At 65.1% G+C, this 51,669-nt stretch carries 47 protein-coding genes; 29 read left to right on the top strand and 18 right to left on the bottom strand.

From position 1 onward, the window contains the following. The first annotated feature begins 584 nt into the window (after nt 1–584). The 3 genes from VHO04_RS16495 to VHO04_RS16485 are packed head-to-tail and all read left to right on the top strand — an operon-like array spanning nt 585 to nt 4,563. Nucleotides 585–2,645, top strand: coding sequence for a TonB-dependent siderophore receptor (locus VHO04_RS16495; RefSeq protein ID WP_329629326.1), 2,061 nt, complete (start codon nt 585–587; stop codon nt 2,643–2,645). Then, on the top strand, nt 2,642–3,223 hold the full coding sequence (locus tag VHO04_RS16490) for a hypothetical protein (RefSeq protein ID WP_329629325.1): 582 nt from the start codon (nt 2,642–2,644) through the stop codon (nt 3,221–3,223). The genes VHO04_RS16495 and VHO04_RS16490 overlap by 4 nt, the downstream gene beginning before the upstream one ends. After that, nucleotides 3,220–4,563: a PepSY-associated TM helix domain-containing protein gene (locus tag VHO04_RS16485; protein WP_329629324.1), complete on the top strand. Its 1,344-nt coding sequence runs from the start codon at nt 3,220–3,222 to the stop codon at nt 4,561–4,563. The genes VHO04_RS16490 and VHO04_RS16485 overlap by 4 nt, the downstream gene beginning before the upstream one ends. A gap of 18 nt (nt 4,564–4,581) precedes the next feature. On the opposite strand, the gene VHO04_RS16480 is transcribed toward VHO04_RS16485, so the two are convergent. Continuing rightward, nucleotides 4,582–5,769 (bottom strand): MFS transporter, encoded by a 1,188-nt coding sequence (locus VHO04_RS16480; RefSeq protein ID WP_329629323.1) that lies wholly within the window; start codon nt 5,767–5,769, stop codon nt 4,582–4,584. Nucleotides 5,770–5,951: 182 nt separating this feature from the next. Between VHO04_RS16480 and VHO04_RS16475 the strand changes: the two genes are divergently transcribed. Together VHO04_RS16475 and VHO04_RS16470 are read left to right on the top strand one after the other, a co-directional pair. Then, nucleotides 5,952–6,596: a helix-turn-helix transcriptional regulator gene (locus VHO04_RS16475; RefSeq protein ID WP_329629322.1), complete on the top strand. Its 645-nt coding sequence runs from the start codon at nt 5,952–5,954 to the stop codon at nt 6,594–6,596. Between the two features lie 101 nt (nt 6,597–6,697). Next, entirely contained in the window at nt 6,698–8,239 is a 1,542-nt protein-coding gene (locus VHO04_RS16470; RefSeq protein WP_329629321.1) for a S10 family serine carboxypeptidase-like protein, read from the top strand. Between the two features lie 16 nt (nt 8,240–8,255). Here the strand turns inward: VHO04_RS16470 and VHO04_RS16465 are convergent, their stop codons facing one another. From VHO04_RS16465 to VHO04_RS16455, 3 genes are read right to left on the bottom strand one after another with little or no spacing between them, the layout of a single operon-like run. Then, nucleotides 8,256–9,506 carry an aminotransferase class V-fold PLP-dependent enzyme gene (locus VHO04_RS16465; RefSeq protein ID WP_329629320.1) on the bottom strand — a complete coding sequence of 417 codons (1,251 nt, stop codon included), beginning with the start codon at nt 9,504–9,506 and terminating at the stop codon, nt 8,256–8,258. 40 nt (nt 9,507–9,546) lie between these two features. Next, entirely contained in the window at nt 9,547–11,694 is a 2,148-nt protein-coding gene (locus VHO04_RS16460; protein WP_329629319.1) for a prolyl oligopeptidase family serine peptidase, read from the bottom strand. A 10-nt stretch (nt 11,695–11,704) separates the two neighbouring features. Then, nucleotides 11,705–13,948 carry a TonB-dependent receptor gene (locus tag VHO04_RS16455; RefSeq protein WP_329629318.1) on the bottom strand — a complete coding sequence of 748 codons (2,244 nt, stop codon included), beginning with the start codon at nt 13,946–13,948 and terminating at the stop codon, nt 11,705–11,707. A 160-nt stretch (nt 13,949–14,108) separates the two neighbouring features. On the opposite strand from VHO04_RS16455, the gene VHO04_RS16450 reads away from it, so the two are divergent. Further along, on the top strand, nt 14,109–15,164 hold the full coding sequence (locus VHO04_RS16450) for an ornithine cyclodeaminase family protein (protein WP_329629317.1): 1,056 nt from the start codon (nt 14,109–14,111) through the stop codon (nt 15,162–15,164). A gap of 16 nt (nt 15,165–15,180) precedes the next feature. Here the strand turns inward: VHO04_RS16450 and VHO04_RS16445 are convergent, their stop codons facing one another. Then, a complete protein-coding gene (locus VHO04_RS16445; protein ID WP_329629316.1) occupies nt 15,181–15,603 on the bottom strand; it encodes an SgcJ/EcaC family oxidoreductase in 423 nt (140 codons plus the stop codon). A gap of 91 nt (nt 15,604–15,694) precedes the next feature. On the opposite strand from VHO04_RS16445, the gene VHO04_RS16440 reads away from it, so the two are divergent. From VHO04_RS16440 to VHO04_RS16420, 5 genes are all read left to right on the top strand, one after another. Continuing rightward, nucleotides 15,695–16,186, top strand: coding sequence for a GFA family protein (locus VHO04_RS16440; RefSeq protein WP_329629315.1), 492 nt, complete (start codon nt 15,695–15,697; stop codon nt 16,184–16,186). Nucleotides 16,187–16,198: 12 nt separating this feature from the next. Beyond that, nucleotides 16,199–16,591: a VOC family protein gene (locus VHO04_RS16435; protein ID WP_329629314.1), complete on the top strand. Its 393-nt coding sequence runs from the start codon at nt 16,199–16,201 to the stop codon at nt 16,589–16,591. Nucleotides 16,592–16,655: 64 nt separating this feature from the next. Then, nucleotides 16,656–17,837 (top strand): formate-dependent phosphoribosylglycinamide formyltransferase, encoded by a 1,182-nt coding sequence (gene purT, locus VHO04_RS16430; protein WP_329629330.1) that lies wholly within the window; start codon nt 16,656–16,658, stop codon nt 17,835–17,837. A gap of 186 nt (nt 17,838–18,023) precedes the next feature. Further along, on the top strand, nt 18,024–20,837 hold the full coding sequence (polA, locus tag VHO04_RS16425; protein ID WP_329629313.1) for a DNA polymerase I: 2,814 nt from the start codon (nt 18,024–18,026) through the stop codon (nt 20,835–20,837). Further along, nucleotides 20,834–21,337, top strand: coding sequence for a hypothetical protein (locus VHO04_RS16420; protein ID WP_329629312.1), 504 nt, complete (start codon nt 20,834–20,836; stop codon nt 21,335–21,337). Before polA ends, VHO04_RS16420 begins: the two co-directional genes overlap by 4 nt. Here VHO04_RS16420 and VHO04_RS16415 read toward each other — a convergent pair whose 3' ends face one another. Beyond that, nucleotides 21,338–21,949 (bottom strand): DUF805 domain-containing protein, encoded by a 612-nt coding sequence (locus tag VHO04_RS16415; protein WP_329629311.1) that lies wholly within the window; start codon nt 21,947–21,949, stop codon nt 21,338–21,340. A gap of 226 nt (nt 21,950–22,175) precedes the next feature. On the opposite strand from VHO04_RS16415, the gene VHO04_RS16410 reads away from it, so the two are divergent. After that, nucleotides 22,176–22,847, top strand: coding sequence for a CDP-alcohol phosphatidyltransferase family protein (locus VHO04_RS16410; RefSeq protein ID WP_329629310.1), 672 nt, complete (start codon nt 22,176–22,178; stop codon nt 22,845–22,847). A 136-nt stretch (nt 22,848–22,983) separates the two neighbouring features. On the opposite strand, the gene VHO04_RS16405 is transcribed toward VHO04_RS16410, so the two are convergent. Continuing rightward, a complete protein-coding gene (locus VHO04_RS16405; RefSeq protein ID WP_329629329.1) occupies nt 22,984–23,874 on the bottom strand; it encodes a prephenate dehydratase in 891 nt (296 codons plus the stop codon). A gap of 167 nt (nt 23,875–24,041) precedes the next feature. On the opposite strand from VHO04_RS16405, the gene VHO04_RS16400 reads away from it, so the two are divergent. From VHO04_RS16400 to VHO04_RS16385, 4 genes are all read left to right on the top strand, one after another. Next, nucleotides 24,042–24,713 carry a cytochrome c family protein gene (locus tag VHO04_RS16400; protein WP_329629309.1) on the top strand — a complete coding sequence of 224 codons (672 nt, stop codon included), beginning with the start codon at nt 24,042–24,044 and terminating at the stop codon, nt 24,711–24,713. Then, on the top strand, nt 24,713–25,150 hold the full coding sequence (locus VHO04_RS16395) for a cytochrome c family protein (protein ID WP_329629308.1): 438 nt from the start codon (nt 24,713–24,715) through the stop codon (nt 25,148–25,150). The genes VHO04_RS16400 and VHO04_RS16395 overlap by 1 nt, the downstream gene beginning before the upstream one ends. A gap of 470 nt (nt 25,151–25,620) precedes the next feature. Next, nucleotides 25,621–27,963 carry a TonB-dependent receptor gene (locus tag VHO04_RS16390; protein ID WP_329629307.1) on the top strand — a complete coding sequence of 781 codons (2,343 nt, stop codon included), beginning with the start codon at nt 25,621–25,623 and terminating at the stop codon, nt 27,961–27,963. A gap of 73 nt (nt 27,964–28,036) precedes the next feature. Beyond that, nucleotides 28,037–29,737, top strand: coding sequence for a sulfatase-like hydrolase/transferase (locus VHO04_RS16385; protein WP_329629306.1), 1,701 nt, complete (start codon nt 28,037–28,039; stop codon nt 29,735–29,737). A gap of 96 nt (nt 29,738–29,833) precedes the next feature. On the opposite strand, the gene VHO04_RS16380 is transcribed toward VHO04_RS16385, so the two are convergent. The 3 genes from VHO04_RS16380 to VHO04_RS16370 all read right to left on the bottom strand — a co-directional run bounded on the left by VHO04_RS16380 (nt 29,834) and on the right by VHO04_RS16370 (nt 32,399). Beyond that, nucleotides 29,834–30,706: an LOG family protein gene (locus VHO04_RS16380; RefSeq protein WP_329629305.1), complete on the bottom strand. Its 873-nt coding sequence runs from the start codon at nt 30,704–30,706 to the stop codon at nt 29,834–29,836. Between the two features lie 47 nt (nt 30,707–30,753). After that, nucleotides 30,754–31,614: a cupin-like domain-containing protein gene (locus VHO04_RS16375; RefSeq protein WP_329629304.1), complete on the bottom strand. Its 861-nt coding sequence runs from the start codon at nt 31,612–31,614 to the stop codon at nt 30,754–30,756. A gap of 80 nt (nt 31,615–31,694) precedes the next feature. Continuing rightward, nucleotides 31,695–32,399, bottom strand: coding sequence for an extensin family protein (locus VHO04_RS16370; RefSeq protein ID WP_329629303.1), 705 nt, complete (start codon nt 32,397–32,399; stop codon nt 31,695–31,697). A gap of 170 nt (nt 32,400–32,569) precedes the next feature. On the opposite strand from VHO04_RS16370, the gene VHO04_RS16365 reads away from it, so the two are divergent. The 3 genes from VHO04_RS16365 to VHO04_RS16355 all read left to right on the top strand — a co-directional run bounded on the left by VHO04_RS16365 (nt 32,570) and on the right by VHO04_RS16355 (nt 36,654). After that, nucleotides 32,570–33,697, top strand: a complete 1,128-nt coding sequence (locus tag VHO04_RS16365) for a phosphoserine transaminase (protein WP_329629328.1) — start codon at nt 32,570–32,572, stop codon at nt 33,695–33,697. A 105-nt stretch (nt 33,698–33,802) separates the two neighbouring features. Further along, nucleotides 33,803–35,389 (top strand): phosphoglycerate dehydrogenase, encoded by a 1,587-nt coding sequence (gene serA, locus VHO04_RS16360; RefSeq protein ID WP_329629302.1) that lies wholly within the window; start codon nt 33,803–33,805, stop codon nt 35,387–35,389. A gap of 149 nt (nt 35,390–35,538) precedes the next feature. After that, nucleotides 35,539–36,654 carry an ATP phosphoribosyltransferase regulatory subunit gene (locus VHO04_RS16355; RefSeq protein ID WP_329629301.1) on the top strand — a complete coding sequence of 372 codons (1,116 nt, stop codon included), beginning with the start codon at nt 35,539–35,541 and terminating at the stop codon, nt 36,652–36,654. A gap of 100 nt (nt 36,655–36,754) precedes the next feature. Here VHO04_RS16355 and VHO04_RS16350 read toward each other — a convergent pair whose 3' ends face one another. Both VHO04_RS16350 and VHO04_RS16345 read right to left on the bottom strand, forming a co-directional pair. Continuing rightward, complete coding sequence (locus tag VHO04_RS16350) at nt 36,755–37,132, bottom strand: DOPA 4,5-dioxygenase family protein (RefSeq protein WP_329629300.1); 378 nt, start codon at nt 37,130–37,132, stop codon at nt 36,755–36,757. A 16-nt stretch (nt 37,133–37,148) separates the two neighbouring features. After that, the gene (locus tag VHO04_RS16345) at nt 37,149–37,718 is read right to left on the bottom strand and encodes a hypothetical protein (RefSeq protein ID WP_329629299.1); all 570 of its coding nucleotides are present in this window, start codon (nt 37,716–37,718) and stop codon (nt 37,149–37,151) included. Between the two features lie 107 nt (nt 37,719–37,825). Here VHO04_RS16345 and VHO04_RS16340 point away from each other — a divergent pair, with 107 nt between their 5' ends. Next, the gene (locus VHO04_RS16340) at nt 37,826–39,115 is read left to right on the top strand and encodes an adenylosuccinate synthase (protein WP_329629298.1); all 1,290 of its coding nucleotides are present in this window, start codon (nt 37,826–37,828) and stop codon (nt 39,113–39,115) included. A 38-nt stretch (nt 39,116–39,153) separates the two neighbouring features. Here VHO04_RS16340 and VHO04_RS16335 read toward each other — a convergent pair whose 3' ends face one another. Further along, nucleotides 39,154–40,041, bottom strand: coding sequence for a haloalkane dehalogenase (locus VHO04_RS16335; protein ID WP_329629297.1), 888 nt, complete (start codon nt 40,039–40,041; stop codon nt 39,154–39,156). An 80-nt stretch (nt 40,042–40,121) separates the two neighbouring features. Between VHO04_RS16335 and VHO04_RS16330 the strand changes: the two genes are divergently transcribed. Together VHO04_RS16330 and VHO04_RS16325 are read left to right on the top strand one after the other, a co-directional pair. Then, nucleotides 40,122–40,619 carry a L,D-transpeptidase family protein gene (locus tag VHO04_RS16330; RefSeq protein WP_329629296.1) on the top strand — a complete coding sequence of 166 codons (498 nt, stop codon included), beginning with the start codon at nt 40,122–40,124 and terminating at the stop codon, nt 40,617–40,619. A 15-nt stretch (nt 40,620–40,634) separates the two neighbouring features. Next, complete coding sequence (locus tag VHO04_RS16325) at nt 40,635–41,225, top strand: NADPH-dependent FMN reductase (protein ID WP_329629295.1); 591 nt, start codon at nt 40,635–40,637, stop codon at nt 41,223–41,225. Between the two features lie 4 nt (nt 41,226–41,229). Here the strand turns inward: VHO04_RS16325 and VHO04_RS16320 are convergent, their stop codons facing one another. Together VHO04_RS16320 and VHO04_RS16315 are read right to left on the bottom strand one after the other, a co-directional pair. Continuing rightward, the gene (locus VHO04_RS16320; protein WP_329629294.1) at nt 41,230–41,715 is read right to left on the bottom strand and encodes a DUF2721 domain-containing protein; all 486 of its coding nucleotides are present in this window, start codon (nt 41,713–41,715) and stop codon (nt 41,230–41,232) included. After that, nucleotides 41,715–42,935: an LL-diaminopimelate aminotransferase gene (locus tag VHO04_RS16315; RefSeq protein WP_329629293.1), complete on the bottom strand. Its 1,221-nt coding sequence runs from the start codon at nt 42,933–42,935 to the stop codon at nt 41,715–41,717. Before VHO04_RS16315 ends, VHO04_RS16320 begins: the two co-directional genes overlap by 1 nt. A gap of 115 nt (nt 42,936–43,050) precedes the next feature. On the opposite strand from VHO04_RS16315, the gene VHO04_RS16310 reads away from it, so the two are divergent. From VHO04_RS16310 to clpS, 3 genes are all read left to right on the top strand, one after another. After that, a complete protein-coding gene (locus tag VHO04_RS16310; RefSeq protein ID WP_329629292.1) occupies nt 43,051–44,844 on the top strand; it encodes a class I poly(R)-hydroxyalkanoic acid synthase in 1,794 nt (597 codons plus the stop codon). Between the two features lie 123 nt (nt 44,845–44,967). Then, complete coding sequence (locus VHO04_RS16305; protein WP_329629291.1) at nt 44,968–45,696, top strand: phasin family protein; 729 nt, start codon at nt 44,968–44,970, stop codon at nt 45,694–45,696. Nucleotides 45,697–45,887: 191 nt separating this feature from the next. Beyond that, nucleotides 45,888–46,253: an ATP-dependent Clp protease adapter ClpS gene (gene clpS / locus VHO04_RS16300; RefSeq protein ID WP_329629327.1), complete on the top strand. Its 366-nt coding sequence runs from the start codon at nt 45,888–45,890 to the stop codon at nt 46,251–46,253. A 126-nt stretch (nt 46,254–46,379) separates the two neighbouring features. On the opposite strand, the gene VHO04_RS16295 is transcribed toward clpS, so the two are convergent. Further along, the gene (locus VHO04_RS16295; RefSeq protein WP_329629290.1) at nt 46,380–46,871 is read right to left on the bottom strand and encodes a helix-turn-helix domain-containing protein; all 492 of its coding nucleotides are present in this window, start codon (nt 46,869–46,871) and stop codon (nt 46,380–46,382) included. A 167-nt stretch (nt 46,872–47,038) separates the two neighbouring features. On the opposite strand from VHO04_RS16295, the gene VHO04_RS16290 reads away from it, so the two are divergent. Then, nucleotides 47,039–47,764, top strand: a complete 726-nt coding sequence (locus VHO04_RS16290; protein ID WP_329629289.1) for an SDR family NAD(P)-dependent oxidoreductase — start codon at nt 47,039–47,041, stop codon at nt 47,762–47,764. Nucleotides 47,765–47,964: 200 nt separating this feature from the next. Beyond that, nucleotides 47,965–48,564 carry a 2-hydroxychromene-2-carboxylate isomerase gene (locus VHO04_RS16285; RefSeq protein ID WP_329629288.1) on the top strand — a complete coding sequence of 200 codons (600 nt, stop codon included), beginning with the start codon at nt 47,965–47,967 and terminating at the stop codon, nt 48,562–48,564. An 18-nt stretch (nt 48,565–48,582) separates the two neighbouring features. Here VHO04_RS16285 and VHO04_RS16280 read toward each other — a convergent pair whose 3' ends face one another. Then, nucleotides 48,583–49,026, bottom strand: coding sequence for a type II toxin-antitoxin system RatA family toxin (locus VHO04_RS16280; protein ID WP_329629287.1), 444 nt, complete (start codon nt 49,024–49,026; stop codon nt 48,583–48,585). Beyond that, nucleotides 49,027–49,959, bottom strand: coding sequence for a lipoyl synthase (gene lipA, locus VHO04_RS16275; RefSeq protein WP_329629286.1), 933 nt, complete (start codon nt 49,957–49,959; stop codon nt 49,027–49,029). 62 nt (nt 49,960–50,021) lie between these two features. Here lipA and VHO04_RS16270 point away from each other — a divergent pair, with 62 nt between their 5' ends. Next, nucleotides 50,022–50,660 (top strand): carbonic anhydrase, encoded by a 639-nt coding sequence (locus tag VHO04_RS16270; protein WP_329629285.1) that lies wholly within the window; start codon nt 50,022–50,024, stop codon nt 50,658–50,660. Nucleotides 50,661–50,692: 32 nt separating this feature from the next. Further along, nucleotides 50,693–51,271, top strand: a complete 579-nt coding sequence (locus VHO04_RS16265) for a DUF2846 domain-containing protein (protein WP_329629284.1) — start codon at nt 50,693–50,695, stop codon at nt 51,269–51,271. The last annotated feature ends 398 nt before the right edge of the window (nt 51,272–51,669 follow it).

Below are 51,669 nucleotides of genomic sequence, written 5' to 3'. Positions count from 1 at the left end.
GCATGGTTCAACCGGCAAGGACTTGTCAGCCTCGCTCATCATCACGCCGCGTTGAACATTACCGGAAACCGCCGTGGTACGTAGAACGTATGCCCGGTGGTGTGGGAGGGGGGTTCCGTGAGGAATCCCCCTACCCGATTTCTATAGTACCAAATCGGTTAACTCACAATTCCTTGCATTGCCCCTAACATACTGATTTCATAACCTATAATATCCCCCCAAAAAAGTGCGAATCCGATTTGGGGCCTGAGTGTCCTCCGGGGTGGCCGCCCCTACGCAATTTAGGCGCATCCACCGCAAATCGGGAATGGCCCGATGGACGATTCGCCTAACGCAATCGCACCGTCGCCGGCAACGGCGCGGTTCCGCGGCATCCGCCCGCGGCAATACGCCGTGGTGAACGGTATGATCGCTTCGCGGCGGTTATCCTGCCGCCGGCCCGCCTTCCAGCCAGTGCCAGACGCATATGCCCTTGGCCGCGCTCGATGCATAAATTGAGGATAGATATTGCTAGATATTGCTAATGATATTGACTCGCATTACTCGCACTCTCGAGTAACAATCGAGCTCGAAGGGGGCCTTTCATGACAGCCGCGCGTTTCACCCAGCTGATCTGCACCGCACTGGCAAGTGGGCAAGTGCTCGCCGAGGAGGCTGCATCGACGGCAGAGGAGTCACAGGACCAGATTGTGGTCACCGGCTATGCGGGAACCAAGACCGATACCGCGTTGATGGAATTGCCGCAGCCGATCAAGGTCATCACCGCCGAGCAATATGAGGCCCAGGGCGCGATCAACATCAGCGACACGGTGAAATACGCCGCGGGCGTCCTCGCCAATCCCTATGGCCGCGACACCCGCGTCGACGGCTTCAACGTGCGCGGCCTCGACGCGCTGCAGTTCCGCGACGGGATGCGCGACATCTTCTCCTATTATGCCTCGATCACCTCGGACCCCTATAATTTCTCGCGCGTCGAGATCGTGCGCGGCCCCGCCTCGGTGCTGTTCGGCCAGGGCTCGATCGGCGGCATCGTCAACCTCGTCAGCAAGACGCCCGATTTCGACACGCGCGGCGAAATCAATCTCGTCTATGGCAGCGACGACCGCAAGGAAGTGCTCGGCGACGTCAACCTCGCGCTCGCCGACAATCTCGCGGTCCGCTTCGTCGGCCGCGCGCGCGACGCCGACACCTTTGTCGACCATGTGCCCGACGACCGCGTGATGTTCGCGCCCTCGATCCGCTGGCAGCCGACGCCCGACACCGACATCGTGCTGACCGGCCTCTACCAGGAGGACGATACCGGCTCGACCTCGCAATTCCTGCCGATCGTCGGCACCTTCAAGCCCAACCCGGTCGCCGGCGAACAGCTCGATCGCTACACCTTCGTCGGCAAGGCCGGTTGGGACCGCTATGCCGGCCGTTCGCTGCAAGGCGGCGGATCGATCACGCATCGCTTCTCGGACAATGTGAAGCTCAGCCTGAAGGCTCGCTATATCGACAGCGACCTTGAGTATAAAACCCATTATGCCGACAGCTACACCAACCCGCAGGATCCTTTCTCGGTCTACGGAACCGACGGCCGTACGATCGCCCTGATCGCGGACGCCAGCGACGCGCGAATGAACGTTTTCTCGACCGACAATAATATCGAGTTCAATTTCGGCACCGGCGCCGATATCGAGCATAAGCTTCTCGTCGGCATCGACTATAGCTGGAACAAGGTGCAAAAGCGCAGTGCCGGCGGCTTCGAGCTCGTCGATCTATACGACATCGATTATGATGCGCTGGCGACCTACGATCCGACCGGTCCCTTCATCTCGGAGAGCCAGAAGCAACTTGGCATCTATGTTCAGGACCAGATTCGCTTCTACGAACGCGTCTCGGTCGTGCTGGGCGCCCGCCGCGACCGCGTCACCGGCTCGTCGGGCCAGAAGGACAATGCCACCACCTTTCGCGCCGGTATCATCGGGGAGATCGGCGCGGGCTTCTCACCCTTCTTCAGCTATACTGAAAGCTTCCTGCCGGTCGCCGGCCGGATCGACAATGGCGACGGCACCTTCGGCGATCCCTATCGGCCGCAGACCGGCACGCAATATGAAGCGGGCGTGAAGTGGCAGCCGACGCCGAACACGCTGGTCACCGCGACCGCCTTCAAGATCAGGGAGCGCAACCGCGTCCTTTATCTCGCCGCCGGCGGCACGACCCAATCGGGCGAACTCAACACCAAGGGTTTCGAGATCGAGGCCAGTCACACGCTGCCCGGCCATTTTGAGCTGCTCGCCAATTACGGCTATGCAAAGCTCAGGTCCGAAACCAACACCAGCCTCGACTATATGCCGCGCCACACCGCGTCGCTCTGGTCGACCAAGACCTTCGGCCTGTCCGGCGAAGCGCAGCTGCGCCTGGGCGCGGGCGTCGTCTATAGCGGCAAGAGCATCTCCACCAGCGACATCTGGTCGATCGTCACGCCGTCGCGCACGACGGTCGACGCACTGGCGGAGATCACGCGGGACAACTGGCGCTTCGCAATCAACGCCACGAACCTTCTGGGCAACAAATATTTCGCATCCTGTCTTGCACGCGGCGACTGCTTCGTCGGCGCGCCGCGCAACGTGATGGCTACGATCGGCTACCGCTTCCGGTGAGCGGCGCTTCGCCCCTCGTCTGGGCCGGTGCGGCGGCCGCGGTCCTCGGCGTGCTGTTGCTCCGCCGCGCCTGGGGCCTGCCCCGGCGCTCGGCGGCGCTGAACGGCGCGGCGTGGGCGCTGCTCCTTCTCGGCACCGCGCTCGGCATCGCCGGCAACGGCGCGTGGGGCGCGGCCATGGTGTCGCTGTTCGGCATGGGAACAGCGGCGCTGCTTCTCGCGCGGGCCGCGGCGGCGGCGCGGCCGGGCAAAGCGCGCGCCTCGGACCGCAAGGCGCACATGTTCCCCGCACAGGGCGAACCGCGCCGGATCGGGCGCCGCCTGCTGACCTTCCTCGTCACCGTGCCGCTCGCGATGCTCGTCTCGCTGCTGGTGGCGCTCGCCGCGCGCGCGCTCGCGGGGCTCGGCGGCTGGGCGGAGGCCGACGGCAACGCGCTCACGCTGTTGTTGTTGCCGCTCCTTTGGGGCATCCTCGCCTTCGCGTTGCTGATGATGCCGCGGCGACGCACGCAATTCGCGTGGCTGCTGCTCCCCGCGGCGGCGAGCCTCGGGCTGATCTGGATCGGAGGGGCGGCATGACCGGGCCGGTCGACAAGGGGATGGTCCAGCGCGCCCTTTCGGCGCACGCCGCGATCGGGCTGCTCGCCTCGGCGCTTCTCTATCTCGTCTGCCTGACGGGCACGATCGTCGTCTTCTATCAGGAATGGCAGCGGATCGAGCAGCCGGCGGCGCCCGAAATGGCGCGCATCGCGCCGAGCGCGGTGCAAAGCGCGGTCGCCGCGGTCCTCGCGACCGAAGAGGGCAAGCCCGCGACGACGCACCTCTACGTCCACCTCCCGGTCCCCGACCTGCCGCGCGCCACGATCACGACCGACAGCCAGGCGGTGCACGTCGACCAGGCCGGCGCGATCGCGGGACCCGAGGGCAATGCCTGGTCCGAATTCCTCCTCGCCGTCCACTATCGGCTCAACATCCCCGGCCTAGTCGGCCTGATCCTCGTCGGCATATTGGGCGTGATGATCGTCGCGCTGTCGCTGTCGGGGGTGATCGCGCACCCGCGCATCTTCCGCGACGCCTTCCACCTGCGCGCCCGCGACAAGGAAGGAGTCGGGCTCGCCGACTGGCACAACCGGCTGAGCGTCTGGTCGCTGCCCTTCGCGCTCGCGATCGCGCTGACGGGCGCGATGATCGGGCTCGGCACGATCGGCGCCTACGGCCTCGCCGCGAGCTTCTACAAGGGCGATGTCGAGGCGGCCTATGCACCGATCTTCGGCGGCGAGGGCAAACCCGACGCGCGCCCCGCCCCGCTTGCCGACGTCAGGGCGCCGCTCGCGTGGATCGCCGCGACGCATCCCGAACTACGCCCCACCTACATCATCCTCCACGACCCCGGCACGCGCGGCCAGCATGTCCAGCTCCTCGCCGAGCATCCGCAGCGGCTGATTTACGGCGAAAGCTATAATTTCGACGCGAACGGGCGCTTCCTCGGCGCCGTAGGCCTCGCCGACGGCCATCTCGGGCAGCAGATGGCCGCCTCGACCTATAATCTCCACTTCGGGAATTTCGGGGGGCTGCCGGTCAAACTCGCCTATTTCGGGCTCGGCCTCGCGCTCACGGTCGTCGTCGCGACCGGCACCTCGATCTGGCTCGGCAAGCGCGCGCGTCGAGGCCTCCACGAGCCGCGGCTGCGCAGCCTGTGGGACGCGGTGCTGTGGGGGGTGCCGCTCGCGCTGACGCTTACCTTTCTCGCACGGGTGCTCGCCGGCAACGCCGCGCCGCTCACCGCGATCTTCTGGACCCTCACGGCGCTGATCCTGGTTGCCGCCGCAATCCGCCCCGAACCGCGGCCGAAGCGGCTTCTGCAAGGACTGTTGATTGTCGGCCTCGCGGCCAGCCCGATCGCCATGTTCCTGGGATAGTGTCCGTCTGATCTCTTTCTACAACGAGCCCGCCTGCAACGAGCCCGCGCCGCGATTTTCGATCGCCCTTGCCAGCAACAAGGCGGCGGCGGCGGCCAGAACCAATCCGGGGGCGGCAATCAAATAGGCCGCGTTGCCGCCCAGCCCGGCGCTGAGGGCAATGCCGCCAAGCAACGGCCCTAGTGCCGACCCGACCCGGCCAACCGCAACGGCGGCCCCGATACCCGTTCCCCTGATCGAGAGCGGGTAAACGATCGGCGCCAACGCATAGAGGACAAGCTGCCCGCCAATGATGAAGAAGCCGGCGACGAAACAGGCAAGCATCGCAACATCCCGATCGGCCAGGCTCAAGAAGATCAAGGACAGGAGCATACCGGAATAGGTCGTGAGGAGTATCGCCCGCATCGACCCCCTGTCCGCAAGCTGGCCGAGAATCAGGCTGCCGATGATAGCGCCGGCATTGAGATATATGGCCGCCTGCGGAGCGACATCGCGGTCGATGCCCTTTGCCAGCATGAGTGTCGGCAACCAGTTGAGCAGAAGATAAACCGCGAGCAGCGTGAAGAAATAGGCCATCCAGAGCATCAGCGTCGGACCAGCGCGTCCGCGCCATAAGGTCTCGGACGGCTCGGCCGACGGAGTTGAGCTTTGCGCAGGAACCGGCCCGCCGGTCGGCATGGCGAGAGCGATCAGCGGCGCCAAAAGCAGCGGCCCGACACCCCCGACTATAAAGACATGCGCCCACCCGGTCGAACCGACAAAGCCGGCGATGACGCCCGCGAATGCGCCGCCGATCGGGAGCCCGCTGTAGACGATACCAAGAAGAGTCACCCGCAGCTTCGGGGGAGCCGCGTCCGAGACCATGGCGATGATGTTAGGCAGCGCGCCTCCGAGCCCGACCCCGGTCGCGACCCTTATCGCCATCATCGCACCGAAGCTCCCGGCGAGCGCGGTCAGCAAAGAAAAACAGCCAAAAACAACGAGCGAAAGCATCAGGGTATTTTTTCGGCCGTATCGATCGGATGCCCAGCCGCCCCAAGCGGCGCCGATCATCAAACCGAAAATGCTCGCGCTCAGAACCATTCCCATTCGCTGGGCATCGAGATCGAGCGCAGGGGCGACTTGCGGTGCGGCGACCCCCATCGACTGAATGTCGAAACCTTCGAACACGGCGGCCAGAAAGCACAGGATGATGATCTTCCACATGGCAAGTCCGATCGCGCGTGAAGTTTGAATTGGGTCGCAAGGGATATTCTCCGTCGCGAGCCGAAAGCGGGTTACAAAATCAACGTCTTGACGATATGTCTATATGAACCAACAATCAACGGCATCGTTTTGGGCCTCGAACAATCGGCGCGGACGGCGCCGCAGTTGAGCTGGGATAGGCAATGACCAAAAGCACGAAATCAAACGGCCGCGCGGACGATATCGATCCGTTTCGCGCGCATTTCGCAACCGCCGAAGCGGTGGCAACGCTGCTGCACCCCTATGCCGAAGTCGTGCTGCACGATCTTCGAACAGGCCATGTCGTTCGCATCTGGAACAGCTTTACTGAACGCAAGGCCGGCGATCCTTCCAACCTCAATGGCGCGGGTGATATTTTCCCCGACGACCAGGCCGTCCTTGGTCCGTATGAAAAAGCGCTGACGTCACAGGGACGAACGAAGTCCATCACCGCGGGCCTCCGAAATGATGAGAATGAGCTGATCGGCTTTCTGTGCATCAATCTCGACGTTACCATGCTCGACCGCCTTCAGGCTGTCGTTGCGGCCTTTGCGTCGCCCGAGTTGAAGCGGCCCGAGCCGATCTATCGAAACGATATTCAGCAACACATCAACTATCTGGTTCGCGACTATTCGATCCGGGTGAACAAACCGATCGACAATCTGACCCGGGCGGAGCGCGTCGAACTCGTGGCCCTCGTCGATAATGACGGCCTTTTCCAGGCGCGCAACTCGGCGCTGCTCGTGGCCAAGGCCATGAAGATCAGCCGGGCGAGCGTTTATAATCTGCTGGCCGACATAAGGGGCTGAAGCCACCGCGTCGCCGAATATTTTACAAATAGTCTATTTAGACTTGATCTCGTAAATGCGGCTGCCATGGTCGCTCCTGAAGCCACCGGGAGGAAATCAGCGTGCAGAACGGGCCATATGATCGCTTCATGCTGCGGCCGGCGCTCGCCGCCGCGCTGCTCTGCTTCGGGGCGGCCAGCGCAAATCAGGCGATGGCCGCGGCGCCTTCCGACGCGGGCACGATCGCACCGCTGGTGGTCGGCGACGAGCCGGTCGTGACGGTCCGGCGCAGCCTCAAGATGCAGCGCGGCGTTTTGAGATATGAGGTCCGCACCGGACGCATCCCGATCAGGACAGACCGATCCGGTGAAATTCGGGGCTATATCTTCTTCACCGCCTATGTGGTGCCGAGCGACGGGCCGAAACGGCCGATCACCTTTGCCTGGAACGGAGGGCCGCTGATTTCATCGGCGATCGTTCACATGGAAGGCCTCGGCCCCCGCCGCAGGGACAGCGGCGCCATGGTCGACAATCCGGATACGGTGCTGACCGAGACCGATCTCGTGTTCATGGACCCCGTGGAAACCGGCTTCTCGCGGCCGGCGAAGCCCGAGTTCGCCGCCGACTTCATGTCTTTTCTGGGAGACGTGAATAGCACGGCAGAGTTCATCCGCGCCTATCGGGCACGGTTCGGCACGATCGCGCAACCGACCTTCCTCCTGGGGGAGAGCTATGGCGTGTTTCGCGCCGCCGCGGTCGCGGACATGATGACCGAACGCAAATCGCCGCTCGCGGGCACCATTTTCATATCGGGCGATATTCCGAACATTCCCCAGCCCCCCGCTTTCTACGACGCGATGCATGTCCCGGCCCGCACGGCAACAGCCTATCATTACAAGAAGCTGGATCCGGCGCTCATGCGCGACCGCGAGACGGCGATGAACGAAGCCGTCGCATGGGCCCGCGACGTCTACATGCCCGCGCTCGAGCAGGTGAATTCGCTCGGTCCCGACCAGCGCGAGGCGATCGCGGAAGCGCTGGCGCGCTATACCGCCTTCCCCCTTGCGCGCATCAATCGCGACACGCTGGTGGTCAGCGCGGCCGACTATCTGCGCTTTGCGCTCGCCGACGACGGCAGCAAACCGCTCAGCGACATCGACACCCGCATCGGCGAGGATGATCCGGGCAATAATCTTGGCGATCCGCTCCTCGTCGATCGCTATATCCGCGGCGAACTCGGCTATTCGACCGATCTCGTCTATGCCGGTCTCGAAAAGGGCTACGTACCGATTCCGGGGCCGAAGCTTCCAACGATCGGCGATCGCTGGGAGTATAACCAACCCGGGATCACCCCGGCGGTCCTCAGCGAAATGCGCCGATCGGGCGAGGTGTCGCCGCTAGCCCGGGCCAATCCGACCTGGATCGTCAATGCGTTGAAGCGCGATCCCGAACTCCGCGTGTTCGTGGCGGCCGGCCGGTTCGATCCCCTGAATATGTGCGAAGGCAATGTCCTCGCGACCGCAACCCTCGCGTCCGACCTGTCGAGGCGGATCACCAACCGTTGCTATGAGAGCGGCCATATCGTCTTTCGCGAAGATGGCGCGCGCGCATCGTTCCTGGCCGATGTGCGCCGCTTCCTTCGCGACGCGCCGCGTCAGCCATAGCAGCCGACGACCGATTTCAGGGCCGAACGAGAATATCGGCGATGCGGTCGACGTCGTCCATATCGTTGTGCACCGAGGGGGATATCCGGATACGATCGCGATATAGCGTGGTCTGGATATTCGCCGCGCCAAGCTCTGCGCCGTAGCGCGCGCGCATCCCGGGTTTCGCCAGGACGAGCGCAGGCCCCTGGGCGCTGGCTGGAGCGAGCGGCACATGACCCGCGTCCGCCAGCCGTTTGCGCAAATGCGCGATCAGCGGGAGCCGGTGGCGCTCGATTGCCTCGACTCCGCGCGACCGGATGTAGGAAAGCGCCGCCGAAGCAATGGCGAGCCCTTGCCAGTTGGGGGTGCTCACCTCGAAAATCCCGGCCGTGGTTTCGTCCAGCGCCCAGTTCCCGATCGGCGGCCCGGGCGGATCGCCCGGCAGGACATGCGACCGATAATCGACGAGGCCCCGCCAGCCGAACTGGACCCGCCGCAAGCGGGGGAGAACCGAGGCCTTCACATAGAGAAAGGCCAGGCCGAAATCGCCCATCAGCCATTTATATGTGCCGGCACAGCAGAAATCGACGCCGCTTTCGCGGACATCGAGCGGAATCGCGCCTGCCGACTGGATGACATCGGCATAGACAAGCGCGCCCTTCGCATGGGCAATTTCGCACAGCGTCTTGAGGTCGTGGCGATAACCGGTGAAGCTGGTGACATGCGACACCGCAACCAGCCGCGTTTCCGGGGTTATGGCGCGGTCGAAATCCGCATAATCGAACGCCCCGTCGCGCGGCGCGACGACCGTGAGCGGCATAGCGCGCCTGGCGCGCTCGCCATACCACGCAAGCGCCGCATCGTAATGCAATGCGTCGGTCACGACACCGGCGCCGGGGCCGAGCCCCAGCGCATCACCGATCAGATTCTCGCCTTCAAGGGTGCTGGGGACGACGGCTATTTCGGTCGGATCAGCGCCGATCAGGGCGGCATAATGCGCCACCGCTTCGTCGCGCGGATTGCGCGCCGGCCAGTTGCGCGTGGGATCGGTAGCCCTGATGCCAAGATAATCCTGAGCGGCGGCGACGGCGAACCGCCCCATCACATGCGTGTAGGCCGCATTGAGATCGATGCCCTTCGGCGCAAAATTCCGGCGATCGGGCAGCGAAGCGGAGTTTGCAGCGGACGCCGAAGCGGCCAATGCCGACGCGGGGCCAAGGCCGAGCGCGGCCGACAAGCCCATTCCGCCCCCACCGCGCAGCAGCGCTCGGCGATCGATCGACATCAGCTTGCTCCTATTCACGGCCTCGAGTGGCGTCATCGACTTATTGCGGCCGTACATCGTCTTTCATCAGCGCATCGACAAAAAAGACCATCTGTGCGGCGAATTCTTCGGGATCCGCAAACTGGTCCGGATAGCCATGCCCCCCCGTGGGCCCTTCCAGCAGCAGCGCATCCGCGCCGACGCTCTGAAGCTTCGCGGTGAATTTTCGTCCATGCCCGGGCCCGACCTGTCCGTCCTTTTCGGATACGACCGTCAGGATATGGGGATAGTCGACCCCCGGCCGGATATTCTGATACGGCGAATAGCCTCGCATGATAGCGGCCTGCGCAGGATCATCCCAGTCGCCGACCTCGACCTTCTGCCCGGCCGAAATGTCGCTGCCGCTGCGTCCGAGGCGAAAAAGATCGACGATCGGCACCCCGACGAGCGCCGCCCCGAAGAGGTCGGGGCACTGGACCGCGACATTGGCCGCGAGCAGGCCGCCAAAGGATCGGCCGAAGGCCCCGATACGGCGCGGCGCGGTAAAGCCGCTTCGGACGAGATCCTCGGCAACCGCCGCGAAATCGTCATAGGATCGCTGACGGCGCGTTCCCCGGGCGGCGTCCGCCCAGCCCGATCCGCGCTCGCCGCCGCCGCGAACCGCCGCAAGCGCATAGGCACCGCCCCGTTCGAGCCAGGGCACCAGCGCCGGTCCCAGTCCGCTCGAAAAATAATCCGGATCAAGATTGACCCCATAGCCGCCATAGGCCGTGATGATCGTCGGCACCGGCCGGCCCGTCGCCGCCTTTGGTCGCACCAGATAATAGTCGACGATCGTGCCGTCTTTCGAACGGGCGGTCCTGATCTCGCTGACATAGGCGTTCGCATCGATCACCGGCGCGGCAACATCGATCATCGTCGACTTGCCGCGCGCTGAAAGAAAACGGATTTCCGCCGGTTTCAGAAATCCGGCCATGCGGACCAGCACGCCATCTTCCGCGCCCGTCGCCCGAATGGTCACCGCCACCCCCGGGTCCGCGCGAAACAACGGCTTGCTGACCCACTTTCCGGCCGCGTTCCGGTGCGCCAGCCTGACCGTCTTCTGCAGGTCGACGCTCTCGACATAGGCAACCCCGTCGCGCGTCGCCGCCAGACCGCCGTACGCGTCATTGATGTAAGAGCCATTGCCGGGCGCCGCGACCAGCGAGACGCGGGCGCCCTCCGCCGCCGCCGGATCATATGCGATCAGGCTGTCGGCGGCATAGGCCACGCCCTCCAGCGTCGCGGCCTTGGCAAGCTGGAAGATCAGATAGCGGCCGAAAGCGACCGGCGCCCCGAATTTCTGAAGACTGCTCGGCAAGGCGAGCGGCACGACCTTGCCCGAGGCATCGAGAATATTGGGCTCGAAGGTCTGGTAATCGCGCGCCAGCGAGATGACGAGCGGCGAAGATCCGGGAACGGGGGTCGTGCTGATCAGCGCATCGCCGGGATGCGCCTGGAACAGCAGGCTGCTTTCCTTCAGCGGCGTTCCGCGCCGCCACCGGTAAATGGCGCCGGGGAAACCGCTCTTCAGCGCCGGGACATCGCCGAGCGCGTGCCCCACGACCAGCGTGTCCGCATCGAGCCAGGCCACCCCGGCCCGGATCGGCGGTGTCTCGAACCCGCCCGCAACGAAGGTGCCGCTCTCGATATCGAATTCGCGATATTGCAGGAGCGAGGAACCCCCTTCAGCAAAGGGGATGAGGCAGCGGTCATAGAGAGGGGCCCGGCACTGTTCCGCCGGATCGAGGAACATGATCTGGAAATCGGTGCCATGCGCCTGATTATACGCCGCGACATCGAGGAGTTGGCGCCATTCGCCGCGGCCATCGATCGGGGCGACCGAGAGGATACCCAGCGGATGATCGCGGTCCCGCGCGAAGCGAAGCAGCTTGCGGCCCAGCGGATAATAGGCTGGCTGCGGCCAGCTCTTCGCGAGCGTATCGCGAATGTCGCCCTGGATCTTCGCGAATTCGGGCGAGGCCTTGAGCCGCGCCATCGCCTTGGCCGTCTGGTTCGCCGCCCAGGCGCGTGCGGCCGGATCGTCTGTTCTCTCGAGCCAGGTAAATTCGTCCGGAGCGCTCGCATCGACATCCTGCGCGGATTGCGCGCCGGCCAGGCCAGGAACGGCCAGGCCGGCGAGCAAAAGGAGCGAAGCGAACCGCTTCATGCCACGTGTCCTACCACCGCTTCGTCAGGCTGATACCAATGGTGCGCGGCTGCGCGACCGCGATCGAATAGGACACGCCGGGCCGCGGCAGACCGATCGTATTCCCAAGCAAGGCTCGCGAATCGGTCAGATTCTGGACAAACAGGTTCAGGCGCAGATCCGGCGTCTCGGCGCCGATCCGAAGGCCGACGAGCGTATTGTCGGGGAGCTGAAGTCCGGCGGCATCGATCATGCTGCTACGATAGCGTGCATCGGCGCTGATGAAAGCATCCCATTCGCCGCCGATCGGCTGGCGAAACTCGCCGCGAAGCGACGCCGTGTAGCGCGCGACGCCCGACAGCCTATCCCCCGGCAGAATGCCAAGGCCGTCATTGCCCTCGGTGAAGATCGCGTCGGTATAGGCAAAGGAGGCGGCGAGCGTCAGCGCCTCGACCGGCTGTGCCTGCAGTTCGGTTTCGATCCCCCTCACCCGCGCCTTGCCTGCATTGCTCTGGACGAAGAAATCCTCGACGAGCGCCAGGTTCTGGATGTCCGTCCAGTCGAGCTGATAAAGATCGACATCAAAGGTGACGCGGCCGTCGAACGCCTTCGCCTTGGCCCCGATCTCGTAACTCCACACGCTGTCCGAGGTGTAGGTCGGGTCGAGCCCCGCGGCAACGCCGGCGGGCGGCAGGGTGCGGCTGCCGCCAGGGCGATAGCCGCTCGCGGCGCGGGCATAAAGCAGCAACGCAGTGGACGGCCGCCACCGGATCGCCGCCGAATAGGTATCGACGCTGTTCTCGGCCGGATCGGTCCGCGAGACGAGCAAATCGGGTTCGGCGCGATTGAAGACGATCCCGGTGGTCTGCTTGTCGTTGCTCTGCTCGATGCGGCTGTGGCGATAGCCGCCGCTGACATCGAGCGTCGGAGTGATATACAAGGTCGCGTTGACGAAGCCGGCATATTCCTTGAGCTCATTCTGCCCCGCCGAATAGGCCGGCTGGCCGTTGGGCGACGCAAGCCGCGTTCCGTCGGCCTCGCGCGCCGTCGCGATCGAAAGCGTGTTCGAGGTTTCGCGCTGATAGAAGCCGCCGACGGCCCATTCGAACCGCTTGTTCTGCGCGGACTGAAGGCGCACTTCCTGAGTGAACTTGTTGACGTTGTAATCTGCCGCAAGCCCGATCGTGCGGCCGCCCCCCGGCACCACACCGAGATAGGTATAGCGCAGGCCATAGCTGCGCGTGACATCGAGGACGCGGGAAATCCGTTGCCGCGTCAGGCCCGTCGCCGACACGAGATTGCCCCATCCGAAATCATAATGGAGTTCGGCGGAATAGACCCGATTGTTCACATGCGACGGCTGCTCGATGTAGCGTGAATTGGTCAGGTCGCCGAAATGGGGCGCGAACGGCGGCGGCATGTCCGGCGCGAGATTGAAATCCACCTCGTTCATGCTGTCGCCGCGCGTGTTTTGAAGGAGTGCGCCCAGCTTGATTTCAAGCGCGTCCGTCGGCTTGATCAGCAAGGCGGCGCGCGTCTGCCACGCGCGGCCGCGATTCACGTCGCGGCGGCCGAGGGTCACATTGTCGACAAATCCCGGATCGAGACGATAGAATCCGCTCAGTCGCAGGCCGACGACATCGCGGATGATCGGCGTGGTGCCCGCCGCACGCACTTTCGCCCCATAGCCGCCCTTCTCGACCTTCGACATTTCCATGCCGGCCTCGACCGACGTATCGGTCAGGCTCGGCGCGCGCGTCACGAATTTGAGCAGTCCCCCGAGCGAAGACGCGCCATAGAGCGTGCCCTGCGGCCCCTTCAGAACCTCCACCCGCTCGAGATCGGCAGGGTCGATATCGGGTGCATAGGCGGCGCCCTGCGCCTCGTTGCTCGACTGACCGAACGGCACTTCGTCGATATAGACCGCGGCGGCGGGGCCGACGCTCTGCGACGCGATGCCGCGGATCGAGATTTCGGTCTGCCCCGGACGGCCATAGGACGTCAGCGATACACCGGGGGTGAAGCCGAGATAATCCTGAATGCTGTTGGCGTTGAGTTCGCGAAGCGTGTCGCCGCTGAGCGCCGAGATGGCGCCGCCGACTTCCGACAGGCGCTCGGCGCGCTTGCCGGCGGTAACGACGATATCGCCATAGCTCGAACCGTTCCCGGCTTCGGCCTCAGCAGAAGCCGTCGAGCTCTGCGCGAACGCAGGCCCGGCCGCGATTACCGGCAAGAGAATCGCCAGGCGGCTTAGGCCCCGGGCAATCTGCGACATGGCTGCTGATTTCCGCATAACTCTGCTCCCTGATTTCGGGTCGCCTGCTGGCAGACTCCGACTCCGTCTCATTTCATTATTTAGACAGATCGTCCAAAACGACAATTGTGTCAACAACACTCTCACGCCTAAGAGAGGGGAAGCGTGGAGAAACATCAGCATGATTCGGGACGAAGACAGACCACAACTCAGATCGACGATGTTCCTCATCGGGGCGGAAGAGCTTGGCGGCCTGGTCACCATCGAGGCCGCGATGCCGGCAATCGAACAGGCGATGCGCGATCTGAGCCAGGACGAATATATTGCGCCGCAGCGCTGGACGATGGCGCTGGATCGGACGGCCAAAATGGGCTTCATGCCGGGAGCGCTTCCGAGCGTCGGCCAATTCGGGATCAAGGTGCTGAGCCTGTTCGATGCTGCGAGCCGCGGCGACTTGCCCTCGCATCAGGGCGTGATGCTGCTGTTCGACATGAACGACGGTCGGCCGCTCTGCGCCCTCGATGCGGCGGCGCTGACGTCTTTACGCACGGCTGCCGCGACGGCGATCGCCACCCGCGCGCTCGCTCGCCCCGATTCCGAAACCCTGGCGATCATAGGATGCGGAGATCTGGCCCAACCGCACTTGGCCGCCATGAAGTCGATTCTTCCGCTGCGCCGCGTCTTCATCTGGAACCGAACCCGCGAGCGCGCCGAGTGGTTCGCCGAGCATCACGGCAAGGATATGGACGTCATCCTATGCGACACGCCGGCCGATACGGTGCGCGATGCCGACGTCGTCTGCACGCTTACGTCTGCGCGGGCTCCGATCCTGTCGGGAGAGGATTTTCGGCCGGGACAGCATATCAATCTCGTCGGGTCCAGCGTCGCAGAGGCGCGCGAGGTTGACGGCGCGACGATCGCCAGATCACGCTATTTCGTGGATAGCCGCAGCCATGCCCTTAGTCAGGCTGGCGAACTCAGAGACGCCATCGAGCGCGGCTTGCTCGGAGAAGACCATATCTCGGGCGAGATCGGCGAGGTTCTGACAGGACGAGTGGGTGGCCGCCAGAATGCGGAAGAGACGACCATCTACAAGTCACTCGGTCATGTCGTGCAGGACCTTGCCGTCGCCAATCTCGCCTATACGGCTGCGATCGGCTTGCCGGCGATGCCGCCTCCGCAAACGGTACGCCAAACTTTCCCTCTTCCGCGCCCGGGACCATTCGTTGCTGGTTGACGAAGGATCGGAAAGTTCAGTCCCGCAAAATCGGCTCGCCCGTTCGCGGGTTGACCAGGGTCACATTCTCCAGCGCCTGAATGCGCCATTCGCCTTCACGTCGGGTCACCACCGCGAGGATCATCGTGTCGACCCGGTGCGGCCCCGCGGGATGCGCCGCCCCTGCGTCCAGCCGCGACCAGATATGCAGGATCGCGGCATCGGCGGAGATCACATCGACGTCGGCGACCTCGTTGGTCAGCGTCGAATCGCTGTAGATCGTCTCGTGGATGGGAACGTGACCCGCGACAATCTGCCCGACACCGCGCCAATAGGTGCCGAAGCGATTCACGAAGCTGGCGTCGGGATGGAACAGCGCGGCGAAGGCCGCCATATCGTGCCGGTTCCACGCATCCGCGAAGCGTGCGGCTATGTCCGCCGGTCCCTTGTCCTCGGCCATCATCCGTCTCCCTGATCGCCGAACCTCTCGACGGCCGAACACATGCCGTCCTATCCTGCCGCTCCACCGAAATCGACAGGTGAGTCGGATCATGAACCGGATCGAAACCCAGGCCTCGGGCGGCTGCCAGTGCGGCGCGGTGCGCTATCGCGCGTCGGCGATGCTCGACACGTCGCATATCTGCCATTGCCGCATGTGCCAGAAGGCGGCGGGACATTATTTCGCGGCGCTGGTCGGCGTGCCCAAGGATGCGCTGACCTGGACGCGCGGCGCACCCGCGACCTTCAAAAGCTCGGATCAGGTCGAGCGCGGCTTCTGCCGCGACTGCGGAACGCCGCTCTATTACGACTATACCGAAAGCCGGCATCTGAGCGTCACCACAGGCTCGCTCGACGACCCCGCGCGCTTTCCGCCGAAGATGCAGTTCGGGATCGAGGCGCGCCTGCCGTGGATCGACACGCTGCCCACGCTGCCGCAGGAAGGCACGACCGAGGAAACCATGCCCGACGCCGCCGCGAAGATCGCCGCGAGCAATCATCAGCACCCCGATCACGATACCGACAGCTGGCCTCACGGCGCCTGAACGGAGCAACTTATGTCGATCGATTATATCACCATCGGCACGAACGACATGGCTCGGTCGCGATGCTTCTACGACGCGGTGATGCCGCATCTCGGCGCATCGCTCGAGGTCGATTTCGGCGATCAGGCCTGTTGCTATGCGCTGCGCGATGGCGGCCGGGTTTGGATCGGAAAGCCGCATGACGGGCGCCCCGCGCAGCCCGGGAACGGGATCATGCCCGGCTTCCGGTGCGAAAGCGCGGCCGCGGTCGATGCTGCCCACGCCGCCGCGCTCACGAGCGGCGGAACGAACGAGGGCGAGCCCGGATCGCGTCCGCTCTACGGCCCCGACTTCTACGGCGCCTATGTCCGCGATCCCGAGGGCAACAAGATGAGCTTCGTCCATCTGGGTTCGCCAGAAAGCTGAGGACTTGCTCCGCCCCGCAAACAAAGCCAGAGCGGGCGAAACCATGCCGGAGACCAAGCCGCCGATGACTCCCACCGCAAAAATCCTCCTGCTCGGCTCGGGCGAGCTTGGCCGCGAGTTCACCATTTCGGCAAAGCGGCTCGGCTGCCACGTCGTCGCCTGCGACAGCTATGACGGCGCGCCGGCGATGCAGGTCGCCGACGAGCGCGAGGTCTTCCCGATGCTCGACGGCGACGCGCTGCGCGCCGCGATCGAGAAGCATCGCCCCGATCACGTCGTGCCCGAGATCGAGGCGATCCGTACCGAGGTGCTGGTCGACCTCGAGGCCGAGGGCTTTCACATCGTCCCTTCGGCGCGCGCGGCGCAGCTTACCATGAACCGCGACGCGATCCGCGACCTCGCCGCGAGCGAGCTCGGCCTCGCGACCTCGACTTTCGAATATGCGACGAGCCGCGACGAACTCGCCGCCGCCGCGGCGCGCGTCGGATTTCCGCTCGTCGTCAAACCCGTCATGTCGTCGTCGGGCAAGGGCCAGAGCACGGTGCGGAGTGCAGCCGACATCGACGCCGCCTGGGACTATGCCGCCGCCGGAATGCGCGGCGACCGGCTGCGCGTGATCGCCGAGGCCTTCGTCGATTTCGATTACGAGATCACCTTGCTCACGATACGGCACAAGGACGGCGTCAGCTTCTGCCCGCCGATCGGTCACCGGCAGGATCGCGGCGACTACCGCGAAAGCTGGCAGCCCGCGGCGATGTCCGCCGCCGCGCTCGCCGCCGCGCAGGAGATGGCAGCAAAGGTCGTCGACGCGCTCGGCGGCCACGGCATCTTCGGGGTCGAGTTCTTCGTGAAGGGCGACGCGGTGATCTTCTCCGAACTTTCGCCGCGCCCGCACGATACGGGGATGGTGACTTTGGTGTCGCAAGCGCTGTCCGAATTCGACCTCCACGCCCGCGCGATCCTGGGCCTGTCGATCCCCGCCGTCACCGTGCCGCACGCCAGCGCCAACGCGGTGCTGCTCGCCGACCGCGATGCAGCGGACTTCACCATCACCGGCCTCGCCGAGGCGCTGGTTCCGCCGAATGCGAACACTCATGTCGACGTCCGCATCTTCGGCAAGCCGGTCACCCGCCCGTACCGGCGCATGGGAATCGCGCTCGCCCGCGCCGAAGGCGGCACGACCGACGAGGCGCGCGCGATTGCGGCGGCAGCGGCGGCGAAATTGTCGATCGACTACGAGGGATAAGCCCGCCGCACCGACCGGCGTGTTTCGTCCGATAGCCGACCTAACTTACCTCGTCATCCCGGACTTGATCCGGGATGACGAAGGAAAAGGATGTCCGCTTGCCTCCCCATAACAGCCATCCGCCGCTGCAACGTCTCGCACGGACATAGCTAGGCCGCCCCGCATCCCCCTGCTACACCCCGCGCCATGTCCGAGAAGAATCATCTCTATCTGGTCGATGGCTCCAGCTACATCTTCCGCGCCTATCACCGCCTGCCGCCGCTGACGAACCCGAACGGAGTGCCAGTCGGCGCGGTCTATGGCTATACGACGATGCTCTGGAAGCTCGCGAAAGACCTGCACGACGCCGACGGGCCGACGCATCTTGCCGTCATCCTCGACCATAGCAGCCACTCGTTCCGCAACGACATCTACGACCAGTATAAGGCGAACCGGCCCGAGCCGCCCGAGGATTTGCGCCCGCAGTTCCCGCTGATCCGCGACGCGACGCGCGCCTTTTCGCTGCCGTGCATCGAGATGGCGGGATTCGAAGCCGACGATCTGATCGCCTCCTATGCCGAGGCTGCGGTGCGCGAGGGCTGGGACGTCACCATCGTCTCGTCCGACAAGGACCTGATGCAGCTCATCCGCGAGCCCGCGGACGGCTCGCCGCATGTCGACATGCTCGACACGATGAAGAATGTCCGGCTGGGGCTGGAGGCGGTGAACGAGAAATTCGGGGTCGCCCCCGACCTCGTCGGCGACGTGCTCGCGCTGATGGGCGACAGCGTCGACAACGTCCCCGGCGTGCGCGGGGTCGGGCCCAAGACCGCGACCAAGCTGATCCAGGAATATGGCAATCTGACCGCCGCGCTCGACAGCGTGGAGACGATGAAGGCCAGCAAGCTGCGCGACAATCTGATCGAGCATCGCGCGATGGCCGAATTGTCGCGCGTCCTGGTCGACCTCAAGCGCGATGTGCCGCTGCCCGACGCGCTCGACGATTTGAAGCTCGGGGCGATCCCGCCGGGGCCGCTCAAGCTGTTCCTCGACGAGCATGGCTTCCGCTCGCTCTCGGCGAAGCTCGACAACGGCGTCGCGCCGAGCGGCCCGCCGACGCTGCCGCGCGCGGGCGCCGCGCCGGCCGCGACGCCCGCCGCGCCTTCGACGCCGACCCTCCCCGCCTGGCCCGCGATCGACCGCACGCTGTATGAGACGGTGACGACGATCGAAGCGCTCGACCGCTGGGTCGAGGCCGCGCGCGCCGCGCATGTCGTCGCGGTCGATACCGAGACCGCGAGCCTCGACAGCGTCACCGGCGACCTCGTTGGCATCAGCCTGTCGACCGGCCCCGGCAAGGCCTGCTACATTCCGCTCGGCCATGGCGGCACCGACATGTTCGCCGAAAAGCCCGAGCAGATTCCGATCGGCGCCGCGCTCGACCGCCTGCACGCGCTGTTCGCCGACGAGGCAGTGCTCAAGGTCGGGCACAATCTCAAATATGACATCGGCGTTCTCGCGCAGCATGGGCTGACGATCGCGCCCTATGACGACACGCTGGTGATGAGCTTCGCGCTCGACGCGGGCAAGCATCAGCATGGGCTCGACGAGCTGGCGAAGCTCCACCTCGATCATGTCTGCCTGACCTTCAAGGAGATGTGCGGGACCGGCAAGTCGCAGATCAGCTTCGCCGAGGTTCCGCTCGATCGCGCGACCCATTATGCGGCGGAGGACGCCGAGGTCGCGTGGCGCCTCTGGAAACTGCTGAGGCTCCGCCTGCCGATCGAAGGCGGCACGCGCATCTACGAGATGGTCGACCGCCCGCTCGCCGCCGTCGTCGAACGGATGGAACGCGCGGGGATCATGGTGAACCGCGACTATCTCGCGCGGCTGTCGGGCGAGTTCGCGAACGATATGCTGCGCATGGAGGGCGAGATTCACGAACTCGCGGGCCAGCCCTTCGCGATCGGTAGTCCCAAGCAGCTCGGCGAAATCCTCTTCGACAAGCTGGGGCTGAAAGGCGGGCGCAAGGGCAAGTCGGGCGACTGGTCGACCGACCAGAACGAGCTCGAACGCCTCGAACGCGACGGCGTGCCGATCGCGCGCAAGATATTGGAGTGGCGCCAGCTCGCGAAGCTCAAGTCGACCTACACCGATGCGCTGCAAGGGCAGATCAACGCGAAGACCGGCCGCGTCCACACGAGCTACAGCCTCGTCGGCGCGCAGACCGGGCGGCTGTCGTCGACCGATCCCAATTTGCAGAACATCCCGATCCGCACCGAGACCGGGCGCCAGATCCGCGACGCCTTCATCGCCGCGCCCGGCCATGTGCTGCTGGCCGCCGACTATAGCCAGATCGAACTGCGGCTCGCGGCGCATATGGCCGACGTACCCGAACTCAAGCAGGCGTTCGCGCAGGGGCAGGACATTCACGCCACGACCGCGATCGAGCTGTTCGGAGAGGTCAACCGCGACACGCGCGCCAAGGCCAAGACGATCAATTTCGCGATCCTCTACGGCATTTCGCGCTGGGGGCTCGCGGGACGGCTGGAAATCACGCCGGACGAGGCGCAGGCGCTGATCAGCCGCTATTTCGAGCGTTTTCCGGGCATCAGCGACTATATCACCGACACGCTCGAAACCGCGCGCGCGCGTGGGTATACCGAGACTTTGTTCGGGCGGAAAACCTGGTTCCCGCGCATCAAGGCGGCGAGCCAGAACGAACGCGCGGGCAGCGAGCGCGCCGCGATCAACGCGCCAATCCAGGGCACCAGCGCCGACCTGATCAAGCGCGCGATGGCGCGGATGCCGAAAGCGCTGGACGACGCGGGCCTTGGCGACGTGAAGATGCTGCTCCAGGTCCACGACGAACTTGTCTTCGAGGCGCCCGAAGACAAGGCCGAAGCCGCGGGCGAGGTCATCCGCCGCGTGATGTCGGGCGCCGCCGAACCGGCGCTGACCTTGTCGGTGCCGCTCGATGTCGAGATCGGCATCGGCAAGAGCTGGGGCGAGGCGCATTGATCGCGCTGCTGCTGTTCGCGGCGGCACTCGTCGCCGATCCCGCCGTGCCGTCGCCTCCCGCTCCCGCGACCGAGACTGCGACCGCACCGCCCGCGATCGCCGACGACGACATCCGCGAATATGCCGCGGTCGCGGGGCGCAAGGTCGCGGGGCGGCCGGTCGGCGGTCCCTATGCCACCGCCGACAAGCTGTTGCTGCTCGGCCGCGACGGCAAGGGCTATCCCGTCGTCGCCGCGAGCCTCGGCTTTCCCGCGCGCCAGTCGCTGCCCGCGCCGCCCGGCGGCACGCTCGCCGTCGTACGGCTGCACCAGAAATCCGAAACCGTCGTCCCCGGCCCCACGGCCGACGACCTCGCCTTCGTCGCCGCGAACAAACTGCCGCTGTTCGTGATCGGCGAGTGGGCGCGGCCGGCGCCGATGTGGGAGGTCGCGTGGGTCGATGACGACGTGCGCTTCCGCATGATCGGCGAGGTCGGCGAAATCGGCCCCTGGCAGGAATAATTATCGGACGGGTGGCGGCCCGTAGCGGTTCGGCCCCGCAGTTCCCGCGCGTGCTAGCTCGACGACGAGCCAGAGCAGGATCAGCCCGCCGACGATCGAGGGCCAATCGACCCCGGCCGATGCCTGCATCCTGGCTGGAAAGGACAACGCATCGGCGAAATCGGGCCGAGCTTTCTTTTCCATCTCCGCAAAGACCTGCGGCATCCGTTCCGCCATCGCCGCCATGCGCCGCGCTTGTCCCAGGCCGGTGGCGAAGACCGCACCCGGCAACGCCAGCGCCCACCAGCCCGCGCGGCCGCGATCGTGCAGCCGCCGCGCCGTGGCGGTTATCAACAGCAGCGCGCCGAGCAGTTGAAGCCCAAGGTTCACATAGGCCATGGTCACCATCGCGCGAAGCTGATGCTCCAGAAACGGGGCGCCCGCTGCCGGAGCGCCCGGCCGGGCCGTCATAACCAGATCAAGCGGCGGAATGGTCAGAACGAATTGGAGGATGATCTGCAGGACGACAAGCGGTCCGAAGACGAGCAGCAGGAAAAGCCAATATTGCATCCGGCCGTCGCGGCCCCGCGCATCGAAAAGCCCGCCGACTCCGCGGCGAGCGATCTCAGCCATCGAAACGTCCGCCATGCTCCTCCCCCCAGAGTCTCTCTTCGCTCGCGGCGCAGACTATCGGGTCGCGCCGGGCCTGCCAATCGCCCAAACGCGCCACTTTGGCGGCGAGCCGTCGCCGAGGCGCGGCATCGGCGGCACGCGGCCTTTTCGGCTCCGCACCTTTGGTCTATGACGGCGCCATGACATTCCGCCGGCACTTTTGCGACAGCGGCGACGAAAGGTTTTCATGACGATCCCCCCGGCGGCCGGCGCGCCGACCCGCATTCAGCAGAATTTTCTCGCGCGCCACGAACGCCGCCTGCTCAACTGGATTTGCCCCCGCCTTCCCGCGTGGGTTACCCCCGATCAGCTCACGACGCTCGGCTTCCTCGGCGCCGTCATCGTCGCCGCGGGTTATATGCTGAGCTGGATCGACGACGAATGGCTGGGGCTCTGCCTCGTCGGCTATATCGTCAACTGGTTCGGCGACTCGCTCGACGGCAGCCTCGCGCGCTGGCGACGGATCGAGCGACCGCGCTACGGCTATTTCGTCGACCACAGCATCGACGCGGTCGGGACGCTGCTGATGGTCGGGGCGATCGGCGCCAGCCCCTATATGCGGCTTGACGTCGCGCTGATGGCGGTGATCGGCTATTTCCTGCTGTCGATCCACACTTTCCTCGCCGCGAAGGTCGTCGGCGAGTTCCGCCTTTCCTACATGGCAGGAGGGCCGACCGAGCTGCGGCTGATGCTGATGGCGATGACCGTCACCATGGCGCTCGTCGGTCCCGGCGATATCGGTGGCACCAATTTCTCGCCCTTCGACCTGTTCGCGCTGGTCATCGCGAGCATCCTCGTGACGATCTTCGTCGTCCAGAGCTTTGCCATGGCGCATATGCTCCGCCGCCACGGGGGGTGAGCGCGGGCGCGCCTCTGATCCAACCCACCGTCCCGTTCGTGTCGAGCGCAGTCGAGACACCCATCGGCGTTGCACTACTTCGATGGGTGTCTCGACTGCGCTCGACACGAACGGAATTCGGGGTGACGCCGGCGCTCTAAGGCCGCAGCCGCGCTTGTGGATAGGTGCCGAGCAGCGACAGTGATTTGGTCTGGAAATCGAGCTCCTCGAGCGCGCGGTCGACGCGCTCGTCGCCCGGCGCGCCGACGATGTCGGCGTAGAATTTGGTCGCCGCGAAGCTGCCGCCAACCTGATAGCTTTCCAGCTTGGTCATGTTGACGCCGTTGGTCGCGAAGCCGCCGAGCGCCTTGTAAAGCGCGGCGGGAATATTCTTCACCTCGAAGACGAAGGTCGTCATCAGCGGCACGCCGGCCGGCGGCTCCGCGAGCGGCTCGCGCGCGAGGACGACGAAGCGCGTCATATTATGGTCGGCGTCTTCCATCCCGGTGCCGTGCAGCGTCAGCCCGTAAAGCTCCGCCGCGTGCGGCGGCGCGAGCGCGGCGAGGCCGACCTCGTCGCTGTCGGCGACCCAGGCGGCGGCGCCCGCGGTGTCGCTGTGCGCGACCGGCGAGATATTGTTCGCGCGCAGCCATTGGCGGCACTGGCCGAGCGCCTGCTCGTGGCTCATTGCGCGCGTGACGGGGCCGAGGTCGCGGCTCATCAGCCCATAGCGGATCGGCAGGAAATGCTCGCCGACGATGAACAGACCGGATTCGGGCAGCAGGAAATGGATGTCGGCAACGCGGCCGTGCAGGCTGTTCTCGATCGGGATGATCGCGCGCTCGACTTTCCCATCGCGCACCGCCTCGATCGCATCCTCGAACGAATAGCAGGGCAGCGGCAGCGAATCCGCGTCATATTCGCGCGCAGCCAAGTCGCTGTTCGCGCCGGGCGCGCCCTGAAAGGCGAGCCCGCGCCCCGGCTCGGCGAGCGCCGCCGCCCGCATTTCGTCCACCAATGCTTGTGCCGAAGCCGAATAACTGCCCATGACCGCCTTCCCGCGCCAGAAGCGCGGCGCATAGCGGCAGCGCCCTTCGCACGCAACCGGCGCGGCATCGCATTTCATCCCCTTGCGCCGCGCTCGCCGCCCCAGTAAGGGAGCGTCCAAATCATAGACGCGCCCATGGGCGGGCGTTAGCGAACGGGGCTGCAAGCATGGACAATCGCAACAACACTATTGCCGGCTGGGTGCTGTTCGCCGGCATCTGCGCGCTGGGCCTGACCATCGGCTCGGGCATGTTGTTCGCCAGCCATAATCCCGAAAAGCCCGGCTTTCCGATCGAAGATGCCGAGGGCGGCGCCGGTGGCGGCGCCGCGGCCGTTCCGCTTCCCAACCTGCTCGCCGCAGCCGACGCCGCGAAGGGCGAGGCAGTGTTCGCGAAGTGCGCCGCGTGCCACACGATCAACCAGGGCGGCGCCAACGGCATCGGCCCCAACCTCTATGGCACGCTCGGCGAAGCAATCGGCCAGGGCAAGGGCGGTTTCGCCTTCTCCGACGCGCTCAAGAATGTTGGTGGCAACTGGGACTTCGACAAGATGGATCATTGGCTGACCAGCCCGCGCAAGTTCGCGGCCGGCACCAAAATGTCGTTCGCGGGCCTGTCGAGCCCCGAAGATCGCGCGAACCTGATCGTCTATTTAAACGCGCAGGGTTCGAACCTGCCGCTGCCGAAGCCCGAAGCGGCGCCCGCGGGCGATGCGGCCGCCGCGCCGGCCGAAGGCGACAAGGCTGCGGCCCCGGCCGCCGAAGGCGCCGACAAGGGCGCTGCCGCTCCCGCCGCCGAAGGCGCTGCCGCGGCCCCGGCTCCGGCCGAAGCCAAGAAATAATGCGCTGCGCGCCCGTCCTGCTGGCGGGCGCGTTGATGCTTGCCGGCTGCGGCAAGGCCGAGCCACCGGCCGACGCACCCGCGGATAATTCTGCGGCCTCTGCCCCCGAACCCGCGCCCGCGATCGAACCGACTGCGGCGATGGGCGAGCAGATCTTCAAGCGCTGCATGGCGTGCCACACGATCGACAAGGGCGGATCGAACGGCATCGGCCCGAACCTTCACGGCGTCGTCGGCCGCGCGGTCGCCAGCCATGAGGGCTTTTCCTATTCGGGGGCGATGAAGGCCAAAGGCGGCGTCTGGGACGACGCCGCGCTCGATCATTTCCTGACCGCGCCGATGAAGGCACTTCCCGGCACCCGCATGGCGTTTGCCGGTATCGCCGACGCCGCGGATCGCAAGGCGCTGATCCTCTATCTGAAAGCGCAGTCGAAATAGACCCGGCCTGTTTCCCCGCCGCTTCTGCCGACCTGCGGCACCGGCGTTATAGTTCAGCCGCCATCAGACCCGGCCAGGCGCGCCTTCGTGGTCGGCTGATGAGACTCGTCCTCGATTGTCGCCATGATGCTCGCGATCGCTTTGCCGATACTCGCCGGCCCCGCCGCCGCCCTCATCTTCTGGCGGGACAGTCCGGGAACCCGCAGTTCGGCACCAGCGAGCAGGGCGATAAAAATGCTTAGCACTTGAAGTATTTTTATCGCCCTGCTAGAGAGGCGCTGGGAACGGGGATTTATCCGTCCACGCGATGGCTATGACGAAGACGGAAAACGTCTCCCCGCAGCCAGATCAGCGCGGCCTCCGTCAAAGGATCGACCGTTCCCTCGAACAGAAGAGCCGGTGCGCAGAGCGCATTTCCGCAGAGCCTGCGCGCGCGGAGCGCCAGGCGCGCGTCAGTTTGGGAGGACAAGATGAAGACCGTATTTCTATTGCTTTCAACCGCCGCCATCGCGTTGGCAGCAACTCCGGCCCAAGCCCAGTCCGCAGACTCCGCCGCATCGGGTGACGACAGCAGCGTCGCGGCGCCCACCGCCGACAGCTATGCCGGCGACATCGTCGTCACCGCGCAGCGTCGGTCGGAGAGCATCCAGAACGTCCCGATCGCTATTTCCGCCTTCAACGCCGAAATGGTCGAATCGAGCGGCAGCACCAACATCACCAGCCTCAACGGCATCGCGCCCAACGTCGTTCTTCAGACGCAGGGTCTGGTCGCCAACGTCCCGATGATCTCGATCCGCGGCATGAGCACTTCCGACCCCGATCCCAACGCCGATCCCAAGGTCAGCACGATCATCGACGGCGTCTATATCCCCTTCGTGTCGAGCACGATGCTCGACCTGTTCGACATCGAACGCGTCGAGGTGCTGAAGGGGCCGCAGGGCGTGCTGTTCGGTAAGAATAATCTCGCCGGCACGCTGAACGTCATCACCGCGCGCCCGGCCGAGGATTTCGGCGGCGAGGTGCGCGTGACGCTCGGTTCGTTCGGTCTCAAGCAGTTCCGCGGCAAGCTGAATTCGGGCCGTTTCGCCGACGGTGCGCTTGCAGCAAAGGTCTCGGTCAATTTCCGCGACTATAACGGCTATTCCCGCAACGTGATCACCGGCAACCGGTTGAACGGCGCCAATGTAAAGTCTGTGCGCGGCGCGCTCAACTATGATCAGGGTGGTGCTTTCAACTCGACGATCGTCGCCGACTGGCTGAAGCAGAAGACGACCGGCCCGGCGCCGCACGTTCTCGACAATGGCGACGCGAACTGGGACCTGCTGCCCAAGGCCGCCCGCGAAGACGTCCGCAAGTCGGCGATCCTGTTCGACCCCTATGCCAATACCGAAACCTATGGCGGTTCGTGGACCTCGAATCTCGACGTCGGCTATGGCACGATCACTTCGGTGCTCGGTTATCGCCACTTGTCCTATGTCACCCGCGGCGACTTCGACGGGCTGATCACCCCCGCGCCGAATCTCGATGTGATCCGCGACTTCTCAGGCGAATCGAAGAGCGGCGAACTGCGCTACGTCTCGCCCGCCGGCGAGCCGGTCGATTTCGTCGTCGGCCTCTATTACCAGGCCGACAAGTGGCGCCAGTTCAACACCGTGTTCGCAAGCCCCACGCTGACCACGCTCGCACAGCTCCATCAGGACACCGAAAGCTATGCGGCGTTCGCGCTGGTCAACGCGCATCCGGTCGATGGGCTCACGCTGTCGCTCGGCGGCCGCTACAGCCACGATCGCAAGAAATACAGCATCGCGACGCAGGTGCGCACGAACACCACGCCGGTCGGCAATCTGACCGGGGACGCCTATACCCAGGCGGTGATGGATTCCCTGCTCAGCGGCGCGCAAATCTCGTCCTTCGCCGCCGATCTCAAGGCGTCATGGGCCGAGTTCACTCCCCGTCTGACCGTCGAATATCGCATGTCACCGAGCGCGATGATCTATGCCAATTATTCGCAGGGCTACAAGGCCGGTGGCTTCAACTCGCGCGGCACCATCGCCGAGAATGTCGGCCCCTATGATCCCGAGCGCGTCAATGCGTTCGAGGTCGGCGCCAAGACCGATCTGTTCGACCGGCTGCTGCGCCTGAACGTCGCGGGCTTCGTCAACAACTACCGCAATCTTCAGGGGTCGGTGACCAAGATGGGCGCTGTCCGCGCCGAGAATATCACCACCAATATCGCCGCGGCGAAAATCTATGGCTTCGAGGTAGAGACGCTGCTTCGTCCGGCCGATGGCTTCACCATCGGCGCGAACCTCGCCTATCTCCACGCGCGCTACACCGACTTCTGTGCGGACACGAACGGGGTCTTCACCAACGGCGCGCCCGAGGTCGGCCAGTGCGGGCCCGCCGAGCCGATCCTGATCAACGGCGTGCCCAACGGCACCTTCTCGGTCCCGACCGATTCGACCGGCCTCGACCTCGCCAATGCGCCGAAGTGGAGCGGGAGCCTGTCGGTCGACTATGCGATCCCCGTGTCGTTTGGCGAGGTGAAACTGCATAGCGACGCGCGCTATTCTTCGCGCTTCAACACCTGGGGCCGCAGCAACAATCCCGGCTATTACCGCGACGAGGTCGTGCTGCTCAACGCGAGCATCGCGGTCGCGGGCGAGGACGACCGCTGGAAGGTCACCGTCTACGGCTCGAACCTCACCGACCAGAAAGTGATTTCGGGCGCGACCAACGCCGGCGCGACCCCGATCTCGCAATTCTATCAGCCGCCGCGCGAATTCGGGGTCGACTTCGCGGTCAAATTCTGACGGCTATGTCCCGCGGCGCTTCGCAAGCGGCGTCGCGGGATTTCCATGGCAAGGCAAATACGGGAGAGTGACGATGGGTTGGGACGTGAATCGCCGGACGTTCGTCGGCGGCATGGGCGCACTGGCGGCCGCGGGACTGGCGATGCCCGCCTACGCAAAGAACGGCAAGAAACTCAACGTCCTGATGATCATCACCGATCAGGAACAGAGCATGGCGAGCTATCCAAAAGGGTTGCTCGAAAAGCTGCCCGCACACCGCGAGATGCTCGAGCGCGGACTGCTCGTCGAGAATTATCACGTCCACACCACCCCCTGTACCCCGTCGCGCTCGACGATCTTTCAGGGGCATCACACCCAGCAGACCGGGCTGTTCCTCAACAGCGACAATGCCCCCTATCCGGTCGCGGCGGAGACGATGCCGACGCTCGGCCACATGATGCAGGCTACGGGCTATTACACCAGCTACAAGGGCAAATGGCATTTGAGCCGCCTCAACTATGAACGCAACTGGACGCGCATCCCCGGCGGCATCTATCCGACCACCGAAAATGCGATGGAGAAATACGGCTTCCACGATTATGGCTTCGACGGCGAAGAAGTCGGGCTGACCTGGGACGGCTACAAGGCCGACATGGCCGTCGCCGGTGACGCGGCGCGTTCGATTCTCGATTATGCGCGGCGCGACAAGGCGGGCGGGAAACCGTGGTTTCAGGTCGTCGGACTGGTCAATCCGCACGACATCATGTTCTATGACGCAACGGGCAAGCAGGCCGAAAGCCGCCCCGACCCCAACATCCTCGGACCGCTGCGCCGCGAGCCCGGCGATCCGCTCTACGAGGTCGACAACAAGTTCGATCTGCCGGAAAGCTTCTACAAGGACGATCTCAGCACCAAGCCCGAGGCGCATCGCGCGATCGTGCGGCTCAACGACCTCTTCTATGGCACCCTGCGCCACGATGACGAGGAAAGCTGGCACCGCTTCATCAACTATTATTACAATTGCCTGCGCGACGTCGACCGGCGGCTCGGGCAATTGCTCTGGGCGCTCAAGGAGAGCGGGCAGATCGACAATACGATCATCATCTATACCAGCGACCACGGCGAGCGCGCCGGCGCGCACGGGATGCGCCAGAAGGGCGCAACGATGTACCGCGAAGAGGTCAATATCCCGATGATCGTCGCGCACCCCGATTTCGCGGGCGGACGCACGACCAAGGGGCTGATGGGCGCGATCGACCTTGCACCGACGCTGATGACCCTCGCCGGCCTCTCCGCCGACGAGCAGGCGAGCCGCTTTCCCGGTCTGCCCGGGCTCGACGTATCGGGCCTGCTCACCGCACCGGAGGCGCGAACCGAGCGCGACCGGCAGGGCCATCTCTTCAACTATGCCGTCGTCCATTATTGGGAGCCGACCAAAGACCGCACGGCGGTGCTCGCATCGGGGGAGCCCGACTATTCGAAGCGCTTCGACCTCAGCAAGCGGCGCCTCCACCGCGGCGTCCACGACGGACGCTACAAGTTCGCGCGCTATTTCGCGCCAGCGCATCATAACACGCCGGCCGACTGGAAGACGCTGACGGCGATGAACGATCTTGAGCTTTACGACACCCACGCCGACCCGGGCGAGATCGTCAACCTCGCAAGCGACCCGAAGCACAAGAGCGATATTCTGCGCCTGAACAAGATGACCAATGCGCTGATCAAGCGCGAGGTGGGCATCGATGACGGCCGTGAATATCCGGGACCGACCGAGATGTACAACCAGCCGGCTTGATTTCGCACGCGATGCCCATGTCCCGTGAGGTGGGACATGGGTATTTCCGCGAAGGCGCGAATGACGAGCCGGGAAAAGCGCGCTGGGCGCCGACCGTCAGTGATGCTCGCTGTTCGCGTAGAAAGCCTGGATGATCGCCCACGCCTCTTCGGCGGTCTCGACGAACTGGAACAGGTCGAGGTCGCGGGCGCTGACGACGCCTTCCTCGACCAGCGCGTCGAAATTGACGACATGGTTCCAGAATGTCTTGCCGAACAGCACGATCGGGATCGGCTTGATCTTGCCCGTCTGGATCAGCGTCAGCAGCTCGAACATCTCGTCGAAGGTGCCGAAGCCGCCGGGGAACACCGCGACCGCGCGCGCGCGGAGCAGGAAGTGCATCTTGCGGAGCGCGAAATAGTGGAACTGAAAGCTCAGCGACGGGGTCACATAGCGGTTCGGCGCCTGCTCGTGCGGCAGGACGATGTTGAGCCCGATCGATTCGCGTCCTTCGTCGGCGGCGCCGCGGTTCGCGGCCTCCATGATCGACGGCCCGCCGCCCGAACAGACGACGAAGTGGCGGCAGCCGTCCTCGTCGCACGGCACTTGGCTCGCGAGCCGCGCGAGCTTACGCGCCTCGTCATAATATTTGGCCTTGGCCTTGAGGTGGCGGGCGATGTTGCGCTGGACGTCGTCGGTCGCCGCGGCTTCGAGCCCGTCGGCCGTCTCGGGCTCCGGGATACGCGCCGAGCCATAGATGACCAGCGTCGATTCGATCTTTGCTTCGTCGAGCAGCAGTTCGGGCTTGAGCAGCTCGAGCTGAAAGCGCACCGGGCGCAAATCCTCGCGCAGCAGGAACTCATTGTCCTGAAAGGCGAGCTTGTAGGCCGGATCGGCGGTCTGCGGAGTGGTGGTCGCCTGCTGGGCGAACTGCGCGTCGTCTTTTGCTTTGTGAAAACGCGAACGATGGGGTTGCTTGTCTTTTGCCATTAGCGAGCGGCTACTCGCTTCGCGCGGCTTTGCCAAGCCGGGGCCTGCTATCGCGGCGGAAACCGCGTCTCGATCCGCGCCAGCGCGCGCTCGGCATAGGATTTCAGGCGATTGTTCCGCGGGTAAAGGCGCGGCGCGCCCGGGTTCAGCCCGCGCGCGCGCAGCCGGCGGTTGAACCGGCAGGCGTCGGCATGGTGAAAGCTCCATTCGCTGCGCCAGGTCAGCGACAGCGATACCGACACCGCGTCGTGCGTCTGCACCCAATGCGGCGCGAGTATGGGAACATAGATCGCCTCGCCCGGCGCGATGTCGATCGCCCGACCGCGCGCCGCCCATTCCTCACGCCAGGGCAGGTTACGCGGTCCCCCGGCGAAATATTGCTCGAAGAAGGGCTGGCCGATGATGTCGGGATCGGCGGTCGGGAACAGCGTCATCGTCTTCGAGCCGCGCGCCTGAAACAATATATTATATTCGGGGTCGAAATGCAGCGAGGTCACGGCGCGCGGCGAGGAGATGAAGATGAATCCTTCCAGCCGCATCATCGCGCCGGTGCGCGATTCGACCAACGGCTCGATCTCGCCCAGGACTTCGCGCATCAGCGCGGCATAGGCCGGGTCCTGATCGATCGTCTTGAGCAGGACCCACGACCCGCATTGGTCGATCTGCGCAATCGTGTCCTCCACCGACAGGCCGTTGGCGGGCGTATCGGCATTGGAAATCCCCAGCGGCAGATCGACCGCCGCATTATGCTCCAGGCTTTCGGGGCGCAGCCGGCCGGCGAGTTGCTGCAAGGCCCCGAGTTCGAGCAGGGGGTGGCCGGCGATCTGATGCGTCAGATGCGTCGGCACGCCGGGATAGGCCGCGCTGAAGGCCGCATGGGCCTCCCGGGAAAAGACAGGATTCGCCATGCGCTGAGCCTATGCCACGCACGTAAAACAATGGTTAGGGGCAAAAAGTCGCTGGCGATGCCGAGGGGGAGAATCCCCGGTCAACGGCAATAGCCGTTCCCGCTCATGTCGAGGTGGAAGTGATTGTAATGCGCGGCGTTATAATCTGGGCTCAGCACCGTGCCGAAGCGGCGGCACGCCGATTTATGAAGCGCGCGGAGGAAATCCTGCGACGCCTTGTCGCCCTTCCACCCGCCGTCGAGCATGATCCGCCGCCCGTCGGCGAGCACGAAGCCCGCGACGTCGATCGCGTTGGAAGAGGCGTGCTGCGACAGCCGGCCCGAACGGCCGCCATAGATGTTGCGGCAGCTATAGGTGCCATAGGTCTCGATCTTCACGACCTCGGTCCCGAAATATTGGCGTGCCGCGGGCTTCACCGCATAGCGCGCCCAGGCCGCAAAATTGCGCGCGAGCGGACAGGTCATCGGCCCCAGATTCGTCACCGGCGTGCCGATGTCGAGCAGCTTCACCGAATCGATCGAACTGCACCCACCGCCATGATCCTGGTTCGGCAGCGGGGTGAAACGCACCCCGGCCTGCTTGAGGTCGAACGCGCATTGCTGCGCCTCGGCGCTGGTGAAGGATGGCGTTCCCGTGATCTGCGGACGCTGGGGCGCCGTCGTCGCCGTCGACCGTTTGCCGCCGCTCTGCTTCATCACCTCGGGCGCGCCGAAACAGGCGGTTAGCGCGAGCATCGCGGTCGCGGCGACCAGGATTCGGGCCTTGAGGAAAAGCGGAATCGGCATGGCGTCAAAATACCGACAATATCGTTAACAAGCCGTATACCTTTTTACGGCTCGTCGAAAATTTCGCGCGGCTTACGCATTTTGTTTGACAGTTTCGCCCCTCTCCCTAAACGCGGCGCCGGGCCACGCGGTCCCAACGCCGCGCGCGCTCTCTGCAAGGAGAGACTATGATGAGTGAAGTGCCGACGCCACAGGTGCGCCCGACGCGCCCCTATTTTTCTTCCGGTCCCTGCGCCAAGCCGCCGGTCTGGTCCCCCGAAAAACTGAACACCGAATCGCTGGGCCGCTCGCACCGCGCCAAGATCGGCAAGACGCGCCTGCAGTATTGCATCGACCTGATGCGCGAGATGCTGCAGCTTCCCGACACGCACCGCATCGGCATCGTTCCGGGCTCCGACACCGGCGCCTTCGAAATGGCGATGTGGACGATGCTGGGCGCGCGACCGGTGACGACGCTGGCGTGGGAAAGCTTCGGTGAAGGTTGGGTCACCGATGTCGCCAAGCAGCTCAAGCTCGACCCCACTGTCATCCGCGCCGATTACGGCCAGCTTCCTGATCTGACTGAGGTCGACTGGTCGAACGACGTCCTCTTCACCTGGAACGGCACCACCAGCGGCGTCCGCGTCCCGAACGGCGACTGGATCGCCGAGACCCGCGAGGGCCTGTGTTTCGCCGACGCGACCAGCGCGGTCTTCGCCTACGACCTGCCGTGGGACAAGATCGACGTCGCGACCTTCAGCTGGCAGAAAGTGCTCGGCGGCGAAGGCGGGCACGGCGTGCTGATCCTCGGGCCCCGCGCGGTCGAACGCCTCGAAACCCACACCCCCGCCTGGCCGCTGCCGAAAGTGTTCCGCCTGATGTCGAAGGGTGCACTCGCCGAGGGCGTGTTCAAGGGCGAGACGATCAACACCCCGTCGATGCTCGCAGTCGAGGATGCGATCTTCGCGCTCGAATGGGCGAAGTCGCTCGGCGGCCTCGACGGGCTGAAAGCGCGCAGCGACGCCAACGCCGCGGCGCTCGACACGATCGTCGCGGAGCGCGACTGGCTCTCCCACCTCACCGCCGATCCCGCCAGCCGCTCGAAGACCTCGGTCTGCCTGTCGGTCGCGGGTGCCGATGCGGATTTCATCAAGAAATTTGCGGCGCTGCTCGAAAAGGAAGGCGCGGCCTACGACATCGCAGGCTATCGCGACGCACCTCCGGGCCTGCGCATCTGGTGCGGCGCGACCGTCGACACCGCCGATATCGAAGCGCTCGGGCCTTGGCTCGACTGGGCCTACGCCGAACTCCGCAAATAATTTCCATCGTCATTCCCGCGAAAGCGGGAACCCAGTGCTGCCATCGCTGACGCTGGAACTGGGCCCCCGCTTTCGCGGGGATGACGAGAGTAGAGGAACAGTGACATGACCGCACCCAAAGTATTGATTTCCGACAAGATGGATCCGAAAGCCGCCGCGATCTTCAAGGAACGCGGCATCCAGGTCGACGAGATCACCGGCAAAACCAAAGACGAGTTGATCGCGATCATCGGCGATTATGACGGCCTCGCGATCCGCTCGGCCACCAAGGTCACCCCCGACGTCCTCGCCGCCGCGACCAACCTGAAAGTCGTAGGCCGCGCCGGGATCGGCGTTGACAACGTCGATATCCCCGAAGCCTCGAAGAAGGGCGTCATCGTGATGAACACGCCCTTCGGCAACAGCATCACCACCGCCGAACATGCGGTCGCGATGATGTTCGCGCTCGCGCGCCAGATTCCCGAAGCCAATGCGCTGACCCAGGCAGGCAAATGGCCGAAGAACGACTTCATGGGCGTCGAGCTCACGTCGAAGACGCTCGGCCTGATCGGCTGCGGCAATATCGGCAGCATCGTCGCCGAGCGTGCGCTGGGGCTCCGCATGAAGGTCGTCGCCTTCGACCCCTTCCTGACCCCCGAGCGCGCGGTCGAACTCGGCGTCGAAAAGGCCGACCTCGACACGCTGCTGGCGAAGGCCGATTTCATCACGCTGCACACACCGCTGACCGACCAGACCCGCAATATCCTGTCGAAGGAAAATCTCGCCAAGACCAAGAAGGGCGTGCGGATCATCAACTGCGCGCGCGGCGGGCTGATCGACGAAGCGGCGCTGAAAGAAGCGCTCGACAGCGGCCATGTCGCGGGCGCGGCGCTCGACGTGTTCGCGACCGAGCCGCCCGCGGCCGACCATGTGCTGTTCAGCACGCCGAACTTCATCTGCACGCCCCATCTGGGCGCCTCGACCGACGAGGCGCAGGTCAATGTCGCGATCCAGGTGGCCGAGCAGATTTCGGATTATCTGCTGACCGGCGGCATCACCAACGCGCTCAACGTCCCCAGCCTGTCGGCCGAAGAAGCGCCGAAGCTGCGCCCCTATATGAGCCTCGCCGAAAAGCTCGGCAGCCTCGTCGGCCAGCTCGCGCACGACAACCTCACGACGATCTCGGTCGAGGTCGAGGGCGCGGCGGCCGAGCTGAACCTCAAGCCGATCACCGCCGCAGTGCTCACCGGCCTGATGCGCCGCTATTCGGACAGCGTGAACATGGTCAACGCCCCGCACCTCGCGCGCGAAAGGGGCCTCGACGTGCGCGAGGTTCGCCACGACCGCGACGGCGACTATCACACGCTCGTCCGCGTCACCGTGGCGACCAGCGACGGCGACCGCTCGGTCGCGGGCACGCTGTTCAGCAACGGCGACCCGCGTCTGGTCGAGATGTTCGGGATCAAGGTCGAGGCCGACCTCGACGGCCACATGCTCTACATCGTCAACGAGGACGCGCCGGGCTTCATCGGCCGCATCGGCACCGCGCTCGGCGAAGCGGGGCTCAACATCGGCACCTTCCACCTCGGCCGCCGCGCCGCGGGCGGCGAGGCGGTGCTGCTGCTCAGCCTCGATTCGCCGATGCCCGAGCCCTTGCTGTGGCAGCTCTGCCAGCTTCCCGGCGTGAAGACGGTGAAGGGGCTGAAGTTCTGATCCACCCAGTCCCCCTCTCGCTCGCGTGAGGGGTCAGGGGGGGCATGTCGAGGGTCGGGCTTGAACAAACAGGCCCTCCCCCGGCCCCTCCCGCAAGCGGGAGGGGAGACATATTGAATCCCCCTCGCCACCCGCCTAAGGCCGCACCCATGTCCAAGGCCCCTGCCCTGCTGCCCGAAGGGCTCCGCGACCGCCTGCCCGCACAGGCCGAGGCGGCGTCGCGCGTCACTCGCGCGCTCGTCGACGCGATGCGCGCGCACGGCTATGGCCGCGTCTCCCCGCCGCTCGCCGAGTTTCGCGAAACGCTCGGCGGCGATGACGATCGCACCGCACGCGACCTGCTCCGCTTCACCGACCCGGTGTCGCAGCGCACGCTCGCGCTGCGCCCCGATATCACGCGGCAGGTCGGTCGCATCGCCACCTCCCTGCTCAAGAGCGCGCCGCGCCCGCTGCGCCTCTGCTACGCCGGACAGATCGTGAAGCTGCGCGCCAGCCAGCTTCGTCCGGCGCGCGAGATGCTGCAGGTCGGCGCCGAACTGATCGGCAGCGACAGCGTCGCCGCGGCGCGCGAGATCGTCACCGTCGCGATCGACGCCTTGGAGGCGGCCGGCATCGGTCCCGTCACCATCGATTTCACCCTGCCCGACGTCGTCGACCTGCTCGCGGGCGGTCCGCTTCCGGTCGCGGCGAGCCTCGAAAGCCTGCGCGACGCGCTCGATGCCAAGGATGCGGGCGCGCTCGTCCGCCTCGATGCCGAGGCCTGGCTGCCGCTGCTCCGCGCTACCGGCCCCTTCGACCAGGCGCTCGCCGACCTCCGCGCCTTCGATGCCGCGGGCACTCTGGCGGCGCGGATCGACGCGCTCGAAGCGATTGCCGCGCCCGCGCGCGGCCGCGCCAGCCTGACGCTCGACCCGACCGAGCGCCACGGCTTCGCCTATCAAAGCTGGTTCGGCTTCCAGATTTTCGTCCCCGGCCAGGGCGACGCGATCGGCCGCGGCGGCGGCTATGCGATCCCGGTCGGCGAGACCGAGGAAGAGCCCGCAGTCGGCTTCTCGCTTTATCCCGACCCGCTCATCGACGAGGGACTCGGCAGCGAGAATGGCGCCGAACGCCGTATCTTCCTTCCCCTCGGTCACGGCTCCGCCATCGCCGCGAGCCTGCGCGCCGACGGCTGGCAGACGGTCGCGGCGCTGTCCGACGGCGACGAGGCGACGCGGCTGGGATGCGGTTTCGTGCTTGGGCCGGACGGGCCGGTAGAGGCCTGATCCTATCATTTCACTGTCATCCCGGCGAAGGCCGGGATCTCTCCCCGCCACATCCTGACGCGCCGGCGAGATCCCGGCCTTCGCCGGGATGACGAATGTGTCAAAAATCCGAGACGCCGAAGCGCGGCACCCCCTTATTCTCGCCCGGCGGATCGAGCACGCTCACATCGAGTTCGAGCGGCTCGCCGATCCAGTGCGCGAGGCTCGTATGATCGGCGAGATCGTCGTCGGTGAGCGGATGAACGAGCGCGCGAAGCGCCGCCTTCTCGATCATCGCGATCACCGCCGGAACCGCCGCCCCGAGGAAATGCACCTCATATTGCGCGATCGGATGCGGTCCTGCGGCACCGTCGGTCATATCGCCGACGAAAAGGATCGCGGAGTCGCGGCCAAAATCGTTGCGCAACTGTGTCGCGGCGGAACGCTCGGCATCGTCGAAATAGATATGGGCGTGATAGGGGGCGTTGGCGTCGGACACGGCAATATTCTCTCGTTCAATGAACACGATTCAATGTCTGGAACAGCGCAAATCGTTGGTGGCTCGTCAATCGGCGAAACCGCGCAAAGGACGTCTTCGTGTCGATTAACGTATCGACCTTGGCGATGTCATAAACCCGCGCGTCGGGATACCCTTCCACCGCATGCCTAACCAGGGCACCTTTAAACAGATACACACGCGACCGATCGGCGGGTGGCTCGATATCGGTCACAGTGTTGGACTGAAAATCGCCAGTCAAACGCGCGCGGGCCTTCAAGGCACTCTTGTCGCCAGCGACCATGAGATCGTTCAGATAGCCCATGGTCGTGTCACCACCAAATTCGGCGACATAACAGCGGGATGAAACGAAATGAGGCCGGAAGCCATCGCGGTTCTGCTCAAGGATCAGGAACGCGGTAAACCGGTCATCGGCGCCGACCCAGCAAGATTCAAAGTCGAGATAAGCGTCCGGCGCCATACCTCTCGGCCCGTCACGGCTATCCGAACAACTTGTGACCAGCATCATCGCGATGGCTGACAAAGCAATCTTCAAATCCGTTCCCTCTCCCATCGCCAATGCGTTCAATATTTCATTTCAGATCATCCCGCCACCCTTGCCTCTCCGGCCAAATCCGCTAAGGCCGCGCCGGGCCCGCGCTGGTCGTTTTTGGCCCGGTTCAGCAGGACAGCATCATGGCAAATGTCACCGTCATCGGGTCGCAATGGGGCGACGAGGGCAAGGGCAAGATCGTCGATTGGCTCGCCAGCCGCGCCGACGCGGTCGTCCGCTTTCAGGGCGGTCACAACGCCGGCCATACGCTCGTCGTCGGCGACCAGACCTACAAGCTGTCGCTGCTTCCCTCGGGCATCGTCACCGGGACGCTGTCGATCATCGGCAACGGCGTCGTCCTCGACCCGTGGGCGCTGCGTGACGAGATCGCCAAGCTGCGCGGCCAGGGGGTCGAGATCAATGCCGACAATTTCGCCATCGCCGACAATTGCGCGCTGATCCTGCCCTTTCACCGCGACCTCGATGGCTTGCGCGAAACCGCGGCGGGCGCGGGCAAGATCGGCACCACCGGGCGCGGCATCGGTCCCGCCTATGAGGACAAGGTCGGTCGCCGCGCGATCCGCGTCTGCGACCTTGCGCATCTCGACAAGCTCGATCCGCAGATCGACCGCCTGACCGCGCACCATGACGCGCTGCGCGCCGGTTTCGGCGAGCCGCCGATCGACCGCGAGCGGTTGAAGGCCGACCTCGCCGAGATCGCCGACTATGTGCTCGAATATGCCCAACCGGTGTGGAAGCGTCTCAAGAAGGTCCGCAAGGCGGGCGCGCGCATCTTGTTCGAGGGCGCGCAGGGCGTGCTGCTCGACGTCGATCACGGCACCTATCCCTTCGTCACCAGCTCGAACACCGTCAGCGGCACCGCGGCGGCGGGGTCGGGGCTCGGCCCCTCGGCGGTCGGCTTCGTGCTCGGCATCGCCAAGGCCTATACGACGCGCGTCGGCAGCGGGCCTTTTCCTACCGAACTCGAGGACGCGACCGGCCAGCAGCTCGGCGAGCGCGGGCATGAGTTCGGCACCGTCACCGGCCGCAAGCGCCGTTGCGGCTGGTTCGACGCGGTGCTGGTGCGGCAGAGCTGCGCGGTGTCGGGCGTCACCGGCATCGCGCTGACCAAGCTCGACGTCCTCGACGGCTTCGACACCATCCGCATCTGCACCGGCTATCGCCTGCGCGGCAAGATCCTCGACTATTTCCCCAGCCACGCCGCTGATCAGGCCGAGGTCGAGCCGATCTATGAAGAGATGGACGGCTGGCACGAATCGACCGCGGGCGCGCGCAGCTATGCCGACCTTCCCGCACAGGCGATCAAATATATCCAGCGCGTCCAGGAACTGATCGAGACCCCGATCGCGCTCGTCTCGACCAGCCCCGAGCGCGAGGATACGATCCTGATCCGCGATCCGTTCAGCGATTGACGCCTTCGATCCTTCCTGCCGCGCAGCGGTGGGGAGGATTATTTTCTCCTTCCCGCGACGTCGCGGATCGCCGCGACGAAGCCCACGGGGTCGTCCTCCTGAATGAAATGGCCGCCGTGCAGGGTCCGGTGCGATAAGCCCGCCGTCCCCGGCACCCGGCCGAGGAACAGCGCATCGCCGCCGCGCGTGATCGGATCGCCGTCGGAAAAGCAGCAGAGGAACGGCTTGTCGAACCGCTCCAGCGCCGCCCAGGCACGCTTCTGGTCAGGCACCGCGACATTGTCGCCGAGCGGCACGAACGACGGATAGATACGCGCCGCGACCTTCGACGCTTTCGTCGGGAACGGCGCATCATAGGCCGCGATCTCGGCCGCGCTCAATTCGCGCTTCGCGCCCGCCTTGACGATCCTGCCGATCGGAAAGACCGGGCTGTAGCGCGAAAAGGCGCGCCAGATCGCGAAGGCGCGCGGTGCGGGCTGTCCCTCGGGCAATCCGCCGTTTGCCAGCGCGACCCCGGCAAACCGCTCGGGCATTTCGGCGACGAGGCGCAGGCCGATCAGCGAGCCCCAGTCCTGGCAGGCAAGAATCATGTTCCGAAGGTCGAGCGTCTCGATCCACGCCCGCATCCACGCCACTTGTGCCGCATAGCTGTAATCCGACCGGTCGAGCGGCTTGTCCGAACGGCCGAAGCCGATGAGGTCGGGCGCAACGACGCGAAAGCCCGCTTCGACAGCAGGCCCGATCATGTGGCGATAGAGATAGGACCAGGTCGGCTCGCCGTGCAGCATCAGCACCGGCTGCGCGTCGGCGGCGCCCTCGTCGACATAATGGACGCGAAGCCCGCCCGCGATCTCGGCATATTTCGGCGCATAAGGCCAGTCCGGCAGCCCCGCGAAGCGCGCGTCCGGCGTGCGATAGATCCGCATAATCTTTCCCCTCTTCCCGGAGAGCAGCTTAACCGGCGCGCGGCGCTTGTCCATGCACGGCGATCGGTTAAAGTGCCGCGATGCGCGCCGCCGCCTTGATCCCGCTGTTCCCCGCCGCCTGCGGCACCGCCCATGCGCAGCCGCCGCTTTCCGCCGGGACGACGGTCGACCGGCTGCTCGTCGACAAGAGCGACCGCGTGCTGATCGGCTATGCTCAGGGCCGGGAGGTCGTGCGCTATACCAATATCCGTTTCGGTGACGCCCCGATCGGGCACAAGCGTTTCGAAGGCGACGAGCGCACGCCCGAGGGCGACTATCGGATCAGCGGACGCAATCCGAACAGCCGCTATCATCTGTCGCTGCGCATCTCCTATCCCAATGCCGCCGACCGCGCCTATGCGAAGGCGCGCGGCCGTTCGCCGGGCGGCGACATCTTCATCCACGGCCAGCCGAACGGGCGGCCCGGCCTGCCGATCGCGCGCGACTGGACCGACGGCTGCATCGCGCTGTCCAACGCCGAGATAAAGCAGCTATGGGATCGCGTGCCCGACGGCACCCCGATCACCATCCGCCCCTGAACCGGAGTTTTTCGCATGGCACGCCACATTCTCGTTTTCTATGGCAGCTATCGCCGCGACCGGCAGGGTATCAAGCTCGCGCGCTGGATCGTCGACGCCCTCGCGGCGCGCGGCGACCGGGGCGAACTGATCGACGCGCAGGCCGTCGGCCTGCCGATCCTCGACCGGCGGCACAGCGATTACCCGGCGGGCGAGGCCCCCGTCGCCATGGCCGCGCTCGCCGCGACGATCGCCGCCGCGGACGGCTTCATCTTCGTCGTCGGCGAATATAATGGCGGGCTGCAACCGGGGCTCAAGAATCTCGTCGACCATTATCTGCCCGAATTCGCCTGGCGCCCCGCCGCCATCGCTTCCTATTCGGCTGGGCCCTTCGCGGGGGTGCGTTCGGCCACCGCGTGGCGGACGACGCTGGGCGCGATGGGAATGGTCGTCACCTCGACCCCGCTCGGCCTCGCGCGCATCGGCGGCGCCTTCGATGCCGAGGGCAGACCGGGAGGCGAGGACGGCGTGCGGCTCGAACGCGCCTTTCCGCGCTTCGCCGACGACCTCGGCTGGTGGATCGATGCGGCCGCGGCGCAGCGGGCGAAGGCCGACCCGCCCTATTGACCCTTCAGCGGCGGCGCTCGCGGTCGCGCCAGCCCGCTTCCTCGAGCTCGAGCAATTCCATCGGCACATGGATGGTGCGGATCGCGAGCCGCACCTCGATCAGGAACAGGATCAGCGACGCAAGCAGCAGCAATGTCGCGACCACGAACACCCAGGCCGCGGCGACATTCAGGTCGAACCCGGTGAACGCCTGGGTGAACAGCAGCGCGACGAGCAGGCAGACGACGATGCCGCACGCGACCGCCGCGCCGATCGAATTGTTGATGACGTTGATGCGGCGGTCGACCACGCGCAATTCGGCGACGATGCGATCATGCTCCGGGCCTTCGCTGTTCGCCCAGCGATCCATCAGCCCCCGCGACCGGTCGACGACGCGCGCCAGCCGCCCGGTGAAGACATTGAGCAGACTCCCGGTCGCCACCAGCAGAAAGACCGGCGTGACCGAGAGCTGGATCGTCTGCGCAATGGCGCCGATCGCGGATGCCGCCATCAGCCCCCGCCGCCGGCCGCGACCGACGGCGTGTTGACGCCGTGCATCGCCAGGAATTTGCGCACGTTGCGCGCAGCCTGCCGAATGCGCTGCTCATTCTCGACCATCGCGATACGGACATAGCCTTCGCCGTCCTCGCCATAGCCGACGCCCGGCGCGACCGCGACCTTGGCGTGAGTCAGGAGCTGCTTGGAAAACTCCAAGCTGCCCATCTCCCTGAGCGCGGGCGGCAGCGGCGCCCAAGCGAACATCGACGCGGGCGGGCTCGGAATCTCCCAGCCGGCGCGGCCGAAGCTTTCGACCATCACGTCGCGGCGCTTCTGATAGAGTTCGCGGTTCTTCGCGACGATATCCTGCGGGCCGTTGAGCGCGGCGCACGCCGCGGCCTGGATCGGGGTGAAGGCGCCATAATCGAGGTAGGATTTCACCCGCGTCATCGCCGCGATCAGCCGCTTGTTGCCGACCGCGAAACCCATGCGCCAGCCCGCCATCGAATAGGTCTTCGACATCGAGGTGAATTCGATCGCGACATCCTTCGCGCCGGGCACCTGCAGGATCGAAGGCGTCGGGTTGCCGTCGTAGTAGAGCTCCGAATAAGCGAGATCGCTGAGCACCCAGACCTTGTTCTCCTTCGCCCAGGCGACGAGCCGCTCGTAGAAGGCAAGATCGACCGCCTCGGCGGTCGGGTTCGACGGGTAATTGACCACCAGGATCGACGGGCGCGGCACGGTGAAGGCCATCGCGCGGTCGAGCGCGCGCCAGTAATTCTCGTCGGGCGTCGTCGGCACGCTGCGGATCGTCGCGCCGGCGATGATGAAGCCGAAGGTGTGGATCGGATAGCTGGGGTTCGGCGCGAGCACGACGTCGCCGGGGCCGGTGATCGCGGTCGCGAGGCTGGCGAGTCCTTCCTTCGACCCCATCGTCACCACGACCTCACTCTCGGGGTCAAGATCGACGTTGAAGCGGCGGCCGTAATAATTGGCCTGCGCGCGGCGGAGGCCGGGAATGCCCTTCGACTGCGAATAGCCGTGCGCGTCGGGCTTCATCGCCACTTCGCACAGTTTCTCTATCACATGCGCGGGCGGCGGCAGGTCGGGGTTGCCCATCCCCAGGTCGATGATGTCCTCGCCCGCGGCGCGGGCGGCCGCACGCATCGCATTGACTTCGGCGATGACGTAGGGCGGCAGGCGCTTGATGCGATAGAATTCATCTTCGGACATGGGAAACTAGAACAACTCCTTTTCGTTATGAGCAGATTGACGCGAGCGGCAATCTCGCCAGCCGCATCGCGGCTTGTTATAGGCATTATATCCGCACTGACCAGCAGGAACGAGCATGAGCGACACGGGCACCGACAAGGCTGGGGACGAGACGACCGAAGCACCCAATCCCTTCATGCCATCGCCCGAAGACATGCAGCATTGGGCGAGCGTCATGGGCCGCGCGCAGCAGATGATGCTCGACTATGCGATGGCTCAGGCGACCGGCGGCAATGGCGCCACCACGAGCCTGTTCGACCCCGCAGGCTGGCTGCAGAATCCGACGACGCAGGCATGGGCCGAGCAATCGGCGAAAATGTGGGAACAGGGCGCCGCCTTCTGGACCTCGCTGACCGCGCTGAAGCCGCCCTTCGCCGCGCCCCCCCCCGACGCCGACGCGCCGAAGGACAAGCGTTTCGCCGACCCCGACTGGACGCAGAACCCGGCCTTCGCGCTGATCCGGCAGACCTATGGCCTGCTCGCCGACCAGTTGCTGACGACGACCCGTACGATGGCCGGGCTCGACGAGCACGCCCGCGCCAAGATGGAGTTCGCGGCGAAGAGCATCACCGAGGCGCTGTCGCCCACCAATCTCGCGATCACCAATCCCGAGGTCATCCGGCGCGCGGTCGAGACGCGCGGCGAGAGCCTGCTCAAGGGCCTGAAGCATATGCTGACCGACCTTGCGCGCGGCCAGCTCAGCCATGTCGACCCCGATGCGTTCGAGGTCGGGCGCAATATCGCGACCACGCCGGGCAAGGTGATCCACGAGACCGACCTTTACCAGCTCATCCAATATGCGCCGACGACGAAGGACGTCTTCACCGTCCCGCTCGTCATCTTCCCGCCGTGGATCAACCGCTTCTACATCCTCGACCTCAACCCCGCGAAAAGCTTCGTCGCCTGGGCGGTCGAACAGGGGCTGACCGTGTTCATGGTGTCGTGGAAGTCAGCCGACGCCTCGATGAGCGAAATCGTCTGGGACGATTATATCGCGGCGCAGGTCGATGCGATCGACACGGTGCGCGACCTGCTCGACGTGCCGCATATTCACACCATCGGCTATTGCGTTGCGGGCACCACCCTCGCCGCCACGCTCGCCATGCTCGCGGCGCAGGGCGAGGCCGACAAGGTGAAATCGGTGACCTTCTTCACCGCGCAGGTCGATTTCGAGCTCGCGGGCGACCTCAAGATGTTCGTCGACGACCAGTATCTCGCGCTGCTCCAGCAGCTGTCCGCGGGCGGCTTCCTCGACGGCCGCTACATGGCCGCGACCTTCAACAGCCTGCGCGGGCGCGACCTGATCTGGAATTATGTCGTCGGCAATTATCTGCTCGGCAACGACTATCCGCCCTTCGACCTCCTCTACTGGAACGGCGACGTCACCAACCTGCCCGCCAAGTGGCACCGGCAATATCTGGTCGACCTCTACCGCGACAACCGCCTGGTGATCCCGAACAGCCTGTCGGTGATGGGCACCCCGATCGACCTCAAGAAGATCAGGACGCCCGCCTATATCCAGGCCGGGCGCGAGGATCATATCGCGCCGCTCGCCAGCGTCTGGCGGCTGATGGATCATCTGGCGGGACCGAAGACCTTCCTGCTCGCGGGCTCGGGCCATATCGCGGGCGTCGTCAACCCGCCCGCCGCGGGCAAATATCAATATTGGACCGGCGACAACGACGCCGCGACGCTCGACGAGTTCGTCGCGGGCGCGACCGAGACCAAGGGAAGCTGGTGGCCGCACTGGATCGGCTGGATCGCCGAACAGGACAGCGCGAAAACGCCCGCCAAAGGCGCGCGCGTCCCCGGCAAGGGCGCCAGAAAGGCGATCGAGGACGCCCCCGGCCGCTACGTCAAACAACGGTAATATCGGGGCTTTATATCGCCTTCGGGCCGGCGCTCCGATTATTTTTGTGCGCTGCACAAAAATTCTCTTGAAATCGCCGAGCCGCTCCTATATTGTGCACTGCAACATAAAGGAGTTGTCCCGATGGCTACCAAGATGGATAGTGCCGAAAAGGCTTTCGAAGCCGCGACGCTGGAAACCGCCGCCAAGCCGGTGGCTGCTCCTGTCGCGTCGGCCGTTGCCGCTCCCGCCGCGGCGCCCGTGAAAACCAAGACCGTCGCGGCGAAGGCCAAGCCGGTCCAAAAGAAAGCCGCAAAGCCGGCAGCGAAGAAGGTCGCTCCCAAGAAGGCGGCCGCAAAGACTAACGCCCCCAAGACCAAGGCCGCACCGAAGCCGGTTGCCGCCGCCGCCAAAGGATTCAAGACCATGAACGACACCGTCAAAAAGTTCGCCGAAGACGCCAAGACCCGCGCCGAAGCGCTGACCGCCGACTTCCAGGAACGCTCGAAGGAAGCGCTCGCCAAGTCGAGCAAGCTTGCCGAGGAAGCCGTCGAATTCAACAAGGCGAACGTCGAAGCGTTCGTCGAAGCCGGCAAGATCGCTGCCAAGGGCATCGAAACCCTGGGCCAGGAAGGCGTCGCCTTCGCTCGCAAGAGCTTCGAGGACACGTCGGCCGCGCTGAAGGGCTACACCGCCGTCAAGTCGCCGACCGAATTCTTCAAGCTCTATGCCGAGAACAGCAAGAAGGCGTTCGACGCCGCTGTCGCGCAGACCTCGAAGACCAGCGAACTCGTCGTCAAGCTGACGAACGACAGCTTCGCGCCGATCTCGAACCGCGTGTCGGTCATCACCTCGAAGATGAAGGCAGCCTAAGGCTTTCCTCTTCCCGTTGGCGCGGGCCTTCCCCCCTCCTCTCCCCGTCCGCGCCGACACTCCAAGACCGCTCGCTTCCTCCCCGGAAGCGGGCGGTTCTTGCTTTTGCGGAAACCGCATGGCGAACAATCGGTAAAAATGCCGACACCCGCCCTCTTGCGATTCCGCCCCGGCTTGCGATATTCCCGATGATGATGCTTCCCGCCTCCATTCCTCACATCGTCCGCGCCATGGCGGGCAAGGATGACGACACGCCCGGCACCCCCGGCGTCGGCATCGCGACGCGCACGCGCGCGAAGCCCAAGAAGCCGTCGATGTACAAGGTGCTGCTGCTCAACGACGATTACACGCCGATGGAATTCGTCGTGATGGTGCTGCAGCGCTTCTTCAACATGGACATCGAACGCGCGACGCAGGTGATGCTCCACGTCCACCAGCAGGGCGTCGGCGTCTGCGGCGTCTTCAGCTACGAGGTCGCCGAGACCAAGGTCACCCAGGTGATGGACGCCGCGCGGCAGAACCAGCACCCGCTGCAATGCACGCTGGAAAAGGCGTAATCCCCTCTCCCGATTTCCGCGTCATTGCGAGCGGAGCGAAGCAATCTCCAGCTATCGGCCTTCGCACAAAGGCCGATAGCTGGAGATTGCCGCGTCGCCTTCGGCTCCTCGCAATGACAATCTCGACTACCCGCCCCGCGCCGCCTGCTCGGCCTTGAGCGCCGCCGAAGGCTCCCCCTTCAAATCGCCATAGCGAAGCGCTTCGCCGCAGTTCGGACAGATCGTCGCGGTCCCGACGTCGGCGCCGCAGGCGCGGTGGGTGTAGCGCATCGCCGGCCCGCCCCCCGTCTCGCCGGGGGCATAGGCCCAGCGCTCGCTCCAGTTGCGCATCGCATAAAGGACATCGAACAAATCCTTGCCCTTGGCGGTCAGGCGATACTCATGGCGCGGCGGCCGCTCCTGATAGGCGTGGCGCTCGACCACCCCTTCGGCGACCAGCCGCTTGAGCCGCGCCGAAACGAGCTGCGGGCCGAGCCCGGTGTTCGCCGCGATCGCCTCGAACCGCCGCCGCCCGAAGAACAGGTCGCGCAGGATCAGCAGCACCGCGCGATCGCCCAGCAGCTCCGCCGACCGGCCGACGGGGCAATAGGTATCCGACAGATCGGCGCGCTTGGGCATTCCGCTTATCCCGTTGTTTCGTCACCCCCGCGAAGGCGGGGGTCCAGCTTCCACGCTTTCGTCGGTCCATCAAGCTGGATCCCCGCCTTCGCGGGGATGACGAAGAAAGAAATCTCTTGTTACTATGATTATCATAGTTACTATCGCCCGCAAGAGGAGATTCGCTTATGTCCGCAGCCGTCATCATAGGCGCCGGCGACGCCACGGGCGGCGCGATCGCGCGCGCCTTTGCCGCCGAAGGGCTCACCGCCTGCGTCAACCGCCGGACACGCAACACCGACGCGCTCGAAGCCCTAGCCCAGTCGATCTGCAACGACGGGCATCAGGCACGCGCCTTCCCCGCCGATGCCCGCGACGAGGACGCGATGATCGCGCTGTTCGATCGGGTCGAGGTCGAGGTCGGCCCGGTCGAGGTCGCGGTGTTCAACATCGGCGCCAATGTGAATTTCCCGATCATCGAGACCACGACGCGCGTCTACACCAAGGTCTGGGAAATGGCGTGCCTCGGCGGCTTCCTGATGGGCCGTGAGGCCGCAAAGCGCATGATCCCGCGCGGGCGCGGCACGATCCTCTTCACCGGCGCGACCGCAAGCCTGCGCGGCGGATCGGGCTTTTCCGCCTTCTCGGGCGCCAAGGCGGCGCTGCGGATGCTCGCCCAGTCGATGGCGCGCGAACTGGGGCCGCAGGGCATCCACGTCGCGCATGTCGTGATCGACGGAGCGATCGACACCGAGTTCATCAAGGGCCGCCACCCTGATTTCGATCATGCCAAGGCGCAGGATCTGATCCTGAACCCGCAAGCGATCGCCGCCAATTATGTGATGCTCCACCGCCAGCCCAAAAGCGCGTGGACGCACGAACTCGATCTTCGCCCATGGGGAGAAAAATGGTGATGGAAATTCCCTCTTCCCTTGCGGGAGAGGGTTGCGGAGACTTGGCGGCTCTGCCGCCTAGTCATAGCTGGATGAGGGGTATGCGATCCGCGGGATCGCGCGAGCTTTGCTCGCAACCCCTCATCCAAGTCCGCCTAATCGCTTCGCGATAAGGCTCCCTATCCTTCTTCCGCAAGGGGAGAAGGGAAAGGATTTGAAGCATGACCAAGACTCTCGAACTCATTTTCGACTTCGGCAGCCCCAACGCCTATCTGACGCTGAAGGCGCTGCCCGAACTGCTCGACCGTACCGGCGCCGACCTGGTCATCACGCCGTGCCTGCTCGGCGGCATCTTCAAAGCGACGGGGAACAAGGCGCCAATGGTGCAATATGCCGACGCGCCCGCGAAACTCGCTTATGAAAATCTGGAGATGCGACGTTTCATCGCGAAGCACGGCCTCGCCAAATTCCACCTCAACCCGCATTTCCCGGTCAACACGCTCCTCATCATGCGCGGCGCGATCGTTGCCGAGGACGAGGGCGTGCTCGACGACTATGTCGATACGGTGAACCGTGCGATGTGGGAGGACGGCCTCAAGATGGACGATCCCGAGGTTGCCGCGACCTTCCTCTCCGCAAACGGCTTCGATGGCCCCACGCTGCTCGCGCGCACCCAGGAACCCGAGATCAAGGCAAAGCTCGCCGCCAACACCGAGGCCGCGGTCACACGCGGCGTGTTCGGCATCCCGACCTTCTTCGTCGGCGATGAGATGTTCTTTGGCAAGGATCGGCTCGATCAGGTCGAAGAGGCGCTAGGCTGACGGCCGCTTTCAGCCGGCTCACGAAGGGAGGGGAGCGTAAAGCTCTCCCGCCCGCGCCTCGAACGCCGCGATCATTTTGCGGAGCGCCTTGTCGAACATCTGGCCCGCCAGCGTCTCGAACATCCGGCTGCGGAACGAGAAATCGACCATGAAATCGACCCGGCATCCTCCGCCGTCCAGCGGCGCGAAATGCCATTCGTTGCTGAGATGCTTCATCGGGCCGTCGATATAGCTGACCGTCACCGCGCGCGGCCGTTCCTTGTGGACGCGGCACGAGAAGCTTTCGCGCAGTCCCTTGAAGCCGACGATCATGTCGGCGACCGCCTCATGCTCGCTGTCGCTGCGGACGCGGAGCGCGACGACCCACGGCAGGAATTCGGGGTAGCGCGCGATGTCGGTGACGAGCGCGAACATCTGTTCGTCGCTGTAGGGAAGCTCGCGCGTTTCGTGGTGCCGCGGCAATCAGCCCACCCTGGCGCGGGCGAGTTGCTCCTCGCGCGCGGCGCGCATCCGCTCGAAGTCGTCGCCGGCGTGATAGCTCGACCGCGTCAGCGGCGACGAGGCGACCTGCAGGAAGCCTTTGGCGCGCGCGATCTGCGCATAGGCGTCGAACGCCTTGGGGGTCACGAATTCGGCAACCTTTGCATGGCGCGGCGTCGGCTGGAGATATTGACCCATCGTCATGAAATCGATGTCGGCGCTGCGCATGTCGTCCATCACCTGATGGACCTCCATCCGCTCCTCACCGAGGCCGAGCATGATGCCCGACTTGGTGAAGATCGACGGATCGCGGCGCTTGACGCTTTCGAGCAGGCGCAGCGAGGCATAGTAACGCGCGCCGGGCCGGATCGTCGGATAGAGCCGCGGCACCGTCTCCAGATTATGGTTGTAGACGTCGGGCCGCGCATCGACGATCGCCGCGACCGCGCTTTCGGGCTTGTTGCGGAAATCGGGGGTCAGGATTTCGATCGTCGTCTGCGGCGTTTCGCGGCGCAGCGCCTGAATGACCTTCACGAACTGGCTCGCCCCGCCGTCGGGCAGGTCGTCGCGGTCGACCGAGGTGATGACGATATGCGTCAGACCCATTTTCGCCGCTGCCACCGCGGTATGTTCGGGCTCGAGCAGGTCGACGGGACGCGGCATCCCCGTCTTGACGTTGCAAAAGGCGCAGGCGCGAGTGCAGGTATCGCCAAGGATCATCACCGTCGCGTGTTTTTTCGTCCAGCATTCGCCGATGTTCGGGCACGCCGCTTCTTCGCATACGGTATGGAGATTGAGGTCACGCATCAGCCGTTTCGTCTCGGCATAGCCGGGGCTGGTGGGCGCCTTGACGCGAATCCAGTCGGGCTTGCGCGGGCGCTGAAGGGGCTGCGGCGGCTGTGCGGGAGCGTTCATCGCGTCCACATAGTCGCGCGCGCGCCTCTTCTCAACCTCTCAACCTATGCTAAGGGGCGTCCATGACTCGCTTTGCAGAATTGATCGAAGGCTACCGGCGTTTCCGTAACGGCGGCTGGCAGGAACAACGCGACCGCTGGGAACAGCTTGCCGAGGGGCAATCGCCGAAGGTGATGGTGATCGCCTGTTCGGATAGCCGATCCGAACCCTCGCAGATCTTCGATACCAATCCGGGCGAGATTTTCGTCGTCCGCAACGTCGGCGCGCTGGTGCCGCCGTTCGAGACCAATCCCGGCCGCCACGGCGTCTCCGCCGCGCTGGAGTTTGCGGTGCAGTTCCTTCATGTCGAGGAAATCGTCGTCATGGGGCACGGCATGTGCGGCGGCTGCCACGCGGCGCTGCACCGGACGATGGACGGTGCCGAGCCCGGGCGCGGCGGCTTCATCGCTCACTGGATCGAGATGCTCGACGATGCGAGCGCTGAAATCCGCGCGCGCTACCCCGATTATGACAACCGCGAAGCGGGCCGCGCGATGGAATTGGCGGCGGTCGGCGTCAGCCTGGCGAATCTACGCACCTTCCCCTGCATCCAGGAAAAGGAAAAGCGCGGTAGCCTGAAACTGCGCGGCGCCTTTTTTGCGATCAACGAAGGCCTGCTCTATGTGATGGACGAAACGACGGGAGATTTCACCCCGGCCTGAGCGGCCATGAACAGCCCGGTGAGGAGGACGACATGAGCAAGAACGCCATGTGGCTGACGATCATTTTCGCGGCCGCGATTTTCGGCGCGTTTCTGGGGCCCTCGCTCGCCAGCCTGCTCTCGCCCGAAACCATGCTGATCCTGGCCGTAGTGCTGATCGGCGGGATCATCATCTTCTGCATCTGGGCGCTGTCGAGCAACAAGGGCGGCCAGAAGGCCGATACCGCGGCGCTTGCCGAAGCCCGCGCGATGCAGGCACCCGCGGGCAAGGCGCGCCTCTATGTCACCCGCCGCGGCTTCGTCGCCGCGCTGCAGGGGATGGACGTGACGCTCGACGGCGTTGCGAAGGGTCAGATCAAGTCGGGTCAGATGCTGATGGCCGATGTCGAGCCGGGCACGCACCATCTCCATGTCTCGACCGCCAAGGCGAAGCTCGCGAAGCCTGCCGAGATCGAGGTGGACGTCGGCGCTGGCGGCGTGGTCGTGATCGACGCGATGATCGAGATGGGCGCACTCAAGGGCAGCGTGAAGCTGACGCGACTCGATGCCGCGAAGGCGCGCGAAAATGTGAACGCGACCAAGCTGATATTGTGGGAAACATCGGGCGCCTGATACACTCGAAGCCGCAAAAGGAATCGGCTCCTATGCCGGCGCGGAAAGTAGTATTCCAGTGGCCGGCGAATGGCTGTTTGGGATGAGAGGCAGACATCCCCCAATCAGATACGAAGCGTCACTTTCAGACTCTCGTCATCCCGGACTTGATCCGGGATCCATCCATCCAGCGCCGAGAACATGGATCCCGGATCAAGTCCGGGATGACGACGTAAGATGGGTCGACTTCGAACGCCAACCGCCATTCCGACTCCCCGCAATCGGGTAGGGGGATTCCTCACGGAACCCCCCTCCCACACCACCGGGCATACGTTCTACGTACCACGGCGGTTTCCGGTAATGTTCAACGCGGCGTGATGATGAGCGAGGCTGACAAGTCCTTGCCGGTTGAACCATGC

Source organism: Sphingopyxis sp. (assembly GCF_036261875.1).
Taxonomy (GTDB): domain Bacteria; phylum Pseudomonadota; class Alphaproteobacteria; order Sphingomonadales; family Sphingomonadaceae; genus Sphingopyxis.
Note: the sequence above shows the minus strand (reverse complement) of the source record. Positions and strands in the feature narration are given on the sequence as shown.

Coding starts and splice junctions, on each gene's coding strand:
- VHO04_RS16485 (WP_329629324.1), top strand. CDS start 3,220: ATGACCGGGCCGGTCGACAAGGGGATGGTCCAGCGCGCCCTTTCGGCG.
- VHO04_RS16495 (WP_329629326.1), top strand. CDS start 585: ATGACAGCCGCGCGTTTCACCCAGCTGATCTGCACCGCACTGGCAAGT.
- VHO04_RS16310 (WP_329629292.1), top strand. CDS start 43,051: ATGAGCGACACGGGCACCGACAAGGCTGGGGACGAGACGACCGAAGCA.
- VHO04_RS16390 (WP_329629307.1), top strand. CDS start 25,621: ATGAAGACCGTATTTCTATTGCTTTCAACCGCCGCCATCGCGTTGGCA.
- VHO04_RS16410 (WP_329629310.1), top strand. CDS start 22,176: ATGACGATCCCCCCGGCGGCCGGCGCGCCGACCCGCATTCAGCAGAAT.
- VHO04_RS16325 (WP_329629295.1), top strand. CDS start 40,635: ATGGCACGCCACATTCTCGTTTTCTATGGCAGCTATCGCCGCGACCGG.
- VHO04_RS16475 (WP_329629322.1), top strand. CDS start 5,952: ATGACCAAAAGCACGAAATCAAACGGCCGCGCGGACGATATCGATCCG.
- VHO04_RS16320 (WP_329629294.1), bottom strand. CDS start 41,715: ATGGCGGCATCCGCGATCGGCGCCATTGCGCAGACGATCCAGCTCTCG.
- VHO04_RS16330 (WP_329629296.1), top strand. CDS start 40,122: ATGCGCGCCGCCGCCTTGATCCCGCTGTTCCCCGCCGCCTGCGGCACC.
- VHO04_RS16305 (WP_329629291.1), top strand. CDS start 44,968: ATGGCTACCAAGATGGATAGTGCCGAAAAGGCTTTCGAAGCCGCGACG.
- VHO04_RS16400 (WP_329629309.1), top strand. CDS start 24,042: ATGGACAATCGCAACAACACTATTGCCGGCTGGGTGCTGTTCGCCGGC.
- polA (WP_329629313.1), top strand. CDS start 18,024: ATGTCCGAGAAGAATCATCTCTATCTGGTCGATGGCTCCAGCTACATC.
- lipA (WP_329629286.1), bottom strand. CDS start 49,959: ATGAACGCTCCCGCACAGCCGCCGCAGCCCCTTCAGCGCCCGCGCAAG.
- VHO04_RS16365 (WP_329629328.1), top strand. CDS start 32,570: ATGAGTGAAGTGCCGACGCCACAGGTGCGCCCGACGCGCCCCTATTTT.
- VHO04_RS16295 (WP_329629290.1), bottom strand. CDS start 46,871: ATGCCCAAGCGCGCCGATCTGTCGGATACCTATTGCCCCGTCGGCCGG.
- VHO04_RS16355 (WP_329629301.1), top strand. CDS start 35,539: ATGTCCAAGGCCCCTGCCCTGCTGCCCGAAGGGCTCCGCGACCGCCTG.
- VHO04_RS16285 (WP_329629288.1), top strand. CDS start 47,965: ATGACCAAGACTCTCGAACTCATTTTCGACTTCGGCAGCCCCAACGCC.
- clpS (WP_329629327.1), top strand. CDS start 45,888: ATGATGCTTCCCGCCTCCATTCCTCACATCGTCCGCGCCATGGCGGGC.
- VHO04_RS16290 (WP_329629289.1), top strand. CDS start 47,039: ATGTCCGCAGCCGTCATCATAGGCGCCGGCGACGCCACGGGCGGCGCG.
- VHO04_RS16385 (WP_329629306.1), top strand. CDS start 28,037: ATGGGTTGGGACGTGAATCGCCGGACGTTCGTCGGCGGCATGGGCGCA.
- VHO04_RS16450 (WP_329629317.1), top strand. CDS start 14,109: ATGATTCGGGACGAAGACAGACCACAACTCAGATCGACGATGTTCCTC.
- VHO04_RS16395 (WP_329629308.1), top strand. CDS start 24,713: ATGCGCTGCGCGCCCGTCCTGCTGGCGGGCGCGTTGATGCTTGCCGGC.
- VHO04_RS16480 (WP_329629323.1), bottom strand. CDS start 5,769: ATGTGGAAGATCATCATCCTGTGCTTTCTGGCCGCCGTGTTCGAAGGT.
- VHO04_RS16415 (WP_329629311.1), bottom strand. CDS start 21,949: ATGGCTGAGATCGCTCGCCGCGGAGTCGGCGGGCTTTTCGATGCGCGG.
- VHO04_RS16440 (WP_329629315.1), top strand. CDS start 15,695: ATGAACCGGATCGAAACCCAGGCCTCGGGCGGCTGCCAGTGCGGCGCG.
- VHO04_RS16465 (WP_329629320.1), bottom strand. CDS start 9,506: ATGTCGATCGATCGCCGAGCGCTGCTGCGCGGTGGGGGCGGAATGGGC.
- VHO04_RS16460 (WP_329629319.1), bottom strand. CDS start 11,694: ATGAAGCGGTTCGCTTCGCTCCTTTTGCTCGCCGGCCTGGCCGTTCCT.
- VHO04_RS16445 (WP_329629316.1), bottom strand. CDS start 15,603: ATGGCCGAGGACAAGGGACCGGCGGACATAGCCGCACGCTTCGCGGAT.
- VHO04_RS16315 (WP_329629293.1), bottom strand. CDS start 42,935: ATGTCCGAAGATGAATTCTATCGCATCAAGCGCCTGCCGCCCTACGTC.
- VHO04_RS16455 (WP_329629318.1), bottom strand. CDS start 13,948: ATGTCGCAGATTGCCCGGGGCCTAAGCCGCCTGGCGATTCTCTTGCCG.
- VHO04_RS16435 (WP_329629314.1), top strand. CDS start 16,199: ATGTCGATCGATTATATCACCATCGGCACGAACGACATGGCTCGGTCG.
- VHO04_RS16370 (WP_329629303.1), bottom strand. CDS start 32,399: ATGCCGATTCCGCTTTTCCTCAAGGCCCGAATCCTGGTCGCCGCGACC.
- VHO04_RS16265 (WP_329629284.1), top strand. CDS start 50,693: ATGAGCAAGAACGCCATGTGGCTGACGATCATTTTCGCGGCCGCGATT.
- VHO04_RS16270 (WP_329629285.1), top strand. CDS start 50,022: ATGACTCGCTTTGCAGAATTGATCGAAGGCTACCGGCGTTTCCGTAAC.
- purT (WP_329629330.1), top strand. CDS start 16,656: ATGACTCCCACCGCAAAAATCCTCCTGCTCGGCTCGGGCGAGCTTGGC.
- VHO04_RS16335 (WP_329629297.1), bottom strand. CDS start 40,041: ATGCGGATCTATCGCACGCCGGACGCGCGCTTCGCGGGGCTGCCGGAC.
- serA (WP_329629302.1), top strand. CDS start 33,803: ATGACCGCACCCAAAGTATTGATTTCCGACAAGATGGATCCGAAAGCC.
- VHO04_RS16340 (WP_329629298.1), top strand. CDS start 37,826: ATGGCAAATGTCACCGTCATCGGGTCGCAATGGGGCGACGAGGGCAAG.
- VHO04_RS16405 (WP_329629329.1), bottom strand. CDS start 23,874: ATGGGCAGTTATTCGGCTTCGGCACAAGCATTGGTGGACGAAATGCGG.
- VHO04_RS16380 (WP_329629305.1), bottom strand. CDS start 30,706: ATGGCAAAAGACAAGCAACCCCATCGTTCGCGTTTTCACAAAGCAAAA.
- VHO04_RS16375 (WP_329629304.1), bottom strand. CDS start 31,614: ATGGCGAATCCTGTCTTTTCCCGGGAGGCCCATGCGGCCTTCAGCGCG.